General features: G+C 64.5%; 43 protein-coding genes and 1 other RNA gene. 19 read left to right on the plus strand and 25 right to left on the minus strand.

Features of this window, described 5'->3' with window-relative positions; translation table 11 throughout:
* Positions 1–25: 25 nt before the first annotated feature.
* Both dbpA and GPT34_RS06285 read right to left on the minus strand, forming a co-directional pair.
* Positions 26–1441 carry an ATP-dependent RNA helicase DbpA gene (gene dbpA, locus GPT34_RS06280; protein WP_291010401.1) on the minus strand — a complete coding sequence of 472 codons (1416 nt, stop codon included), beginning with the start codon at positions 1439–1441 and terminating at the stop codon, positions 26–28.
* Between the two features lie 31 nt (positions 1442–1472).
* On the minus strand, positions 1473–2324 hold the full coding sequence (locus tag GPT34_RS06285; protein ID WP_291010402.1) for a ferritin-like domain-containing protein: 852 nt from the start codon (positions 2322–2324) through the stop codon (positions 1473–1475).
* 71 nt (positions 2325–2395) lie between these two features.
* Here GPT34_RS06285 and GPT34_RS06290 point away from each other — a divergent pair, with 71 nt between their 5' ends.
* Together GPT34_RS06290 and GPT34_RS06295 are read left to right on the plus strand one after the other, a co-directional pair.
* Positions 2396–2920 (plus strand): gamma carbonic anhydrase family protein, encoded by a 525-nt coding sequence (locus GPT34_RS06290; protein ID WP_291010403.1) that lies wholly within the window; start codon positions 2396–2398, stop codon positions 2918–2920.
* Between the two features lie 38 nt (positions 2921–2958).
* Complete coding sequence (locus tag GPT34_RS06295; protein ID WP_291010404.1) at positions 2959–3939, plus strand: Hsp33 family molecular chaperone HslO; 981 nt, start codon at positions 2959–2961, stop codon at positions 3937–3939.
* On the opposite strand, the gene GPT34_RS06300 is transcribed toward GPT34_RS06295, so the two are convergent.
* The 6 genes from GPT34_RS06300 to GPT34_RS06325 form a co-directional block, all read right to left on the minus strand.
* Positions 3936–4634: an ATP-binding protein gene (locus GPT34_RS06300; protein ID WP_291010405.1), complete on the minus strand. Its 699-nt coding sequence runs from the start codon at positions 4632–4634 to the stop codon at positions 3936–3938. The genes GPT34_RS06295 and GPT34_RS06300 overlap by 4 nt on opposite strands.
* Positions 4635–4642: 8 nt before the next feature.
* Positions 4643–4927 carry a septum formation initiator family protein gene (locus GPT34_RS06305; RefSeq protein WP_291010406.1) on the minus strand — a complete coding sequence of 95 codons (285 nt, stop codon included), beginning with the start codon at positions 4925–4927 and terminating at the stop codon, positions 4643–4645.
* A 140-nt stretch (positions 4928–5067) separates the two neighbouring features.
* A complete protein-coding gene (gene eno, locus GPT34_RS06310; protein ID WP_291010407.1) occupies positions 5068–6351 on the minus strand; it encodes a phosphopyruvate hydratase in 1284 nt (427 codons plus the stop codon).
* A gap of 148 nt (positions 6352–6499) precedes the next feature.
* Positions 6500–6787, minus strand: coding sequence for a DUF1330 domain-containing protein (locus tag GPT34_RS06315; RefSeq protein ID WP_291010408.1), 288 nt, complete (start codon positions 6785–6787; stop codon positions 6500–6502).
* Between the two features lie 8 nt (positions 6788–6795).
* Entirely contained in the window at positions 6796–7653 is an 858-nt protein-coding gene (gene kdsA, locus GPT34_RS06320) for a 3-deoxy-8-phosphooctulonate synthase (protein WP_291010409.1), read from the minus strand.
* 20 nt (positions 7654–7673) lie between these two features.
* A complete protein-coding gene (locus tag GPT34_RS06325) occupies positions 7674–9344 on the minus strand; it encodes a CTP synthase (RefSeq protein WP_291010410.1) in 1671 nt (556 codons plus the stop codon).
* Positions 9345–9475: 131 nt separating this feature from the next.
* On the opposite strand from GPT34_RS06325, the gene coaBC reads away from it, so the two are divergent.
* Positions 9476–10702, plus strand: coding sequence for a bifunctional phosphopantothenoylcysteine decarboxylase/phosphopantothenate--cysteine ligase CoaBC (coaBC, locus tag GPT34_RS06330; protein WP_291010411.1), 1227 nt, complete (start codon positions 9476–9478; stop codon positions 10700–10702).
* A gap of 98 nt (positions 10703–10800) precedes the next feature.
* A complete protein-coding gene (locus tag GPT34_RS06335) occupies positions 10801–11871 on the plus strand; it encodes an MBL fold metallo-hydrolase (protein WP_291010412.1) in 1071 nt (356 codons plus the stop codon).
* Positions 11872–11923: 52 nt separating this feature from the next.
* On the opposite strand, the gene GPT34_RS06340 is transcribed toward GPT34_RS06335, so the two are convergent.
* Positions 11924–13048, minus strand: coding sequence for a substrate-binding domain-containing protein (locus tag GPT34_RS06340; RefSeq protein ID WP_291010413.1), 1125 nt, complete (start codon positions 13046–13048; stop codon positions 11924–11926).
* A gap of 106 nt (positions 13049–13154) precedes the next feature.
* On the opposite strand from GPT34_RS06340, the gene GPT34_RS06345 reads away from it, so the two are divergent.
* From GPT34_RS06345 to GPT34_RS06360, 4 genes are all read left to right on the plus strand, one after another.
* On the plus strand, positions 13155–13883 hold the full coding sequence (locus GPT34_RS06345; RefSeq protein ID WP_291010414.1) for an ABC transporter permease: 729 nt from the start codon (positions 13155–13157) through the stop codon (positions 13881–13883).
* Entirely contained in the window at positions 13880–14638 is a 759-nt protein-coding gene (locus tag GPT34_RS06350) for a phosphate ABC transporter ATP-binding protein (RefSeq protein ID WP_291010415.1), read from the plus strand. The genes GPT34_RS06345 and GPT34_RS06350 overlap by 4 nt, the downstream gene beginning before the upstream one ends.
* A 92-nt stretch (positions 14639–14730) precedes the next feature.
* A complete protein-coding gene (locus tag GPT34_RS06355; RefSeq protein ID WP_291010447.1) occupies positions 14731–15474 on the plus strand; it encodes a substrate-binding domain-containing protein in 744 nt (247 codons plus the stop codon).
* Positions 15475–15572: 98 nt separating this feature from the next.
* Positions 15573–16358: a molybdate ABC transporter substrate-binding protein gene (locus tag GPT34_RS06360; RefSeq protein WP_291010416.1), complete on the plus strand. Its 786-nt coding sequence runs from the start codon at positions 15573–15575 to the stop codon at positions 16356–16358.
* A gap of 8 nt (positions 16359–16366) precedes the next feature.
* On the opposite strand, the gene modC is transcribed toward GPT34_RS06360, so the two are convergent.
* From modC to modA, 3 genes are read right to left on the minus strand one after another with little or no spacing between them, the layout of a single operon-like run.
* Positions 16367–17476, minus strand: a complete 1110-nt coding sequence (gene modC, locus GPT34_RS06365) for a molybdenum ABC transporter ATP-binding protein (RefSeq protein ID WP_291010417.1) — start codon at positions 17474–17476, stop codon at positions 16367–16369.
* Positions 17473–18144, minus strand: a complete 672-nt coding sequence (gene modB / locus GPT34_RS06370; RefSeq protein WP_291010418.1) for a molybdate ABC transporter permease subunit — start codon at positions 18142–18144, stop codon at positions 17473–17475. The genes modC and modB overlap by 4 nt, the downstream gene beginning before the upstream one ends.
* 3 nt (positions 18145–18147) lie before the next feature.
* Complete coding sequence (gene modA / locus GPT34_RS06375; RefSeq protein WP_291010448.1) at positions 18148–18867, minus strand: molybdate ABC transporter substrate-binding protein; 720 nt, start codon at positions 18865–18867, stop codon at positions 18148–18150.
* 128 nt (positions 18868–18995) lie between these two features.
* Between modA and GPT34_RS06380 the strand changes: the two genes are divergently transcribed.
* Positions 18996–19802: a TOBE domain-containing protein gene (locus GPT34_RS06380; RefSeq protein ID WP_291010419.1), complete on the plus strand. Its 807-nt coding sequence runs from the start codon at positions 18996–18998 to the stop codon at positions 19800–19802.
* A 31-nt stretch (positions 19803–19833) separates the two neighbouring features.
* Here the strand turns inward: GPT34_RS06380 and GPT34_RS06385 are convergent, their stop codons facing one another.
* Entirely contained in the window at positions 19834–20952 is a 1119-nt protein-coding gene (locus GPT34_RS06385; RefSeq protein ID WP_291010420.1) for a helix-turn-helix domain-containing protein, read from the minus strand.
* A gap of 236 nt (positions 20953–21188) precedes the next feature.
* On the opposite strand from GPT34_RS06385, the gene GPT34_RS06390 reads away from it, so the two are divergent.
* From GPT34_RS06390 to GPT34_RS06410, 5 genes are all read left to right on the plus strand, one after another.
* Complete coding sequence (locus tag GPT34_RS06390) at positions 21189–21665, plus strand: 4Fe-4S dicluster domain-containing protein (RefSeq protein ID WP_291010421.1); 477 nt, start codon at positions 21189–21191, stop codon at positions 21663–21665.
* 24 nt (positions 21666–21689) lie between these two features.
* Positions 21690–23537 (plus strand): aldehyde ferredoxin oxidoreductase family protein, encoded by a 1848-nt coding sequence (locus GPT34_RS06395; RefSeq protein ID WP_291010422.1) that lies wholly within the window; start codon positions 21690–21692, stop codon positions 23535–23537.
* A 140-nt stretch (positions 23538–23677) separates the two neighbouring features.
* On the plus strand, positions 23678–24952 hold the full coding sequence (locus GPT34_RS06400; RefSeq protein ID WP_291010423.1) for an FAD-dependent oxidoreductase: 1275 nt from the start codon (positions 23678–23680) through the stop codon (positions 24950–24952).
* Between the two features lie 8 nt (positions 24953–24960).
* On the plus strand, positions 24961–25215 hold the full coding sequence (locus tag GPT34_RS06405; protein WP_291010424.1) for a MoaD/ThiS family protein: 255 nt from the start codon (positions 24961–24963) through the stop codon (positions 25213–25215).
* A 178-nt stretch (positions 25216–25393) separates the two neighbouring features.
* The gene (locus tag GPT34_RS06410) at positions 25394–25657 is read left to right on the plus strand and encodes a hypothetical protein (protein ID WP_291010425.1); all 264 of its coding nucleotides are present in this window, start codon (positions 25394–25396) and stop codon (positions 25655–25657) included.
* 77 nt (positions 25658–25734) lie between these two features.
* Here GPT34_RS06410 and GPT34_RS06415 read toward each other — a convergent pair whose 3' ends face one another.
* On the minus strand, positions 25735–26997 hold the full coding sequence (locus GPT34_RS06415; RefSeq protein ID WP_291010426.1) for a nitronate monooxygenase: 1263 nt from the start codon (positions 26995–26997) through the stop codon (positions 25735–25737).
* A 301-nt stretch (positions 26998–27298) separates the two neighbouring features.
* Here GPT34_RS06415 and GPT34_RS06420 point away from each other — a divergent pair, with 301 nt between their 5' ends.
* Positions 27299–27745 (plus strand): OsmC family protein, encoded by a 447-nt coding sequence (locus tag GPT34_RS06420; protein ID WP_291010427.1) that lies wholly within the window; start codon positions 27299–27301, stop codon positions 27743–27745.
* On the opposite strand, the gene crcB is transcribed toward GPT34_RS06420, so the two are convergent.
* From crcB to gyrA, 11 genes are all read right to left on the minus strand, one after another.
* Complete coding sequence (gene crcB / locus GPT34_RS06425) at positions 27735–28118, minus strand: fluoride efflux transporter CrcB (protein WP_291010428.1); 384 nt, start codon at positions 28116–28118, stop codon at positions 27735–27737. The genes GPT34_RS06420 and crcB overlap by 11 nt on opposite strands.
* A gap of 20 nt (positions 28119–28138) precedes the next feature.
* Positions 28139–29137, minus strand: coding sequence for a recombination-associated protein RdgC (locus tag GPT34_RS06430; RefSeq protein ID WP_291010429.1), 999 nt, complete (start codon positions 29135–29137; stop codon positions 28139–28141).
* 123 nt (positions 29138–29260) lie between these two features.
* Positions 29261–30406, minus strand: coding sequence for a lipopolysaccharide assembly protein LapB (lapB, locus tag GPT34_RS06435; RefSeq protein ID WP_291010430.1), 1146 nt, complete (start codon positions 30404–30406; stop codon positions 29261–29263).
* On the minus strand, positions 30396–30701 hold the full coding sequence (locus GPT34_RS06440) for a lipopolysaccharide assembly protein LapA domain-containing protein (protein WP_291010431.1): 306 nt from the start codon (positions 30699–30701) through the stop codon (positions 30396–30398). Before GPT34_RS06440 ends, lapB begins: the two co-directional genes overlap by 11 nt.
* A gap of 48 nt (positions 30702–30749) precedes the next feature.
* Positions 30750–31070 (minus strand): integration host factor subunit beta, encoded by a 321-nt coding sequence (locus tag GPT34_RS06445; protein WP_291010432.1) that lies wholly within the window; start codon positions 31068–31070, stop codon positions 30750–30752.
* Between the two features lie 104 nt (positions 31071–31174).
* Positions 31175–32857 (minus strand): 30S ribosomal protein S1, encoded by a 1683-nt coding sequence (rpsA, locus tag GPT34_RS06450; RefSeq protein WP_291010433.1) that lies wholly within the window; start codon positions 32855–32857, stop codon positions 31175–31177.
* A 168-nt stretch (positions 32858–33025) separates the two neighbouring features.
* Positions 33026–35092, minus strand: a complete 2067-nt coding sequence (locus GPT34_RS06455; protein ID WP_291010434.1) for a bifunctional 3-phosphoshikimate 1-carboxyvinyltransferase/cytidylate kinase — start codon at positions 35090–35092, stop codon at positions 33026–33028.
* A gap of 49 nt (positions 35093–35141) precedes the next feature.
* Positions 35142–36020, minus strand: coding sequence for a prephenate dehydrogenase/arogenate dehydrogenase family protein (locus GPT34_RS06460; RefSeq protein WP_291010435.1), 879 nt, complete (start codon positions 36018–36020; stop codon positions 35142–35144).
* Between the two features lie 63 nt (positions 36021–36083).
* Complete coding sequence (gene pheA / locus GPT34_RS06465; protein ID WP_291010436.1) at positions 36084–37181, minus strand: prephenate dehydratase; 1098 nt, start codon at positions 37179–37181, stop codon at positions 36084–36086.
* Positions 37182–37185: 4 nt separating this feature from the next.
* Positions 37186–38304, minus strand: a complete 1119-nt coding sequence (gene serC, locus GPT34_RS06470; protein WP_291010437.1) for a 3-phosphoserine/phosphohydroxythreonine transaminase — start codon at positions 38302–38304, stop codon at positions 37186–37188.
* The gene (gene gyrA, locus GPT34_RS06475; RefSeq protein ID WP_291010438.1) at positions 38301–40952 is read right to left on the minus strand and encodes a DNA gyrase subunit A; all 2652 of its coding nucleotides are present in this window, start codon (positions 40950–40952) and stop codon (positions 38301–38303) included. Before gyrA ends, serC begins: the two co-directional genes overlap by 4 nt.
* 262 nt (positions 40953–41214) lie before the next feature.
* Here gyrA and ompA point away from each other — a divergent pair, with 262 nt between their 5' ends.
* From ompA to ssrA, 4 genes are all read left to right on the plus strand, one after another.
* Complete coding sequence (ompA, locus tag GPT34_RS06480) at positions 41215–41880, plus strand: outer membrane protein OmpA (RefSeq protein ID WP_291010439.1); 666 nt, start codon at positions 41215–41217, stop codon at positions 41878–41880.
* Between the two features lie 173 nt (positions 41881–42053).
* Positions 42054–42758, plus strand: coding sequence for a bifunctional 2-polyprenyl-6-hydroxyphenol methylase/3-demethylubiquinol 3-O-methyltransferase UbiG (gene ubiG / locus GPT34_RS06485; RefSeq protein WP_291010440.1), 705 nt, complete (start codon positions 42054–42056; stop codon positions 42756–42758).
* Positions 42755–43432 (plus strand): phosphoglycolate phosphatase, encoded by a 678-nt coding sequence (gene gph / locus GPT34_RS06490; protein ID WP_291010441.1) that lies wholly within the window; start codon positions 42755–42757, stop codon positions 43430–43432. The genes ubiG and gph overlap by 4 nt, the downstream gene beginning before the upstream one ends.
* A 12-nt stretch (positions 43433–43444) precedes the next feature.
* Positions 43445–43833: a transfer-messenger RNA gene (gene ssrA / locus GPT34_RS06495) on the plus strand.
* The last annotated feature ends 181 nt before the right edge of the window (positions 43834–44014 follow it).

Below are 44014 nucleotides of genomic sequence, written 5' to 3' on the forward strand. Positions count from 1 at the left end.
GGGGGGGCCGTAGGCGCAGCAGTCTTCAGTCGTTCAGCACGCGCACTTTCACGCTCTTGCCTTTGATGCGCCCGCTGTTTAGCCGGCTGGCTGCCTGCTCGGCGATGTCGCGGTCTACCGCGACGTAGGTGGACCACTCGTTGACGTTGATCTTGCCCACTTGCTCGCGGGTGTAGCCCAGGTCTGCGGTGAGGGCGCCCAGCACATCGCCGGGGCGGATCTTCTCCTTGCGACCACCCTGGATGTGCAGCGTGACCATGGGAGGCACGAGCGGCGCGTGACTCGCGGGTGCGAGGCTGGTGATGGTCTGCCATTCGGAGGCTCGACCCTGCAGCACTTCGATCTTGCCTACCGAACCCATTTCGTCCATGCTGGCGAGGTTGAGCACCAGGCCACTCTCACCCGCGCGGCCGGTGCGACCAATGCGGTGAATGTGCACCTCGGGGTCGGGCGTCACGTCCACATTGATCACGGCTTCGAGCCGCGCGATGTCGAGACCCCGCGCGGCCACGTCGGTGGCGACCAGTACCGAGCAGCTGCGATTGGCAAAGCGCACCAGCACCTGGTCGCGCTCGCGCTGCTCCAGCTCGCCAAACAAGGCCAGCGCACTGATGCCCTGGGCCTTCAGCACGCCGACCAGATCGCGGCACTGCGCCTTGGTGTTGCAAAACGCCAGCGTGCTGGCCGGGCGAAAGTGCGCCAGCAGCTGGCCCACGGCGTGCAGCCGCTCGCTGTCCTTCACCTCAAACCAGCGCTGCTCGATCAGATTCCCGCTGTGCTGCGCCTCCACTGTCACCGTGATCGGGTCGCGCATGAACTGCCGGCTCAGCTGTGCGATACCTTCCGGGTAGGTGGCCGAAAACAGCAAAGTCTGCCGTTCCTTGGGGCACTGCTTGGCCACTTTGACCATGTCGTCGAAAAAGCCCATGTCGAGCATGCGGTCTGCCTCGTCGAGCACCAGGGTGTTGAGTGCGTCGAGCGCCAAGCTGCCGCGCTCCAGGTGATCCATCAGCCGGCCGGGCGTGCCGACGACGATGTGCGCGCCGTGCTCCAGCGTGGCGAGCTGGCCGCGCAGCGGCACGCCGCCGCACAGGGTGACGACCTTGATGTTGTCTTCAGCCCGCGCCAGCCGCCGGATTTCGGTGGTGACCTGATCGGCCAGCTCTCGCGTGGGGCAGAGCACCAGCGCCTGCACCGCGAAGCGGCGCGGATTGAGATTGACCAGCAGGGTCAGTGCAAAAGCGGCGGTCTTGCCGCTGCCGGTCTTGGCCTGGGCAATCAGGTCCTTGCCGAGCAAGGCCGGCGGCAGGCTGGCGGCCTGGATCGGCGTCATTTCCAGGTAGCCGAGCTGCTGCAGGTTGGCCAGCGTGGCTGGCGACAGGGGGAGAGCCGAGAAGTCGGTGCTGGTGGGCGAGGAGGGAGCGAGGGAAGCGGAAGTCATCCCCGATTATCCGCGTTGTGAAGGCGCAGGCTCAGTGGTGCAAGGCCTGTAGCTCGATGTCGGTGAAGCCGGCTGCGCGGCGTGCTGCGTCGTTGAACGGTGGCTTCAGGCGTGGGGCGGCGTGTTGCCGCGCCAGCCGGCGGTAGTGGGCCAGGGGATCGAGCCCCTGCTGCGCACACAGCCAGCCATACCAGCGGTTGCCCACCGCGACGTGGCCGATCTCGTCGCGCAGGATGGTGTCGAGGATGTCCACCGCGCCTTGCGCGGCTGGCGTGCCTACTTTGCGCAGCCGTGCCTGGATCAGTGGCGTGGCGTCCAGCCCTCGGGCTTCCAGCGTGCGCGGCACCAGGGCCATGCGCGCGGTCACGTCGTCCTGCGTCTTGATGCACATCTCCCACAGGCCGTCGTGGGCTGGGAAGTCGCCGTAATCGTGGCCCAGGCTTTTCAGGTGTTCGCGCAGCAGGCCAAAGTGGGTCGCTTCTTCGTCCGCGACGCGCAACCAGTCCCGGTAAAACGCCTCCGGCATGCCCGCAAAACGCCAGGTGGCATCGAGCGCGAGGTTGATGGCGTTGAACTCGATGTGGGCGATGGCGTGCACCAGCGCGGCCAGACCGTCCGGGGTGAACGGCGAGCGGTGCGGCACCTGCATGGGTGAAATCAGCTCCGGGCGGCTGGGGCGGCCCGGTGGGCAGGTGCCTGGCAGGAGACTCAGCTGTTCGCCGGGATCGACGCGGCAGGCCAACGCTGCGTTCAAGCTGTCTGCCTGCAGTGTGTGCGTGGCATGGACCTTGGCATGGGGCTCGGTCAGGCACAGGGCGGCGAGTGCCCGCGCGCGTGCGCTGCTCGGGTCTGGCGCGCTGGGGACGGGGGCTGTGGGCTGCATCCCTACAATTCTAGGTTTTGCGCGCAAGCCCGATGGGTCCATGCGCAGCGAGCCGCATACAGGAGATCACGATGGCGCTTTACGAACTCGATGGCATCAGCCCCCAGTTGGCAGACACGGCGTGGGTGGCTGAGAACGCGCAGGTGATTGGAAACGTGCACCTGGCCGAAGACAGCAGCGTCTGGTTTGGTGTCACGGTGCGCGGTGACACGGAAACCATCACGATTGGCAAGGGCAGCAACATCCAGGATGGCAGCGTGCTGCACGCCGACGTCGGAATGCCCCTGACGATCGGTGAGCATGTGACGGTGGGCCATCAGGTGATGCTGCACGGCTGCACGATCGGCGACGAGTCGCTGATCGGTATCGGCGCGGTGGTGCTCAACGGCGCCAAGATCGGCAGGAATTGTCTGGTCGGCGCCGGTGCGCTGGTGACCGAGGGAAAAGAATTTGCGGATGGCTCCATGATCATCGGCAGCCCGGCGAAGGCCACACGCCAGCTCACGCCCGAACAGATCGAAGGTCTGCGCATGAGCGCGCGGCATTACATCGACAACGCCCAGCGTTTTCGCCATACCTTGAAAAAGCTGGACTGAGCGCTATCTGCCTTCGTTCACGATATTGAAAGTAGCGTTTGTCCGAACTTCACAAATTTGTCTTTGAAGGTCTGCCGGTGCGCGGCATGTTGGTGCGTTTGACCGGTGCCTGGCAAGATATCCTGAAACGACGCGACCAGGCCGGCGGCTACCCCTTGCCGGTGACCGAGCTGCTGGGCGAGATGACGGCGGCGGCCACGCTCATGCAGGCCAACATCAAGTTCAACGGCGCGCTCGTCCTGCAGATCATGGGCGACGGGCCGGTAAAACTGGCGGTGGCCGAGGTGCATCCAGACCTCAGCCTGCGCGCCACCGCCACCGTCACGGGCGATGTGGGTCCAGAGGCTCCGTTGTCGCAAATGGTCAACGTGAACAACCTGGGCCGCTGTGCCATCACGCTCGACCCCAAGAATCGCCAGCCGGGCCAGCAACCCTACCAGGGTGTGGTGCCGCTGTTTGGTGACCAGCACGAAAAGCTGGAGAAGCTCAGCGAGGTGATCGAGCACTACATGCTACAGAGCGAACAGCTCGACACGCGCCTGGTACTGGCTGCCAACGACCGCGTGGCCGCCGGTCTGCTGATCCAGCGCCTGCCGTTGCAAGGCGAGGCCAATTTGTCGGGCAGCGGCGTGACACGCCGAGACGAAGATGAGATTGGCCGCAACGAGGACTACAACCGCATCTCGATCCTGGCGGCCAGCCTCAAGCGCGAAGAACTGCTGGAGCTGGACGCCGACACGATTCTGCGGCGCCTGTTCTGGGAAGAGGATGTGCGCCGATTTGAGCCGCTGGCGGGCGCGCAGGGTCCGCGCTTTGCCTGCAGTTGCTCGCGTGAGCGGGTGAGCTCCATGTTGCGCAGCCTCGGGCGCGAAGAGGTCGAATCCATCCTGGCCGAGCAGGGGCAAGTGGAGGTGGGTTGTGACTTTTGTGGCGCGCAGTACCGCTTTGATCCGGTGGACGCGGCACAAATTTTCCTGCAGGCGGCCCAGCAGGCACCGGGTAGCGGCGAGCGACATTAGGCTCGGGGCTCTCCCACCAGGCGGGTGAACAGCCGGTGTTCACAGTCCGGGTCGCTGCAGTTGTCGCACTGCCATGGCACACGCCCCTCGGTCAGCGCCAGGTCTTCCGGCACCAGGGCCCGACCCAGCCAGCTGCCCACCGCGCGCAAGGCCTGCTGCAGACGCGCCTCACCCCGGCCGTAAATGGTCTGATAGGGCAGGCTGGCGCCATTCAGCTCGCGCCGGATCAAGGCATCTGTGGCGTCGCGCAGGGCCGGCCCGTCGCGAAACAGGCCGTCGGGCGTCCAGGGCAGGTCCAGCCCCATGACCAGGTTCAGGCCATAACGTGATTGTTCGGCGCGCGCGCTGGCCACAAGGCTGGAGTCTTGAAAGTACAGCTCGCTATAGGCGGCGACCATCAGCGCCGAGGTGTCGGCGATCACCAGCTGCACGCCCGGTTCAGCCGCGGCGGCCGCGACCAGACGGCTTTGTTCGGTGGCGATCGCAGCCTGTTCGTGGGCCAGTGGCGCGCGCCCGGCTGTTTCACACCACCCACGCAGAGTCTCGGGTACGCAGCGCACCGCCATGCCGTGATCGACTTGGAGGCATTGCGCCAGGGCCAGGGAGAGCGCCGTTTTGCCGGTGGACTCTCCCCCGAGCAGGCAGACCACGGGCAGGGCGCTCGTGGCCGGGTCTGGTGGGGTCTTTGGTGCCATCACCACCCTCACGGGCGGGTCTGCGCGATCTGCACGAAGATCTCGTTGGGCTTGACCATGCCGAGGTCTTGCCGGGCCAGTTCCTCGACCATGTCCAGGCCCTCCTGCAGGTCGCGCACCTCGTTGGCCACCTGCTCGTTGCGCAGTTTTGCATCGCGGTTGCTCTGCTCCAGATCCACCAGCTCCTGCTTCATCTGCGCCACCTGCGACACGCTGCCTCGACCAAACCAGAGCTGCGCGTGCAGCACGATCAGCAAGGTGATCAGCAGGGCAGGGATGAAACGGTTGGCCATGAAGCGGGTCAGTCAGGCCACAACGATAACGTGGTCTGAGGGCAATGCAACTTCCAGCACACACCGTGGAACGGGCTGCACCGGGCCACAGATGGGGTTCCCCGGAAGGGAAGACGCGAAGCGGCGCAGTGGGGGCACGACTACTTCAGGTTGTAGAACGCGTCGCGCCCCGGGTACACCGCCACATCACCCAGGTCCTCTTCGATGCGCAGCAGCTGGTTGTATTTGGCCATGCGGTCCGAGCGGCTCAGGCTGCCGGTCTTGATCTGACCGGCGTTGGTGCCCACGGCGATGTCCGCGATGGTGCTGTCTTCGGTCTCGCCCGAGCGGTGCGAGATCACGGCGGTGTATCCAGCGCGCTTGGCCATCTCGATGGCGGCGAAGGTTTCGGTGAGCGTGCCGATCTGGTTGATCTTGATCAGGATGGAGTTGCCCACGCCCTTCTGGATGCCTTCTTTCAGGATCTTGGTGTTGGTGACGAACAGGTCGTCACCTACCAGCTGCACCTGCTTGCCCAGGCGCTCGGTTAGGTGTTTCCAGCCGTCCCAGTCGCCTTCGGCCATGCCGTCTTCGATGCTGATGATGGGGTACTTGTCGACCCAGGTCGCCAGCATGTTGGTCCACTCTTCGGCCGACAGAGTCAGGCCTTCGGCTTCCAGGTGGTACTTGCCGTCCTTGTAGAACTCGCTGGCTGCGCAGTCCAGGCCCAGGGCGATCTGTTCACCCGGTGTGTAGCCTGCGTTGGCAATGGCTTCCAGAATCATCTGGATCGCGGCTTCGTGGTTGGCCACGTTGGGTGCAAAGCCGCCTTCGTCACCCACGGCGATGCTCATGCCTTTGTCGTGAATGATTTTCTTGAGCGCGTGGAACACCTCGGCACCCCAGCGCACGGCTTCGCGAAAGCTCGGCGCGCCCACCGGGATGATCATCAGTTCCTGCAGGTCGAGGTTGTTGTTGGCGTGTGCGCCGCCGTTGACCACGTTCATCATCGGCACCGGCATCTGCACCGCGCTCATGCCGCCGAAGTAGCGGTAAAGCGGCAGGCCGGCTTCTTCGGCCGCGGCGCGGGCCACTGCCATGGAGACCGCCAGCATCGCGTTGGCGCCCAGGCGCCCCTTGTTGTCGGTGCCGTCTAGGTCGATCAGCGTCTTGTCCAGAAAGGCTTGCTCGGAGGCGTCAAGCCCCAGCACGGACTCGCTGATCTCGGTGTTGATGTGCTCCACCGCTTTCAGCACGCCCTTGCCCAGGTAACGGCTCTGGTCGCCGTCGCGCAGCTCGATGGCCTCGCGCGAACCGGTGGAGGCTCCCGAGGGCACGGCCGCGCGGCCCATGACGCCGCTTTCCAGCAGCACGTCGCACTCGACGGTCGGGTTGCCGCGGCTGTCCAGAATCTCGCGGCCAACGATGTCAACGATTGCACTCATGTGTTCTACCTTAGGAAATCAGAAAAACAAAAAAACCGATGGCCAGTGGATTGGCCGAAGCGAATGTCTTGAGCCCGGTGCGCCCATGGAGCCGACTCCGTCGAGACACAGGACGCGTCGAAGACGCGAGGCAGCGCAGGGGGCATCTTCACACGCCTTCGACCGCAATCATGCGGATGGAACCCGCACCTTCGCGCACCTGGCGTGCGTGGGTGTAGGTCTCCGATGCGTAATAGGCCTGCGCCGCGACCAGGTCCTTGAACTTGAGCACGACGACGCGCTCTGGCGTCCAGTCGCCTTCGAGTGGCACGATCTGGCCACCACGAACTACCACCTCGGCGCCGTGCTCCTGCATGGCGCGGGTGCTCCACTCGCGGTACTTGGCCATCTGGTCGGGGTCGGTGATGGTTACCTCGGCAATGATGTGAGCGGGCATGGGGGCTTTCAGGCAGTGAAATGGTTTTCCAGTAGCGGCAGGCGCTTGACCACGCGGTCCAGCGCCACCAGCGATTCCAGCAGCGCCTTCATGTGCTTGAGCGGCACCGCGTTGGGCCCGTCGGACCAGGCTTCGACAGGATTGGGGTGTGTTTCCATGAAGAGGCCGGCGACCCCGGCGGCCACTCCCGCCCGGGCCAGCACCGGCACCATCTCGCGCGCGCCGCCGCTGCTTGTGCCTTGTCCGCCCGGTTTCTGCACAGAGTGGGTCACGTCGAACACCACCGGCGCGCCAGACTTGCGCATTTCGGCCAGACTGGTCATATCGGCCACCAGGTTGTTGTAGCCAAAACTCACACCGCGTTCGCAGGCCAGGAAGCGGTCTTCCGACAGGCCCGCTTCTTTCGCAGCGGCCCGAGCCTTGTCGATCACGTTCTTCATGTCCCAAGGGGCGAGGAACTGTCCCTTCTTGATGTTCACCGGCTTGCCGGACTGGGCCACGGCTCGGATGAAATCGGTCTGGCGGCACAGAAACGCGGGCGTCTGCAGCACGTCCACCACGCTGGCAACCTCGGCCACCTGCGACGTCTCGTGCACGTCGGTGAGGACGGGCAGGCCGGTCTGGCGGCGCACCTCATCCAGGATCTTCAGGCCTGCGTCCAAACCCAGGCCGCGCTGGGTGCTGCCGGATGATCGGTTGGCTTTGTCAAAAGAGCCTTTGTAGATCAGTGGAATGTCCCATTCCGCACAAATGTCCTTGAGCTGGCCCGCGACGTCGATCGACATCTGCTGCCCTTCGATGGAGCAGGTGCCGGCGATCAGGAAAAACGGCCGGTCCAGACCGATGGGAAAACCGCAGAGCTGCATGGTGTGGCTTCGGGTCTTGCTCAGGCCACGGCCTTGAGCTGGTGCTGCTGACCGTGGTGGTCCAGCGCCGCACGGATGTAGGCGTTGAACAGCGGATGGCCGTCCCAGGGGGTGGACTTGAATTCGGGGTGGAACTGCACACCGACGTACCATGGGTGAACGTCTTGCGGCAACTCGACCATCTCGGTCAGGTGCTCGCGCTGGGTCAACGCCGAAATCACCAGGCCGGCTTCGCGCAGCCGGTCGAGGTAGTGCTCGTTGGCCTCGTAGCGGTGGCGGTGGCGCTCGGTGACCACCGGGCCGTAGATCTGGTGTGCCAGGGTGTTGGGCGACACATCAGACGCCTGCGCGCCCAGTCGCATGGTGCCGCCGAGGTCGGAGTTGGCGTTGCGTTTCTGGATCGAGCCGTCGGCGTCCTGCCACTCGTCGATCAGCGCAATCACCGGGTGCGGCGTGTTGGGCTCGAATTCGGTGCTGTTGGCGCCCTTGAGGCCCGCCACGTGGCGCGCGTACTCGATGGTGGCGACCTGCATGCCCAGGCAGATGCCGAGGTAAGGCACCTGATGCTCGCGGGCGTACTGCGCCGCGCAGATCTTCCCCTCGATGCCGCGCTTGCCGAAGCCGCCCGGCACCAGGATGGCGTCAAAGCGACCCAGGAGCTTGCCCACGTTGCCGGCGTTCAGGGTTTCGGAGTCGAGGTATTCGATCTGCACCTTGGCGTGGTTTTTCATGCCGGCATGGCGCAGCGCTTCGTTGAGCGACTTGTAGCTGTCCGACAGGTCGACGTACTTGCCGACCATGGCGATGTGCGCCGTGTGCTGCGGGTGCTCGACCTCGTAGACCAGATCGTCCCATCGCTTGAGGTTGGCCGGCGGCGTGTTCAGGCGCAGCTTGTCGCAGATCAGGCCGTCCAGGCCCTGCTCGTGAAGGATGCGCGGTACTTTGTAGATGGTGTCCACGTCCCACATGGAGATCACGCCCCATTCGGGCACGTTGCTGAACAGGCTGATCTTGGCGCGCTCTTCATCCGGAATGCGGCGGTCGGCGCGGCAGAGCAGGGCGTCGGCCTGGATGCCGATGGCGCGCAGCTCTTTGGCGGTGTGCTGGGTCGGTTTGGTTTTGAGCTCACCCGCGGCGGCGATCCAGGGCACGTAGCTCAGGTGCACGAAAGCAGAGTTGTTCGGCCCCATGCGCAGGCTCATCTGTCTCACCGCTTCCAGGAAGGGCAGCGATTCGATATCGCCCACCGTGCCACCGATCTCGACGATGGCCACGTCGACCGCATCGGGCGTGCCGATGCCGGCACCGCGCTTGATGAACTCCTGAATTTCGTTGGTCACGTGCGGGATCACCTGCACCGTCTTGCCGAGGTAGTCGCCGCGACGCTCCTTCTCCAGCACCGACTGGTAGATCTTGCCGGTGGTGAAGTTGTTGGTTTTCTTCATCCGCGTTTCGATGAAACGCTCGTAGTGGCCCAGATCCAGGTCGGTCTCGGCGCCGTCATCGGTGACAAATACCTCGCCGTGCTGAAATGGCGACATGGTGCCCGGGTCCACGTTGATGTACGGGTCGAGCTTGATAAGGGTGACTTTGAGGCCGCGCGATTCAAGGATCGCGGCCAGGGATGCGGAGGCGATGCCTTTGCCCAGGGAGGACACCACACCGCCGGTGACGAACACAAATTTGGTCATGACTCGGGCGAGCGGGTCGCTCGCAGGAGGTGGAAATGGGAATTATAGAGGGCCGGTCCCGGCGCCCCCTGACCCGCCCGCCCAGCGGGCGCGATGCCCCCGCCGCGTCCCAACGCTGCTACATTGCGGCCATGACCGATCTCGCCGGAAAACACATCGTCCTGGGCCTTTCAGGCGGCATCGCCTGCTACAAGGCAGCCGAGCTGTGCCGCTCGCTGATCAAGCATGGTGCCACGGTGCAGGTGGTCATGACCGAGGCCGCCGAGCAGTTCATCACACCGGTCACGATGCAGGCGCTCTCGGGGCGGCCGGTGTTCACCTCGCAGTGGGACGCGCGTACCTCGGGCGGGGTGGACAACAACATGCCCCACATCAACCTCAGCCGCGAGGCCGACGCCATCCTGATCGCGCCGGCCAGCGCCGATTTCATGGCCAAGCTGCTGCACGGCCGGGCCGATGACCTGCTGAGCCTGATGTGTCTGGCGCGGCCGCTGGAAACAGTGCCGCTCATCCTGGCGCCGGCCATGAACCGCGAAATGTGGGCCCACCCAGCCACGCACCGCAACGTGGAGCAGCTGCGCGCGGACGGCACCACGGTGCTCGATGTGGGCGCAGGCGACCAGGCCTGTGGCGAGACCGGTGACGGCCGCATGTTGGAGCCCGACGAAGTGCTGTACGAAGTGGTGCGTTTCTTCACGCCCAAGGTGTTGGCCGGGCAGCAAGTGCTGATCAGCGCCGGCCCGACCTACGAGGCGATCGACCCGGTGCGTGGCATCACCAACCTCTCCAGCGGCAAGATGGGTTTCGCCATCGCCCGGGCAGCGCACGAGGCCGGTGCCCACGTGACGCTGGTGGCTGGGCCGGTAGGACTGCCCACGCCGCGTGGGGTGGGTCGCATCAACGTGAAGTCGGCGCTGAACATGCAGAAGTCGCTGCACCTGCTGGCCCAGACCGCCACGGTGTTCATCTCAGCCGCCGCGGTGGCCGACTGGCGCCCTGCCGTCGCAGCACTGCAGAAAATCAAGAAGGACGGTTCGGGGCAGCCGCCGGCCATGACTTTCGTGGAGAACCCCGACATTCTGGCCGAAATTGCCTCGGGTGCCCGGGCGCGCAGCGGCCTGCTGTATTGCGTGGGCTTCGCAGCGGAAAGCCAGGACCTGCTGGCACAAGCCCAGAAGAAGCGCGAGCGCAAGGGCGTGCCGCTGCTGGTCGGCAACATCGGCCCCGACACCTTCGGTCAAGACGACAACGCGCTGTTGTTGGTCGACGCCCAAACCGCTACCGAACTGCCCCGAGCCGACAAACTGCATCTGGCGCGGCGACTGGTGATGGAGATCGCCCGCCGCATGCCGGCCTGAATCCGCTGTGATGCCCCTGTGCTTGCACACGGTAGTGGATCCTCTTACTATAGATATAAGTAACTGCTTATTTTAAGTTCTGTTTTCGGAGGCAAGCCATGAAATCGAGTCTGACGCCGTCCGCTGCAGCGGAACCCCAAGCCCCGGGCAGCATGCCGAACACCCGCCGCAGCTGGTTGCGCATGGCTGGAGGTCTGGGCTTGGGAGCAGCGGGTCTGGCGATGGTTCCCGAGGTGCGGCTGTTCGCCCAGCAGGTGCAGGAATTCATCGAGGGTCCGCCTGTCCCGGACGTGAAGCCCGAGCAGCTTTCGCCGCATGTCTGGATGGTCTACGCCAAGGATGGCTTTCCCACTGCAGAGAACCAGGGCCTGATGGCCAGCGTCGTGTTTGTGCTCACCCAGAAGGGCGTGGTGATACTGGACACGGGGGCATCGCTGCAGATCGGTCAGATGGCGATCCGCATGATCAAAACGGTGACGCCCAAGCCAGTCATCGCCGTGTTCAACAGCCACTACCACGGCGACCACTGGCTGGGCAACCATGCCTTTGTCGAGGCCTTCGGCAATGATCTGCCCATCCACGCGCTGGCCCACGCGCGCGAGCAGATCCAGGGCAACGAAGGGAACCTCTGGCGCAGCCTGATGGAGCGCTGGACCAACCAGGCGACCCTGGGGACCCGTGTGGTGGCGCCCAACCGGACGGTGGAGCACGGCCAAGTATTCGACTACGGTGACGTGCAGATCATTCTGCACCACTACGGTCGTGCGCACACTCCGTCCGATCTTTGCTTCGAAGTCGTGCAGGACAAGCTCACCTACGTGGGCGACATTGCGATGGAGAACCGCATTGCCAACATGGATGATGGCTCCTATGTGGGGACCTTTAGGTACTACGACGCGATCAAAAAAGCCGCGGGAGACCAGTTTTGGCTTCCCGGGCACGGGCGCGGCAGCAAGACATTGCTCGACGAATATGGGCTTTTCATGCGGGGCATCTACGAGCCCTGCATCCAGGCGGTGAAGGAAGGCTTTCCGCTCGAAGGTGCCAAGTCCCGCGTGCTGAGCGATCCCCGTGTGGCCAGCCGGGCCAAGACCATGGATGGCTTTGACAGCAACATCGGCAAGTACACCAGTCTGGCCTACCTTGAAGCGGAGAAGGAAGCCTTCTGAAGAGCCTCCTCCGTTGATGACGGGCGGCGGCGGGTGATCGCCGTCGGGTCGGCTACCGCCACCAGGGCAGCAGCCGTTTCATCGCCGCCACCTCGCCGCTGTGGTCACTCGCATAGCCGGGCAGCTGGTTCAGGTGCGCTTGCCAGGTGGGGCTTTGCAGCAGGCTGAGCAGTCGCTGCACGGGTGGTGTCTCTAGAGCAGACTTCAGGCAGACCAGCAGGTAGCGCTCCTGTGTCAGCGGCACAAAGTCCAGGCCCTGGCTGCGGGCTGCGTATTCGGTGCCCAGGCCGACGTCGGCCTCGCCGCTGGCCACCGCTTGCGCCACCGCCGCATGCGAGCGTTCTTCGCGTTCGAAGCCATACAGGTCGATCGGGTCAAGCCGGGCCTGCACCAGCAGCTCGTCGAGCAGCAGCCGCGTGCCGGTGCCCTTGGCGCGGTTCACAAAGCGGGCCTGCAGCCGCGCCACGTCGCCGATGTCGCGAATCCGCAGCGGGTTGTCCGCAGCCACCATCAGGCCTTGGGAGCGGCGGGCAAAGCCGATGATCTTGTGCAGGCCAGGTTTGAGCAGTGGGCGGTAGGTGCGCGCGCTCAGGCTGCCAGCGTCGGCAAAGGGCTGGGTGTGAAAGCCTGCCAGCGCACAGCGCCCTTCGTTGAGCGCGCGGATCGCGTCCACGCTGCCGCAAAAGCGGATGTCCAGGTGCAGCGTGTGCGCCGCGTGTTCGGTGCCCTGTCGCGCGGCCAGGTCTTGTAGCTCGCCCAGCGCGTGGTCGTGGCTGGCGTAGAGGGTGAGCGAAGCCTGTGAGCTGCCCGCCTGCGGATCGGTGAAGGCGAGCGCAAACGCGCGCTCCAGTTCGGCTCGCAGGCTCTCCATCTGGGGCCCCAGCCGGGCCTGCGCCAGCCGCTCGGCCATGAGCAGGCGCTCACCCAGCGGACTGAGCAGGGCTGATCGACCGCGTTCCCAGAGCAGCAGCTCCTGTCCGAGTTCTGCTTCCCACTCCTTGAGCTGACCCCACACATGCCGGTACGACAGATTGAGCTGGCGCGCTGCCGCCGAGATCGATCCCTGCTCGCGCACCGCGTGCAGCACGTCCATCATGGGGTTGCGCAGCAGCACCGGCTGGGCAGGGCGTTCGGGCTGCTCGGGCACGATGGCGTAGGACAAGGCGATTCGTCGCATGCCGCGCAGTGTGCCTGAAGCGTCGCAGCAGGCCTATGCACAGTGTTTCATACCGTGTCTGTACGTACTCGCAGAGGAAGGTGTTGCCGCTAAGCTGCAACGCACCATGAATACATTCTCGGACAGTGTCGTCACGGCCCTGCAGATGGTGAGCTCGGGCGATCCCGGTCTATGGACCGTGGTCGGGCGCTCGCTGGCCGTCAGCGCCACCGCGTGTGCGCTGGCCAGCGGTTTTGGCCTGTTGCTCGGCGCCTGGCTGGCCACGGTGCGGTTTCGTGGGCGCGGCGCGGTGCTCACGGTGCTCAACACCTCGCTGGCCGTGCCGTCGGTGGTAGTCGGCCTGGTGGTCTACCTGCTGCTCTCGCGCTCGGGCCCGCTGGGCTTTCTGGGCTGGCTTTTCAGCTTCCAGGCCATGGTCCTGGCGCAGTCCTTGCTGGTGCTGCCTTTGGTGACCGCGCTCACCCGCCAGGTGGTGGAGGATGCAGAAAACAGCCACGGCGAACAGCTGCGCTCGCTCGGCGCAGGCACTGGCCTGCGCTCGGTGCTGCTGGCATGGGACGAGCGCTACGCCTTGCTCACGGTGCTCATCACCGCCTTTGGCCGCGCCGTGTCCGAGGTCGGTGCGGTGATGATCGTGGGCGGCAACATCGAGGGCTTCACCCGCGTCATGACCACCGCCATCGCACTGGAAACCAGCAAGGGCGACCTGCCACTGGCGCTGGGGCTGGGGCTGGTGCTGCTGACGGTGGTGCTCGCGCTCAATGCATTGGTTTCGCTGCTGCGGCGCTGGCGCGAGCGCGCCGACGGCGTTGGCCTGATGGCGGTGCCGGCATGACCGGCATGCCTCCAGCACCGAACATCCATAGCCCGGTCTGCCTCGCGCTGCAGCAAGCACAGGTTCGCCTGGGCGCGTCGGGGCGGGTGGTGGCGTTGCAAAACATCGACCTCAGCATTGGAGAGGGAGAGCGCGTTGCACTAGTGGGCGCCAACGGTTGCGGCAAGAGCACGCTGCTGCGCGCGCTGCATGGCCTTCAGCCGCTGTTCTCCGGCAGCTTGCAACGCATGGCGCAGCAGCGCGTGGCCATGCTTTTTCAGCGCCCGCACTTGCTGCGCCTGAGTGCGCAGCGCAACATCGCGCTGGGCTTGCGGCTGCAGGGCACGCCATGGCGCGAGGCCTGTGGGCTGGCGCTAGTCGCGCTGGAGCGGGTGGGCATGGCCGACCTGGCGCAGCGCAATGGCCGCGCGCTCTCGGGTGGACAACAACAGCGCTTGGCGCTCGCCCGGGCCTGGGCGCTCAAGCCCTCGGTGTGGTTGCTCGACGAACCGACGGCCAGCCTGGATCCGCACGCCAAACGCGAGGTCGAGGCGCTGATCCAGGATTTTTGCGGCGACAGCGGCGACGGCCCGCCAGCCACGCTGGTGTTCGCCAGCCACAACCTGGGGCAAGTCAAGCGCCTGGCCAGCCGCGTCATTTACCTGGAGCAGGGCCGGCTGCTGGCCGACCTGCCGGTCCATCAGTTTTTCAACCACGAGCACCTGGAGGACACGTGTCCCAGTGCGCATCTTTTTGTTCAAGGAGAAAGTCTGTGAAGTCTGCATCGAAACCTGTTCTGTCTTTTCTGGGCCGAAGCCTCTCGGTGGTGGCCATCGGCGTGGCGGGCGCGCTGGCCAGTGCCTCGGTCATGGCGCAAAGCATCGTGGTGGCGTCCACCACGTCCACCGAGCAGTCGGGCCTGTTTTCATACCTGCTGCCTGAGTTCAAGAAAGCCAGTGGCATCGACGTGAGGGTGGTGGCGCTGGGCACGGGGCAGGCCATCGACACCGCGCGTCGGGGGGATGCCGACGTGCTGTTCGTGCACGACAAGGTCAAGGAAGAACTGTTCGTGGCCGACGGCTTTGCTGCGAAGCGCCAGGACGTGATGTACAACGATTTTGTATTGGTGGGCCCCAAGGCGGATCCGGCGCAGGCCAAGGGCAACGACATTGTGGCTGCGCTCAAGAAACTGGCCAGCACCAACGCGCCCTTCATCTCGCGAGGCGACAAAAGCGGGACCCACGCGGCTGAGCTGCGCTTCTGGAAAATGACCGACACCGATGCCAACAAAGGCAGCGGTTACAAGGAGTGTGGTTGCGGCATGGGGCCGGCGCTCAACATGGCCTCGGCCAGCGGCGCTTACGTGATGACCGATCGCGGCACCTGGCTCAACTTCAAAAACCGCGCCGACCTGACGGTGCTGGTTGAAGGGGACAAGCGCCTGTTCAACCAGTACGGCATCATGCTGGTGAGCGCTGCCAAACACCCGCAGGTCAAGACTGCCGAAGGTCAGAAGTTTGTGGACTGGGTCACTGGCCCCGAAGGACAGGCGGTGATTGCCAGCTACAAGATCGGTGGCGAGCAGCTGTTTTTCCCCAACGCCACGAAGTGATGCCCTCTCCCTTCGCTTGCGGGCTGCGCACAGCCGAACCCCCTCTCCAGGGGGCAACAACTGCGGGCCGGTAAGACCGGCTCCGCAGCGTCACTTGGGTGAAGGCCCTGTTGGCAGCGGCAGGGTTCGCCACACCGGAGGCAGCCGTCATGAAAGAACCCTTGCCGGTCTACGCCGCGGGTAGCCTGCGCGAGGTGTTGACCGAGATCGCTCAGGCTCACGAGGTCCACACCGGGCAGAAAGTGGTGCTGACGTTGGGTGCATCGGGCCTGCTGCGCGAACGCATCGAAAACGGTGAGGCGGCGATGGTGTTTGCCTCGGCCAACACCGAGCATCCGCAGCGGCTGGCAGACAGCGGCGCCTGGGCTCCTTACCAGGTGTTTGTGCGCAACAGCCTGTGCGCGCTCACCAGCGACGGCGTCAGCACCACGCCGCAGACCTTGCTGGCTACCTTGCTCGATCCGGCCATCAGGGTCGGCACCTCGACGCCCAAGGCCGACCCGTCGGGCGACTACGCCTGGGCTTTGTTCCGCAAGGCCGATGCGGTCCAGCCAGGGGCCTACACCCGGCTCGATGCCAAGGCGCTCAAGTTGACGGGTGGCGCGGATTCGCCCAAGGCACCCGCAGGCCGTGGCACCTACGCCTGGGTAATGGACCAGGGCCAGGCCGATGTGTTTCTCACTTACTGCACCAACGCGGAGGCGGCACGCCAGGAGGTGCCGCGGCTGAGGGTGGTCTCGGTGCCACCGACACTGCAGGTGGGTGCCGCCTACGGCGTGACCGTGCGCCAGGGCGCACCGGCTTCAGCCCAAGCGTTTGCTCAGATGCTGCTGGCGCCCTGGGCGCAGGCGACCTTTGCCCGCCATGGATTCGACCAGCCCTGAACCGGGCATCAGCGCACCATCGCCACGCCTTTGATCTGGGCGAACAGCGCCAGCCCGGGCGCGATGCCCAGCCGCTGAGCCGACAGCTGGCTGATCCGAGCCAGCAGCCGGGTGGCTGGGACTTCGCTCCCCAGCGCCAGCGTGACCAGCACCTGACCAGGGCCGTCTTCGTGCAGCGTCATCACAGTGGCTGGCAGGATGTTGAGCACGCTGCTGTGCTCAGCGCGCTGCAGCGACAGGCTTACATCGCGCGCCTGGATGCGCACGCGCACTGGGGTACGGTCAGGCAGGGGCTCGACGCGGGTCTGTGGCAGCAGCAGCGTGCCACCCGCGAAACGCAGTTCGCACAGGCCTGAAGTGGCGTGCAGCCCGCAAGTGACGGCTTCGATCAGGGCCGCAGCGCCATCTCCATGCGCCAGCGGCAAATCGGCGCGGGTCATCAGCTCGGCCACTGGCCCTTCGGCCACCACGCGGCCGCTATCGAGCATCACCAGATGATCGGCCAGGCGGGCGAGCTCGTCGGCTGAGTGGGTGACATAGACCACCGGGATGTCGAGCTGCTCGTGCAGCTGCTCCAGCCAGGGCAGGATGTCGGCTTTGCGGGCGGCGTCGAGCGCGGCCAGGGGCTCGTCCATCAGCAGCACGCGCGGACTCGTGGCCAGCGCGCGCGCGATCGCCACGCGCTGACGTTCACCCCCCGAGAGCTCGGCCGGCCGGCGCGAAAGCAGCGGGCGAATGCCCAGCAGGTCCAGCCCGTGGTCCCAGCCGTGGCGGCGCAGCGCTGCGGGCGTGCGGCGCCAGCCATAGCGCAGGTTGTCTTCCACGCTTAGGTGCTCAAACAGGCTGGTTTCCTGAAACACATAGCCCAGCGCGCGCTGGTGCGGTGGCACGAAGGCGCGCGTGGCGCTGTCCTGCCAGGTCTCACCCGCCACGCGCACGCAGGCCTGCGCACCGGGCTCCAGGCCAGCAAGCACGCGCAGACAAGTCGTCTTGCCTGATCCCGAGACGCCAAACAGCACGCTCACGCCGCGCGGCGGCAGGCGCAGGTCCACATCGAGCAGAAAGTCCGCGCGCTGCCAGCGCGCCTGCAACACCAGGGCTTCGTTGTCGGGCGTCATGCAAGGCGCCGCCGGTTGATCCACTGCAGCACCAGCAGCACGACAAACGCGAACACCAGCAAGACGGCGGCCAGGCGGTGCGCCGCGCCGTATTCCAGCGCCTCCACATGGTCGTAGAGCTGGACCGAGACCACGCGGGTCACGCCCGGGATGTTGCCGCCCACCATGAGCACTACGCCAAACTCGCCCACCGTGTGGGCAAAACTCATCACCGTGCCGGTGATCAGGCCTGGTTTGCACAGCGGCAGCACCACGGTGAAGAAGCGGTCGATCGGACTGGCGCGCAGCGTGGCCGCCACCTCAAGCGGGCGGGGCCCCAGCGCCTGCATCGCGTTCATCACCGGCTGCACCATGAAGGGCAGGGAGTAGATCACCGAGGCCAGCACCAGGCCGGCAAAGCTGAAGGTGAGCAGACCCAGGCCCATAGCCTGGGTCCACTGGCCCAGTGGGCCGTTGGGTCCCATCGCGACCAGCAAGTAAAAGCCCAGCACCGATGGCGGCAGCACAAAAGGCAGCGTCACCAGCGCCCCCACGGGGTGGCGCCAGGGCGAGCGCGTGCGCGCCAGCCACCAGGCCAGCGGCACACCCAGCACCAGCAGGATCAGCGTGGTCAGGGTGGCCACCTGCAGCGTGAGCGCGATCGCCTGAAGGTCGCCAGCGGTCAGCAAGGCTCAGTTCTCATAACCAAAGGACCGGATCACCGCTTGCCCCTGCGGGCTGCGCAGCAAAGCCATCAGGGCGCGCGCGGCCGCGTTGTTTGAGCCGCGCTGAAGCAGCACCGCGTCTTGCCGGATCGGGGTGTACAGCGCCGGGGGTACCCGCCACATCGAGCCGCTTTTCAGCTGACCGCCGACCATCACTTGCGACAAGGCGACAAAGCCGAGCTCTGCGTTGCCGGTGAAAGCAAAGTTGTAGGCCTGCCCGATGCTCTCACCCTGCACCAGCTTGGGAGTCAGCGTGTCACGCAGGCCCAGCTGAGTCATCACTTCCAGAGCTGCCGCACCGTAGGGCGCGGTTTTGGGGTTGGCAATGGCGAGCTTGCGGAAACGATCCGTTTGGAGCACGGCCCCCTGCGCATCGACCAGACCCGGTTGCGCCGACCACAACACCAGCTGCCCGGTGGCGTAGGTGAAGCGGCTGCCGGGCACGGCCAGGCCATCGGTCTCCAGCTGCGCGGGTGCGCGTCTGTCGGCGGCCAGAAAGGCATCAAATGGCGCGCCGTTGCGGATCTGGGCAAACAGTCGCCCGGTGGCTCCCACCGAGAGTTCGAGGCGGTGGCCGGTGGTTTTTTCCAGCACCGCGGCCAGTTCCCGCATGGGCTCGGCGAAGTTCGCGGCCACTGCGATCGTGGCCGAGGCTGCCTGAGCTGCTGTGCCCGTGACGATCAGCAGCGCGGTGCCCGCCCAGCAGAGCACGCGGCGAGCGAGTTGGAGAGCAGCGAGTGAACGGAAAGAGGGGGCCACGAGAAAGATCGAATTACGCTATTCCAAATCGGAATAGCGAGCAGTATAGTCAGCCCATGCCGCGCCGCCAAACCCTTGCATCGCCACCCTTGCCCGCGCTGTCGCAGGCGCTGAGCGATCCGGCGGTGGACAAGCGAGTCGAGCTGCTGCGCTGCGTAGCCCGGGGTGGCTCGATCTCGCAGGCCGCGCGCGAGACGGGCATCAGTTATAAGGCTGCGTGGCAGGCGATCGACACCTTGAGCAACCTGAGCGGGCGCACGCTGGTGGACCGCACCGTGGGCGGCGCAGGCGGTGGCGGCGCGCAGATCACGGAACACGGCGAGCAACTGCTGTTGATGGCCGATGCGCTGGCGCAAGCGCGGGCCCAGGTGATCCAGCGCCTGAGTGGCGCGGCTTCGCTCACCCACGCGCTGGGTCTGCGCACCAGCATGCGCAACCAGCTGCCCTGTGTGGTCGATGGCCTGGACGCCAGCGCCGAAGACGATCCTGCAGTGGGGGTGCGGTTGCGCACCGCCGGTGGCGCGGTGCTTACTGCAAGCGTCACGCGCGAGAGTGCCGATCTGCTCGGCCTGGTCCCCGGTCTGTCGGTGCTGGTGATGTGCAAGGCGATGGCGGTGACAGTTCGGCGTCCCGCCGAGGGACAGCGCAGCGGCGATGGAGTGGGCAGGTCAGGCGAGCGGTGCGTGCTGTGTGGTGAAGTGGATCGCATCGCACCGGGAGCGGTCCGCGACGAGGTGGTGCTCGCGCTGCCCGGCGGCGGGCACTGGGTCGGTTTTGCGGATCACCCGAGCCAGCTGGTGGCCGGAGAAGTGGCCTGGGCGCTCATGGCGCCGACTGCGATGGTGATTGGCCTAGCCGGCTGAGGCGCTCGGACAAGCGCGCAGCCAAGGGCGTTCAGGCGCCGGGTTTGCGCGAGCGCAGTCGGCGGTAGACGGTGGCGCGGCTGATACCCAGTGCGCGTGCCGCTTCGTCCACGTGGCCACCCGCGTCTTGCACCGCCTTGTGGATGAGCGCGGTCTCGTGGTCCTTCAGGGGGACGGCATGGGTACTGCGTGGGCTGCTGCGGCTACCCGCCTGTGCCGTCTGTGGCTGCACCAGCACTTGCAGGCGCAGACCCGACCAGAGCGGCACCTCCATCTCGCTGCGGTGCTGGCGCGCGGCGTCGAACAGCTCGCGCGGTTCGATCGCAAACACCTCGCTGCAATGCCCGCCCGACGCAGCCGGGTGGATGCCCAGCATGTCGCGCGCGGGCCGGTTCATGCCGATGATGAAACCGTCGCCGTCCACCGCGACCAGACCATCGTTGTCATCGCCCAGCACGCGTCCGGGCCAGTTCAGCCGCAGCAGCCAGCGGTGTGACAACGACAAGGTCATGGCGTTTTCGATGCTGCGGGCCGACTGCATCACCAGGTGCTTGAGTGCGGGCTGCTCGACCACGTTGACGCCAGTGAGGTCGAGCATGCCTGCGCACTGACCGTCAGGCCCCACGATCGGCGCGCCCGCACAGCTGAACATGCTGGTGTGGTCAAAAAAGTGCTCACCACGGTGCAGCCACACGGCTTGCTGCTCCGCTAGCGTGGTGCTGATGGCGGTGGTGCCCACCGCCGCTTCGGACAGATCCACGCCCACACGCGCGATCGCCCGTGCTACCGGATCGTGTCGGTCCACCGGTCCGTGCACCTGCAGCGCCGTACCTTTTGCATCGGTCAGGATGGCGAAGTAGCGCGTGTGCAGCATGGCGCGTGCAAGCGTGTGGATCACCGGCATCGCCACATTCAGCAGCGGCTGGCTGGCCTCCACGGCGCGTTTGAGCTGGCCATCGGACACCGGCTGAAAGGCCACCGCGTGCTGGGGCTCGTGGCCCAGGGCCAGGCAGCGCCGCCACGAGCGCTCAATGGCCGGGTCCAGCCAGGCGGCCGGGCTGGGGCCGCGAGCTTGCAGCACGCTGTGGCGCGCTTGTTCGATGCGCGCCAGGCGCAAGTCGGGGTGGTGGGCGGGAGTCCTGTGTGGCATGCAAAAACCGTTCGAAGGCGGGTGACCGCTGGCCTTCATTTAATCAGGTCTGGGTCGGGTGCGCCGCTTGCCCGAGCGCGACTCAGGGAGGCCCGGCCTTGTCTCAATCTGAGACGAACTGCTAGACCTGCGGGAAAACCCTGAGGGCATCCATCGGTGCCGAACCAACAATAGTTAGGTACCTTTGTTCATAAGCCGGGTGACGCCTGAGCGCTGCCCCACCACTGGAGACACACATGCAGAAAGTCCTGCACATCAACCCGGACAAATGCACCGGCTGCTTGCAGTGCGAAATGGCCTGTTCGTTCGAGAACTACGGCACCTACGCCACCTCCAAATCGCGCATCAAGGTGTTCGACTTCCACCACACCGGCAAGAAGGTGCCCTACACCTGCACGCAGTGCGACGAGGCTTGGTGTCTGCACGCCTGTCCGGTCGAGGCGATCACGCTGGATAAGGTCACCGGCGCCAAGGTGGTCAACGACACTACCTGCGTGGGCTGCAAGGTCTGCACCATCGCCTGCCCGTTCGGCACGATTAACTATGTACAGGAAACCGGCAAGGTCCAGAAGTGCGACCTGTGTGGCGGCGAGCCGGCGTGTGCTGAAGCCTGTCCGACCGCGGCGATCACCTTCGTGGACGCCAACTGGACTGGGATCGACAAGATGAAGCAGTGGGCAGACAAGCTGGGTAACCAGCCTGCGGCCGCCTGATCACCGTTTTCAAGGAGCAAGCACATGTCTTGGGCTGGAAAAATTCTCCGCGTCAATCTGACCGCGGGCACCGTCACCCCCGAACCGCTGAACATGGAGTGGGCTCGCGCTTACCTTGGTTCGCGCGGTCTGGGCAGCAAGTACCTCACCACCGAGATCGATCCCAAGGTGGATCCACTGTCTCCGGACAACAAGATCATCTGGGCCACGGGCCCACTGACGGGCACCATGGCCTCCACCGGTGGCCGCTACACCGTCATCACCAAGAGCCCGCTGACCGGCGCTATCGCCTGTTCGAACTCTGGCGGCTACTGGGGTGCCGAGCTCAAGATGGCCGGCTGGGACATGATCATCTTCGAGGGCAAGTCACCCAAGCCGGTGTACTTGTTCATCAACGACGACGTGGCCGAGCTGCGCGACGCTGCCCACCTGTGGGGTAAGAGCGTCTGGGAAACCGAAGAGATGCTCAAGACCAGCCTGCAGGACCCGCTGGCGCGCGTCTCCAGCATCGGTAAGGCGGGTGAGAACGGCGTGCTGTACGCAGCCGTGGTCAACGACCTGCACCGCGCGGCGGGCCGCTCAGGTGTCGGCACGGTCATGGGCAGCAAAAACCTGAAGGCGATTGCGGTGCGCGGCACCAAGGGCGTGGGCAACATCCGCGACCCCAAGGCCTTCATGAAGACGACCTTCGAGAAGAAAAAGATCCTGGCCGAGAACGCGGTCACGGGCCAGGGCCTGCCGGCCTACGGCACCCAGGTGCTGATGAACGTGATCAACGAGATCGGCGGCCTGCCCACGCGCAACCACCAGGACGTGCAGTTCGAGGGTGCCAAGGACATCTCGGCCGAAGCCATGGTCACGCCGCGCGAGAGCGACGGCAAGAAGCAGCTGGTGACCAATCAGGCCTGTTTCGGTTGCACCATTGCCTGTGGTCGCGTGAGCAAGATGGACCCGAACCACTTCACCGTGGCCAACAAGCCGCAATACTGGGGCGCCTCCGGTGGCCTGGAGTACGAAGCGGCCTGGGCGCTGGGCGCTGCCAACGGCGTGAACGATCTGGAGGCACTCCAGTACGCCACCATGCTGTGCAACGAAGAAGGCATTGACCCGATCAGCTTCGGCGCCACCGTGGGCGCGGTTATGGAGCTCTACGAGATGGGCGTGCTGACCAAAGAGCAGGTGGGCATCGAGGCCAAGTTCGGCTCCGCAGAAGCACTGGCCTTCCTGACCGAAGAAACGATTTACAGCCGCGGTTTTGGCAAGGAAATCGGCCAGGGATCCAAACGTCTGACCGCCAAATATGGCCACCCCGACCTCAGCATGTCGAGCAAAGGCCAGGAATTCCCGGCTTACGACGGCCGCGCGATCCAGGGCATTGGCCTGGCCTACGCCACCTCGAATCGAGGTGGTTGCCACCTGCGGGGTTACACCATCTCGTCCGAGGTGCTGGGCATTCCGGTCAAGACCGACCCGGTGGAGTCCGAAGGCAAGCCCGAGCTGGTGAAGGCCTTCCAGGACGCCACTGCAGCGTTCGACTCTTCAGGCTTGTGCGTGTTCACCACCTTCGCTTGGGGTGTGGCCGACCTCGCGCCGCAACTGCAGGCGGCCTGCGACGAGGCCTTCACCACCGAAGAGCTGGAGAAGATTGGCGAGCGCATCTGGAACATGGAGCGCGAGTTCAACAACGCTGCTGGCTTCACCGCCAAGGATGACAGCCTGCCCAAGCGCTTGCTGACCGAAGCCGCCAAGACCGGTGCTTCCAAAGGAATGGTCAGCAAGCTGCCCGAGATGTTGCCCAAGTACTACGCCGCACGCGGCTGGGATCCGGAAGGCCGTCCGACCGCCGAGACCCGAAAACGCCTGAGCTTGTGAGTGTGGCCGCTGTGGCGGCCTTGTGACCGAAACCTCGCCGCTATCGCGGCCCGATGACCCACGAGCAATCATGGGTCATGGGGTGGCGAAGCGGCGAAGTTCTTGGCTCGTTGACGATCCGAATCCGACTGGAGACCTTCATGCACCACGTCATCCTGGGCGCCGGCCCTGCCGGCGTCATTGCCGCCGAAACCATTCGCAAACACGCGCCAGCCGATCGCATCACCCTGGTGGGTGACGAGCCCGAGCCGCCGTATTCGCGCATGGCCATCCCCTACCTGCTGATTGGCAATGTCGATGAGTCGGGCACCTACCTTCGCAAGAGCCCGACGCATTTCACCGACCTGCGGATCGACGTGGTTCGTGCGCGGGCCAAGTCGGTCGATGTGGAGAAACGCAACGTCGAGCTGTCCGATGGCCAGGTGTTGGCTTTTGACAAGCTGCTGATCGCCACAGGCTCAACCCCGGTGCGCCCGCCCATTCGCGGCATTGACTGCGCTGGTGTGCACAATTGCTGGACCCTGGACGACGCACGCGCCATCATGGCGCTCGCCGTGCCCGGTGCACGCGTGCTGCAGCTGGGCGCGGGTTTCATCGGCTGCATCATCATGGAGGCGCTAGCCGCGCGAGGTGTTCAGCTCAGCGTGGTGGAAATGGGCGACCGCATGGTGCCGCGCATGATGGGCCCCACCGCCGGCGGCATGATCCGCGACTGGTGCGAGGCCAAGGGCGTGAAGGTGTACACCGGCACCAAGGTCGAATCGATCGAATCGGCTGCGCCGCTCAAGGTGCGGCTGTCAGACGGCACCCATGTGGCGGCTGATCTGGTCATCAGTGCCGCTGGCGTCAAGCCCAGCATCGGCTTTTTGGAAAACTCGGGCATTACCTGTCTGCTGGGCGTGTTGACCGATGAACACCTGCAAACCAATGTGCCGGGCATTTACGCCGCAGGCGACTGCGCCGAAGCCTTCGACAAGGTGAGCGGCCAGACCATCGTCAGCGCCATCCAGCCCAACGCGGCCGAACAAGCGCGCGTCGCCGCACTCAACATGGTGGGACAGACGGGCGAACTCAAAGGCGTGACCCAGATCAACGTGCTCGATACCTTGGGTCTGGTGTCCACGAGCTTTGGCAACTGGCAAGGCGTCGCCGGCGGCCAGCATGTGGAGCTGACCGACAAGGCAGCGGGTCGCCACCTCAGCCTGCAGTTCAAGGATGACGTCATGGTGGGCTGCAATTCGGTCGGCTGGACCGATCACGTGGGTGTGATGCGTGGACTGGTCGAAGGGCAGGTGCGCCTGGGCGAGTGGAAAGACCGTCTGATGCACGATCCCACCCGGCTCATGGACGCCTACCTCGCCAGCGCGCAGGCCCAGGGCCAGTGGAGCGGTGCCGCAGACGAACGCCGCCGATGACCGCCCGCATGAAAATTACCTTCAAGCTCTTCGCCACCCTCACCGACTACCTGCCTGCCGAGGCGCGCCGTAGCAATCAGGTCGAGCTCGAGGTGGATCCGGCCGCCCCCATCACCCGCATCATCGAACCGTATGGCCTGCCGCCCAAGCTGGTGCACCTGGTACTGGTCAATGGCAAGTACATCGACCCAGAGCGCCGCGCCAGCACCACGCTGGTCGAGGGCGACGTGCTCGCCATATGGCCACCGATTGCGGGTGGATGAACCATGTATCACCCCCGCCGCGCAGCGCGCGACCCTCTCCAGGGGGCAACAGCTACTGTCTTGCCGAGCCAGCCCGGCGGCGTCTCTGGGCTGGACCACTGGCCGCGGGCCGGGTGGAAGCCCGCGTGGCAGGTGCTCTGATATGCAGTCGAGTTATGCCGAGCGATTTCAGCGTGACATGGGATGCACCGAACCCGAGTGGTTGGGCTGGCTGCCGGCTGCCGTGGGCACCAACGCCTGGCAGCTTCTGGGCAGCAGTGCGAAGGTCGAAATCGGTAGCGGCTGCCTGGACCTGCGCTGGGCGGTGCAGCCGCCGCGCGTGATCGCACTCATGCGCATGCCAGTGCTGCGGGTGGATTTTGCTTTCGACGGACTCGACGCCGAGCAGCGCTACGCGTTCATGAAGCGCTTCGACCTGTACATGCAGCGCGGCGGCGGCTGACGCTTTCCCATCTGACCTCGGAACAAAAAAAGGCCGCGTCATGCGGCCTTGCTCCCTGGTTCGATGAAGCGCTGCCGTCAGGCCGAGGCAGTCTCCAACTCCGGCAGGGCCACGCGGTCGTCGGTGCTCAGCAGGTAGTCGTTGAACACATGCTCGGCGGTCAGCAGCTGGTACTGGCCGTCGCTGCCGCGCAGCGAGGTATCTTTCAGCCGCCAGGCGCTCTGACCACAGGTCCAGATGTCGAAATTGCGCATGTGGGTGCACAGACAGGTTTTGTCGGTGACCGAGAAGCGGCGAACGCCGGGGTTCGCCGCCAGTTCGCGGTTGTAGGATGTGACGTAAGCGCACTTGCCATTGGCATCTAGCAAGTAGCCATAGGCCTCGCAGTTGGGGCGGATGCCGTCACCAATGCCCGGGCTGCCCTTGATCATGCGCATCGGGTAGCCGGTGGGCGAAATCTCGTTGACTTCGATGTCGTCTTCCTGGGCCTTGAAGTATTCCTGCTTGATGTCGTCGGGCAGGCCACATTCCTTGGTGACGGTGAAACGGGTCGCCACCTGCACACCCGAGGCACCCATATCCAGAAAGCGCACGGCATCGCTGCCCGTGAATATGCCACCAGCCGGGATCACCGGGAAGTCCAGCTGCTCGGTCTTCATCCAGGCCAGGATCTCGGCCACGATGGTGGCCAGGTCGTACTGTGCCCAGTCCATGCCAAAGCCGAGGTGGCCTCCCGCCAGCGGGCCTTCAACCACCACGTAGTCGGGCAGGCGGTTGAGGCGGCTGTTTTTCTTGAGAAACAGCTGCAGGGCTCGTAACGAGGAGACGATGATGCCGAGCTTGGCGTCGCGAAAACGCGGATGGTCTTCGATCAGCGCCAGCGAGCCGAGGTGCAGACCCGCTGCGAGCGTAATGCCGTCGATGCCCGCATCGAGCGCCGAGGCCATGCGCACCTTGAGCGTCTCCTTGGGCGCGTTCATGGTGAGCTTTTCCATGCAATTGATGAACACCAGACCGCTGCCGGTCTTGCGCGTCATGGTCTTCTCGACATGCATGCGGGTGGCTTCAGCCAGATGACCGAGGTCGAACTTCACCCCTGACTTGTCTTCAGAGTCGACGTTGTACTGGTACTGTTTCTGCTTGGCCTTGACGTACTTGGTCTTGTAGCGGCGGTCGGTGACGGTCTTGACCATGGCGTCGCTGATGTGGCCCACGCCACCTAGGCGCGCGGCCTCCAGCGCCAGATCGGACGAGGAAATGTCCACGCCCATGCCGCCTATCATGATGGGCACCAGCTCGTGGCGGCCCATGCGCATGCGGTAGTCGTCCAGTTGTCTCATGTGTGCTCAGGAAATCGGTCGTCAATCCAAGCTTAACCGCATCTCGCGGTGGGCAGTACCGCAAGGGCCCTGCGTCGTCGTAGGTATCTAATGTGCAGACGCTAGGTCAACACCACAACATTCTCAGACAAAGTTGTGACAGCGTGATGCGGCGCGGACAGAGTCCTTGCGGTGGGTCAAGGCATGGCGCCGACCTTGGTCGGATGGCTCGGACACCCCCGGGAGATCGTTACCATGCACCAAGGCGCTTCACGCGGAGGCAGATTTGCACGCTGGCGCCGCGCACATCAGGAGGTCATGCATGAGCGACAACGCCCGGGTCACCATCACCCGCCAGTCGGGCTATCAGTTTCTGGTGGACTTTGGCGAAAGCCTGCCCCAGTGGCTGGCCGACGAACCAGCGCCCTTGGGTGAGGGGGGCGGGCCGGCGCCCGATCACCTGTTGTTGGCCGCGGTGGCCAATTGCCTGAGCGCTAGCTTGCTGTTTGCCCTGCAGAAGTTCAAGCAGGACCCGGGCAGCCTGGTCGCCACCGCCACGCCCATCGTGGAGCGAAACGATCAAAAACGTTTGCGCATCATGGGCATACAGGTGCAGATCAGCCTGGGCAAGCCTGCCGCCGAGATCGAGCACCTGGACCGGGTGCTGGCGCAGTTCGAAGATTTTTGCACCGTCTCCATGAGCGTGCGACAGGGCATTGACATCTCGGTGCAGGTGCGCGACAGCACCGGCGCGCAGCTCAAGCGCTGACGATCCACGCGGCGGCACTGCGCATGCCGGCCCAGGTCAGCAGCAGCGAGCCGAACAGGTGCAGGCTGGTCGAGCCGGCCGCCAGCGCCCAGCGCCCCTGTTGCAGCAGCGTGACCACCTCAAGCGAGAAGGTGGAGAAGGTGGTCAGTGCGCCCAGGAAGCCGGTGATGATGGCCACCCGCCAGGCGGGATCGATCTGGGTCTGGCTTTGGAAAAATACCACCGCCACGCCGATCGAATAGGCGCCTATCCAGTTCGCCACCAGCGTGCCCCAGGGCAGGGTGGCGTGAGCAGAGCTCAGCCACAGACCAAGCTGCCAGCGTGCGAGCGCGCCGATCGAAGCACCGATGCACAGGGTCAGGGCGGTCAACACGGTCGGGTTCCTTCAGCGTCTCAGAACGGCGGATCGCCGTCGTCACCCGCGGCGGTGACCGCTTCCCGGCGCGCTGCAGCGGGTTTGGCCGCTTCAGGGACGGTCGCGGCGGCCGCGCCCAGCGCCAGCTCATCTCCCAGGGCGGCGATGAGCGCGGGGATCAGTTTTTGCAGCTCGCCGGTGGACAGCGTCACGTTGGTGTCGAACCCGCTTTCGCCGTCATCGCTGCGGTCGTCGAACACGCCTTCCAGGAAGTTGATCTTTTTCAGCTGCAGCGATTCGGTGAGCACCAGGCCGATGCGGCCTTCCCAGCTCAGGGCCAGTCGCGTGGGCAGCTTGCCTTCAGCGATGTGCTGGCGCACCTCGTCGGTGGCAAGGTTGTGGCGGGTGAAGCGCACCACTGATTTTTCTTCGTCGGTCGACTTCAGCTCACATTCGCGCTCGACATGAAAACCCTCGGGCCAGCCGTCGGGCGAGGTGGCGGCCAGCCACTGCGTCATGGCTGTCTGGGGCGTGACCGCGGTCTGCAGCAAATCGAGGGCCAGACCGTCGAAGACGCGCACCAGGGCGGTCACCAGCTCGTCGAGCTTGCCCTGGCTGCTGGCGTCGGTCACCAGCCAGCCGTTGGCCAGATCGATCCACACCCAGACGCTGCTGCGGCGGGGAAAGGCCTGCGGCAGTAGGGCCAGCAGCGCATCTTCGCGAAGCGCCTTGGTTTCCTTCTTGCCAGGCTTGCGGCCAGTGCTGGCCTCAATGTGGTCGGCCTGCTCCTGGGCATGTTCGCGCACGACCGCGCCGGGCACGGTCTTGGTCTCGATCATCAGCTTGAGCACGCGCTGGCCAGCCACCGACTCCACCAGCGGCCCATGCGCCTCACCCCGCGGTTCGACCCAGCCCACGGCCTTGTCTTGCGTCGCCCCACATGGCACAAAACGCGCGCCATCGAGCGCGGTTTCCATCGCTTGTAGAGTCGGCGCCCAGCCGGGTGCGATGCGGTAGAGCGTCACATTCTTGAACACAAATTTCCTTTTTGCTGATCGGGTGACGCGCGCGGCGCGCGCATCAACCGATCGATCTTAGGGGATGTCAGGCCTGGGCCCTGGGAGCCCGCTCAGGGCCCGCCTGGCGCACAAGCGTTGGCGCTACAGCTCTTCCACGCGCCGCGCCGGGTAGCTGTCCCAGCCTTGGCAGCCGGGGCATTGCCAGAAGTGTTGTTGTGCTTCGAAACCGCAGGCCGCGCAGCGGTAGCGCTTGAGCGGAGCGCTCGCCTGATCCAGCGCCTGCTGGATGGGTTGCCGCGCCTCTGGTCGCGAAAGCGGCTCCCCTTTGAGCCACTGGTTCGCGATCACCAGGGATGGTTCACGGCCCAGGTGGTCCAAGTAGTGTTGTCGCGCCGCGGTCTCATCAGGGCTCAGGCTGGCCAGCGCTTCGGTCACATCAAGACTGGGGGCCTGGTCCTGGGCAGCCTGCAAGGCCTCCCGGGCCTCGGGCTCGCGGCCCAGGCTCCTGGCCAGATCGGCCAGGCTGCTGGCGGCCAGGGGAAGGCCTTGTGGCGCCTGCTGAATGAGCTGGAGCAGGGCATCCATCGCCTCGCTCGCCTGACCCGCCTGCCGGTGCAGGCTGGCCAGAGCCAGCCAGGGGCGCGCCAGCGCGGGAGCTTTCTGGCAGGCCTCGGTGAAGCTGGCCAGCGCCAGGGCAGTGTCACCTTGCCGCTGGGCCTGGTCCCCGGCTTCGCACAGGTAGTGCGCCAGCCGTGTGGTGAAGCTGCCCTGGCCAGCGGCTTCGAGGCGCTCGGCCACGCGACGGGCTTGCAGCCAGTCGCGTGAGCGCTCGTAGATGGACAGCAGGGCCAGCAGCGCTTCGCCCTCGAAATCCGAGCCTTCGAGCTTGTGCAGCGCGGCCTCGGCGCGATCAAGCAGGCCGGCCTTGAGGAAGTCCAGGGCCAGCGCATGCTGGGCGCGGTCGCGGTCCTTGCGGCTAAGGTCGGCGCGCACCAGCAGGTGCTCGTGCACGCGCACAGCTCGGTCGTAGTCGCCGCGGCGGCGAAACAGGTTGCCGAGCGCGAAGTGCAGCTCGGCGGTGTCGGGATCGCTTTGCACCGCCTCGATGAAGGCGTCGATCGCCTGGTCCTGCTGCTCGTTGAGCAGGTGGTTCAGACCCCGGAAGTAAGCCTTGGGTGCAGTCCGGCTGGCCACGCGCCACTGGCGAAGGTCCAGGCGAGATGCCCCCCAGCCCAGGGCAAAGGCCAGGGGTAGGCCCCACAGCACCCAGGTGAGGTCAAAGTCCATGTCGCACGTCGTCAGGCGTCGGCAACAGGGTGGAGTCCCCCTCCATCACGGTGGTGGCGGCGGCGGCCGACCCCGCCTGGCGACGCGCCTTGCGCGCACGCAGCCACAAAGGCAGCATCACCAGGACACCGAGCACCACCCCGAGCAGCAGAACCAGCAGCAAGACCAGCACTAGCGGAGCTTGCCACTGCGCGCCAAAGAACAGCCGCAGGGTGATCGGCTCCTGGTTGTTGATCGCGAATGCGAACAACACAAAAAAAATGGCTGCGTTGAGCAGCCACATCAGGTATTTCAAATCGTCCCCTTCTGTGGTGAAACGATTGTAGCGAGCAGGGCCCGCCAGTCAGTCCGGCCGTTGGGTCGGTGCCGCCATCATCTCGGCGGTCTTCTTGTCGACCTGCTCTCGCAAGGCCTTGCCCGGCTTGAAGTGAGGCACGCGCTTTTCCGGAATCAGCACGCTTTCGCCCGAACGGGGATTGCGCCCCACTCGCGGCGAGCGCCGGTTCACCGAAAAACTCCCAAAGCCGCGGATTTCGATGCGATGACCTTTGACCAGCGCGTCGCCCATCGCATCCAGGATGGCCTTGACAGCAAACTCGGCATCGCGGTGGGTGAGCTGGCTGAACTTGGCAGCCAGCGCTTCGACGAGGTCGGAACGGGTCATGAATCTCGGATGGGACGGGGTTCGAAGAGCGTCCGGCGCTGGGGACGCTCAGGTGTTTCACCTGCGCGTCCCCTGAGACCGGACTCTGGTGCGGACGCTGCCGATCAGCTGTTGTTGTCCAGCTTGGCGCGCAGCAGGGCACCCAGGCTGGTGGTGCCTGCGTTCTCACGCGAAGACTGCTGGCTCAGCGACGCCATGGCTTCTTGCTGGTCGACGGCATCCTTGGCCTTGATCGACAGCTGGATGTTGCGCGTCTTGCGGTCCACGTTGACCACCACGGCATTCACTTCATCGCCTTCTTTCAGCACATTGCGCGCGTCTTCGACGCGGTCACGGCTGATTTCGCTGGCACGCAGGTAACCGATGATGTCTTCGCCCAGATCGATCTCGGCGCCCTTGGCATCCACGGTCTTGACCTTGCCGGTCACGACTGAGCCCTTGTCGTTGATCGACACGAAGGTGGTGAACGGGTCGCCGTCGAGCTGCTTGATGCCCAGAGAGATGCGCTCGCGCTCGACGTCGATGGCCAGCACGATGGCGTCCACTTCCTGGCCCTTCTTGAAATTGCGCACAGCGGCTTCGCCGGGCTCGTTCCAGGACAGGTCGGACAGGTGCACCAGGCCGTCGATGCCGGCGGCCAGCCCGACGAACACGCCGAAGTCGGTGATCGACTTGATCGGGCCCTTGACGCGGTCGCCGCGCTTGGTCTGCTCAGCGAACTCGTGCCATGGGTTGGCGCGGCACTGCTTCATGCCCAGGGAGATGCGGCGCTTGTCTTCGTCGATGTCGAGCACCATGACTTCGACTTCGTCGCCCAGCGACACCAGCTTGGACGGGGCGACGTTCTTGTTGGTCCAGTCCATTTCGGACACGTGCACCAGGCCTTCAATACCGGGCTCGAGTTCCACGAACGCGCCGTAGTCGGCGATGTTGGTGATCTTGCCGAACATGCGGGTACCCTGTGGGTAGCGGCGCGAAACGCCCATCCAAGGGTCGTCACCCATCTGCTTCAGACCCAGCGAGACGCGGTGCTTCTCGGTGTCGAACTTGAGAATCTTGGCGGTGATTTCCTGGCCGGCTTGCACCACCTCGCTCGGGTGACGCACACGGCGCCAGGCCATGTCGGTGATGTGCAGCAGGCCGTCGATACCGCCCAGGTCCACGAACGCACCGTACTCGGTGATGTTCTTGACCACGCCGTTGACGATGGCGCCTTCCTTCAGCGTTTCCATCAGCTTGGCGCGCTCTTCGCCCATGGAGGCCTCCACCACGGCGCGGCGGCTCAGCACCACGTTGTTGCGCTTGCGGTCGAGCTTGATGACCTTGAATTCCAGGGTCTTGTTTTCGTACGGCGTAAGGTCCTTGGTGGGACGGCTGTCCACCAGTGAGCCAGGCAGGAAGGCGCTGATGCCGTTGACCATGACCTTGAGGCCGCCCTTGACCTTGTTGCCGGTGGTGCCAGTCACGAACTCGCCCGATTCCAGGGCTTTTTCCAGCGACATCCACGACGCGAGGCGCTTGGCCTTGTCGCGCGACAGCAGGGTATCGCCAAAGCCATTTTCGACCGAGTCGATGGCCACGGCGACAAAATCGCCGACTTGCACTTCGAGTTCACCCTGATCGTTCTTGAATTCGGCCAGCGGGACATAGGCCTCAGATTTGAGGCCAGCGTTGACCACCACGTGGCTGTGCTCGATACGCACCACCTCGGCGGTGATGACTTCGCCCGAGCGCATTTCAGCGCGTTTCAGGGACTCTTCGAACAGGTCGGCAAAAGATTCAGACATTCAGTTTCCTAGGACCACACAGCGTCGGTTGCAGCAAGGCCAGCAAAGGCTTGCGCAGGATTCGACGGATGGGCGGCGTTGACGTTGCGGTGCGAGACACCGCGGGGTTGAGTTGCAAGAACCATTCGGCCTGCGGGCTGGGAGCGCCCGGCGGTGCCGTCTGGGCCATCAAGGGGTGGTGTGGTCAGTTGCCTGAAACACCGATTTGTCCTGCCACCAGCTCAACACCTGCTGCACCGATTGCTCGATGCTCAGGCTGGAGTTGTCCAGCATCAGGGCATCTTCGGCTGGCTTGAGCGGAGCGTAAGTGCGGGACGAGTCCCGATCATCACGTGCGCGCAAGTCTGCCAAAAGAGGGTCAATATTAGCAGCAATTCCTTTTGAAATCAATTGCTTATGGCGCCGAATGGCGCGTTGTTCGGCGCTCGCAGTGAGAAACACCTTGAGCCGGGCATCGGGAAAGATCACCGTGCCCATGTCGCGCCCGTCGGCCACCAGACCCGGCAGCCGCCGAAACCCGTGTTGCAGCGCGAGCAGCGCGGCGCGCACCTGGGGCACCGCCGAGACGCGCGAAGCCGCCATGCCCGCTGCCTCGGTACGCAAGTCTTCGCTTACATCGCCACCATCCAGCAGGATGCGCTCGCCTGTGAAGTGCACCTGTAAGCCTGCGGCGAGCCTGCCCAGGCGATCGGCCTGCGCTGGCGCAGCCACATCATCGGTAGAGGTGGACAAACCAGCGCGTTCGGCGGCCAGACCCACCAGCCGGTACAGTGCGCCCGAGTCGAGCAGGTGATAGCCCAGGCGCTGGGCCAGCTCGGTGGCCAGCGTGCCTTTACCCGAAGCGGTGGGGCCGTCGACGCACAGCACCGGGATATGGTGAGGCTGCGCTTCGCAAACGCCGAACAGGGCCTCGAAGTAATCGGGGAATGTCTTGCCCACACATTTGGGGTCTTCGATGCGCACCGGCTGCTGCGCCGGGTTGAAGGCGGCAAGCGAAAAGCACATGGCGACGCGGTGGTCGTCGTAGGTATGGATGGATGCGGCGTTCCAGCGTTGGAGCTTCGCAGGCGGTGTGATACGGATGAAGTCCACGCCTTCTTCCACCACGGCGCCGAGCTTGCGACACTCGGTGGCCATGGCGGTGAGGCGGTCGGTTTCCTTGACTCGCCAGCTGGCGATGTTGCGCAGCGTGGTGGTGCCCTCTGCGTACAGCGCCATCACCGCCAGCGTCATAGCCGCGTCGGGTATGTGGTTGCAGTCGAGGTCGATGGCTTTCAGCGGCCAGGTGCCGCGGCGTATTTGCAGTCGATTGTCTTCGCCGGTGATGTCGGCGCCCATGGCCCGCGCCGCCTCTACAAAACGAATATCGCCCTGGATCGACGACAGGCCCACACCCTCGATGGTGATTCCGGTGTGACCATCTCGCGGCGGTGCGATGGCGCCCAGCGCAATGAAGTAACTCGCAGACGACGCGTCGCCCTCCACCGCGATACGCCCGGGCGAGGTGTAGTGGCTGCCCGCGGGGATAACAAAACGGGATGCGCCCTCGGTTCGCACCTGCACACCAAAGCGGGCCAGCAGGTTGAGCGTGATGTCGATGTAGGGTCGGGAAATCAGCTCGCCCACCACTTCGATTGCCACCTCTTGAGACTGCGCGACCAGCGGCAATGCCAGCAGCAGGGCGGTGAGAAACTGGCTGGACACGTCGCCCCGCACGCGAATGGCCGCGTCGATCTGCAATGGCTTCGCCTGGCCATCGCCTAGCCGCAGCGGCGGGTAGCCTGCCTGACCCAGGCAGGTCACGGGGCAGCCCAGCTGGCGCAAAGCGTCCACCAAGTCGCCGATCGGGCGTTCGTGCATGCGAGGCACTCCGCTCAGCTCGAACATGCCGCCTTGTTGGGTGGCGAGCAGGGCGAGCGCCGCGCTAAGCGGGCGCATGGCGGTGCCCGCATTGCCCAGGAACAGCGTCGCCTGCTTCAAGGTCAGCTTGCCGCCCAGCCCATTCACCCGAAGACTGCCGTCGGGCTGACGCTGCGGTGCACAGCCCAGCTGCTGCAGGGCTTGCAGCATGACTTGCGTGTCGTCTGAGTCAAGCAAGTCGATCACGTCGGTGCTGCCTTCGCTCAAGGCGGCGAGCAGCAGCACGCGGTTGGAGATGCTTTTGGAGCCTGGCAGACGGACCACGCCCCCTGCGCTGGCCAGGGGTGGGATATCGAGAAACGGGGTGGCGTACATAGTGCAGATAGCGGCGCTGCGCGCTGGCGCGCGGGGGGGGCGTGTCGTCTCAGCGCTGGGGTTTGGTGGCGGTCATGCGCCAGTGGGCACGCGCGTTGCTGGCCTGATCGATCAGAACTTCCAGCGCGTCTGGATCGCTTGAACTGATCGCGGTCTCCAGCGCGTGCAGCGCGCGCTGGAAATGGCGCGACTGCGTCAGCAACTCTTCGCGGTTGGAGACCAGGATGTCGCGCCACACGCTGGGGTCGCTGGCGGCGATGCGGGTGAAATCGCGAAACCCGGGCCCAGCCAGCTCCAAAAAGGTCTTGCCGCTCTCCTGATCACCAATCGCGTTCATGAGCGCAAAGGCCAGCAAGTGCGGCAGGTGGCTCACGGCAGCGTAGGCGGCATCGTGTTCTTCGGGTGACATTTGCAGCACCTGGCAACCCAGGCCGGTCCACACCTGCTCTGCCTTGGCTAGTTGTGCGGTGTAGGTGCGCTCGATGGGGGTCAGGATGACCTGGCGTCCCGCATAAAGATCGGCGTCGGCGTGCTCGACACCGGCAAGCTCTTTGCCCGCAATCGGGTGGGCGGGGACAAACACCCCCACTTGGTCACGGAGCACGCGGCGCGCCGCATCCACCACCTCGCGCTTGGTCGAGCCCACGTCCATCACCAGCGTGTTCTTGTGCACCAGGTGACGAATCGCCTTGAACGTGGCCTCGGTGGCCGACACGGGCACCGCAAGCAAGACCAGATCAGCGCCAGAGACGGCGAGCAGGGCAGACGGCGCCTCAACATCGATCACGCCCATCTGGCGCGCGCGCTCGGTGGTCGAAGGCGACTTGCTGTAGCCCACCACGCGTTTGACCAGACCCGCCTTTTTCAGGGCCAGCGCAAACGAGCCACCCATCATGCCGCAACCGATCAGGCCCAGCTGTTCAAACATGGCGGGCCATTCCCGGCTCGATGGCCGAATGCGCACCGAGGACGGCGGGTTTCGCTGTGAAGATCATTCGTTCACCGGGTAGGCGCCCAGTACCTTGTAGAAGGCACACAGGCCTTGCAGTTCCTTTAGGGCGGCCGCGACATGGGGCTGCGAGGGGTGCCCTGCAATGTCGATGTAGAAATAGTATTCCCACTGGCCCGACTTGGCGGGACGGGACTCGAAACGCGTCATGGACACGCCGTTGTTCTTCAGCGGTACCAGCAGATCGTGCACTGCGCCGGGCCGGTTCGGGACCGACACCACCAGGCTGGTGCAGTCGCGTGCCGATGCCGGCGGCATGGCCATGGTCTGGGGCAGGCTGATGACGGCGAAGCGGGTGCGGTTGTAGGCCTCGTCCTGCACCGCGTGCGCCACGATGTGTAACGCGAACTGACCTGCGGCCCTTTCGCTGGCCAGTGCCGCCCAGGCGGGATTCGTCGCAGCCAGGCGAGCGCCTTCTGCGTTGCTGGACACGGCGCGGCGCTCGACGTTGGGCAGGTGCTGGGTCAGCCAGTTTTGGCACTGGGCCAGCGCCTGGGGGTGCGCCATCACCACCTCGACGCCGTCGAGCGAATTGACCTGGCGCAGCAGGTTGTGGCGGATCAGCAGACTCACCTCGCCCACCACATGCACGGGCGAGCGCAGAAACAGGTCCAGCGAACGTGCCACCACCCCCTCGGTGGAGTTCTCCATGCCGACCACGCCGTATTGCGCCGTGCCGGCCGCGGTGGCGTGGAACACCTCGTCGAAGTTAGCGCAGTAAATGAGATTGGCCGCCCCGCCGAAGAATTCGACCGCTGCCTGTTCGCAAAACGTGCCCGCTGGCCCCAGCACCGCGACGCGCTGCGGCGCTTCCAGCGCCAGACAGGCCGACATGATTTCACGCCAGATAGAGGCCACATGCTGGTTGAGCAAGGGTCCCTCGTTGTTGGTCTGGATCTTGTCGATCACCTGGGCCACGCGGTCTGGGCGGAAAAACGGCGAACCTTCAGCGCGCTTGATCTCACCGACCTGCTCAGCCACCCGCGCGCGCTGGTTCAGCAGCGACAGCAATTGCTGGTCGAGCGAATCGATCTGCACGCGCAGCGCGGCCAGGGCGTCGGACTGGGTGGGCTGGGTCATGGTGTCAGGCCTGTGTCTTCTCAAAATCGCGCATGTAGTCCACCAGCGCTTGCACACCGGCCAACGGCATGGCGTTGTAGAGGCTGGCGCGCATGCCCCCGACCGATTTGTGGCCCTTGAGCTGCAGCAGACCAGCGGCCTGCGCGCCGGTCAGGAAAGCTTCGTTACGCGACTCTTCGCGCAGGAAGAAAGGAATGTTCATGCGCGACCGACAGTCCCTGGCCACCTTGTTCAGGTACAGCTGCGAGCCGTCGATGAAGTCGTACAACAGGTTCGCCTTGGCGATGTTGCGCTGTTCCATCGCGGCGATGCCTGTGGCTGGCCCTTGCGTCTGGCGCTTGAGCCACTGAAAGGTGAGCCCGGCCATGTAAATGGCGTAGGTGGGCGGCGTGTTGTACATCGACGCATTGTCGGCGACGGTCTGGTAATTGAACGCGCTGGGGCAGAGGGGCAATGCATGCCCCAGCAGGTCTTCGCGAACGACCACCAAGGTCAGGCCGGCAGGACCGAGGTTTTTCTGTGCGCCACCAAATGCCAGGCCCACCCGCGACCAGTCAACCGGGCGGGAAGCCACGTGCGACGAAAAGTCGATCACCAGCGGTGCCCGGCTACCCAGTGCTGCGAGGTCGGGCAGTTCTTGGAACTCCACACCGTGGATGGTTTCGTTGCTGCAGAGATGAACGTACTGCGCGTTATCGCTCAATTGCCAGGTCGCCGGCGCAGGCAGCGTGGTGTGGTGCTCGGCTTCGTTGCTGGCGGCGATCCGGATCTGGCCGAACTTGCGAGCCTCCTGGGCCGACTTTTGACTCCAGCTGCCCGTCACGATGAAGTCCATCGCGCCCCCGCGCGACAGGTTCATTGGCACGATGGCGTTCTCGGCCAGTCCGCCGCCCTGCATGAACAGAATTCGGAAGTGCTCGGGCACCTCCAGCAGCTCGCGCAGATCGCGTTCGGCTGCCTCGCAGATCGACATGAAGGCCTTGCCACGGTGGCTCATCTCCATCACGCTCATGCCCGTACCTTGCCAGTCCAGCATCTCGGCTGCTGCCTGTTGCAGCACCTCGACAGGCATGGCCGCCGGGCCGGCGGAAAAGTTGTACGGACGCGCGGCGGGAGGCGTCATGCCGCGTCGTTGCCTTCGGTGTCGCTCGCACTCTCGTCGGTGCTATCGGCTAGACCGACGATGTTGGCGTCGTTTTCCACGATGCGCTGCAGGCCGGAGAGTTCGGAGCCGTCGTCCAGCGCGATCAGAGTCACGCCCTGCGTAGCGCGGCCCATTTCGCGGATCTCGCTCACGCGGGTGCGCACCAGCACGCCGGTGTCGGTGATGAGCATGATCTCGTCGTCACTGTGCACCAGCGTGGCGGCCACGACCTTGCCGTTGCGCTCACTTTGCTGGATGGCGATCATGCCCTTGGTGCCGCGGCCGTGGCGCGTGTATTCACCAATCGGCGTGCGCTTGCCATAGCCATTGATGGTGGCGGTGAGCACGCTCTGCTCCTCGTCTTCGGCCACCAGCATGGCTATCACGCTTTGGGTTTCATCAATAGCCATGCCGCGCACACCGCGCGCATTGCGGCCCATGGGGCGTACGTCATTTTCGTCGAAGCGAACGGCCTTGCCGCCGTCGCTGAACAGCATCACGTCGTGCTGTCCGTCGGTGAGCGCGGCACCAATCAGGTAGTCGCCTTCATCCAGCCCGACCGCGATGATGCCGGCCTTGCGCGGATTGCTGAATTCGCTCAGCGCTGTTTTCTTCACGGTGCCCATGCTGGTGGCCATGAAGACGTACTGGTCCTCGGGGAACTTGCGCGCTTCACCAGTCAGCGCCAGGACCACGTTGATCTTTTCGCCTTCTTCGAGCGGGAACATGTTGACGATGGGTCGTCCACGTGAGCCACGCGAACCAGCCGGCACTTCCCACACCTTTAGCCAGTAGAGCCGGCCGCGGTTGGAGAAGCACAGGATGTAGTCATGGGTGTTGGCGATGAACAGCTGGTCGACCCAGTCATCTTCTTTGGTTGCGGTGGCCTGCTTGCCGCGTCCGCCGCGTTTTTGTGCCCGGTATTCCGAGAGCGGCTGGCTCTTGATGTAGCCGCTGTGGCTAAGCGTGACCACCATGTCGGTGGGCGTGATCAGGTCTTCGGTCGATAGGTCGAACGAACTGTGTTCCACCAGACTGCGGCGCGCGCCGAGCTTGGTCTGGCCAAACTCCTGCTTCACCTCGGTGAGTTCCTCTCCAATGATGGTCGACACGCGCTCAGGCTTGGACAGGATATCGAGCAGGTCGTCGATCACGCCCATGACTTCCTTGTACTCGGCCACGATCTTGTCTTGCTCCAGACCGGTCAGGCGCTGCAGACGCATCTGCAAGATTTCCTGCGCCTGCGTCTCTGACAGGCGATACAGCCCGTCGCCGCCCATGCCGAATTCACGCTCCAGCCCTTCGGGGCGGTAGTCGTCGGCATTGATCACACCGCCATCGGCTTTGGCGCGGGTCAGCATCTCGCGCACCATCGCGCTGTCCCAGCTGCGCGTCATCAGCTCGGCCTTGGCCACTGGCGGCGTGGGCGACTCGCGGATGATGCGGATGAACTCGTCGATGTTGGCCAGCGCCACCGCCAGGCCTTCGAGCACGTGGCCTCGCTCGCGCGCCTTGCGCAGGTTGAACACGGTGCGCCGCGTCACCACCTCGCGGCGATGCTCCAGGAACACCTGGATCAGATCCATCAGGTTGCACAACTTGGGCTGGCCGTCGATCAGCGCCACCATGTTGATGCCAAAGGTGTCCTGTAGCTGGGTTTGCTTGTACAGGTTGTTGAGCACTACTTCGGGCACTTCACCGCGCTTGAGCTCGATCACCAGGCGCATGCCAGATTTGTCCGACTCATCCTGGATGTGGCTGATGCCCTCGATCTTCTTCTCGTGCACCAGCTCGGCGATGCGCTCCTGCAGCGTCTTCTTGTTGACCTGGTAAGGCAGCTCGTCCACGATGATGGACTGACGCTGGCCCTTGTCGATGTCTTCAAAATGGCACTTGGCACGCATCACCACGCGGCCGCGGCCAGTGCGGTAGCCGTCCTTGACGCCGTTGATGCCATAGATGATGCCGGCGGTGGGGAAGTCGGGCGCCGGGATGATCTCCATCAGCTCGTCGATGGTGGCGTCCGGGTTCTTGAGTAAGTGCAGGCAGGCGTCGACTACCTCGTTGAGGTTGTGCGGGGGGATGTTGGTGGCCATACCCACCGCAATGCCGGCCGAGCCGTTGACCAGCAGGTTGGGCAGGCGGCTGGGCAGCACCAGTGGCTCTTTTTCGCTGCCGTCGTAGTTCGGGCCGAAGTTGACCGTTTCCTTATCGATGTCGGCCAGCATCTCGTGCGCGATCTTCGATAGACGGATTTCCGTGTAGCGCATGGCGGCGGCGTTGTCGCCGTCGACCGAACCGAAATTGCCCTGGCCGTCCACCAGCATGTGGCGCAACGAAAAGTCCTGAGCCATGCGCACGATGGTGTCGTACACCGCGCTGTCGCCATGGGGGTGGTACTTACCGATCACATCGCCCACGATGCGCGCCGATTTCTTGTAGGGTCGGTTCCAGTCGTTGTTGAGCTCGTGCATCGCGAAGAGCACCCGCCGGTGCACCGGCTTCAGGCCATCGCGCGCGTCGGGGAGTGCGCGCCCCACGATCACACTCATCGCGTAATCCAGGTAACTGCGGCGCATCTCCTCTTCAAGGCTGATGGGCAATGTCTCTTTGGCGAACTGGGTCATGGAGGGCGGCGTGGTGCGTGAAGGGGTCCCGGAGGCAACCCGATATTTTAGGCGGCTCGCGCGAGCTGCTTCCCGCGCACTTTATTGTTGTACAACAGCAACGAATGAAAGGACCTAAGCGAAACGGGTTACTCCCCAGTGCCGTTGGTTAGGTTGGCTTCCGAGTGGCTTGTGGCACAATTAATCTAACGTTTCTAGTGGTGGTCACTTAAAGCGTCAACGTTTCTATTCAGCCCGAACGCGGCTAACTAAGAGGAAAACCATGAAAAAACTGAACAAAGTGGCAATGCTGTTCGCAACGGCCGCCCTGGCAACCGCTGCTGGCGCCCAGACCGTGGACAACTGGCGCGCTGCCGATGGCACCGTCTGGAAGAACGGCACCAACGAACTTTGCTGGCGTGATGCCTCCTGGACTCCCGCCACGGCTGCTGTCGGTTGCGACGGCGCGATCGTCCCTAAAGTTGCTGCTCCTGCGCCTGCACCGGCTCCTGCCGCTGCACCCGCTCCAGCACCTGCTCCGGTAGCTGCCGCACCGGCTCCTGCACCAAAACCAGCACCTGCTCCTGCAGCGTCCAAAGTGACCTACGCTGCCGATGCGTTCTTCGACTTCGACAAGGCCGTGCTCAAGCCTGAAGGCAAAGCCAAGCTGGATGATCTGGCTGGCAAAGTTTCCGGCATCAACCTGGAAGTTGTGATTGCTGTCGGCCACACCGACTCCACCGGCCCTGCTGGCTACAACCAGGCTCTGTCGAACCGCCGCGCTGAAGCCGTGAAGGCCTATCTGGTCACCAAGGGCATCGAGAGCAACCGCATCTACACCGAAGGCAAGGGCTTGACCCAGCCAGTCGCTGATAACAGCACCCGCGAAGGCCGTGCCAAGAACCGCCGCGTGGAAGTCGAAGTGGTTGGTACCCGCACCAACAAGTAAGCGCTGAGTTCTGCGTCCCAGACGCAAAGCCCTGCCAGTGAAAGCTGGCAGGGCTTTTTTTGTTGGTTGGTTTAGCGCCGGACACAATGCGCCATCCTGCAGACGGGTAGATTTGCCTGGATGGAATACCCAGGGCCAATGAGATGGTCTGGCGGCCGTGGGAGAATTCGGCAATGAAAACTGTCAACGCCGACCCCGCAGAGCTCGCCAAATTTTCCGATCTGGCCCACCGCTGGTGGGACCCCGAGAGCGAGTTTCGACCTCTGCACCAGATCAACCCGCTGCGTCTGGACTGGATAGATGCCTTGGTGCCGTTGGCTGGGAAGCGTGTGCTGGATATCGGCTGCGGCGGTGGCATTCTCTCGGACTCGATGGCCCGCAAGGGCGCTGAAGTGACCGGTATCGACCTGGCGAGTAAGGCGTTGCGTGTGGCCCAGCTGCATGCGCTGGAAGCCAGCACGCCCAACGTGAACTACCGCGAGATCAGCGCCGAGTCGCTGGCGCTTGAGCAGCCCGAGAGTTTCGATGTGGTGACATGTATGGAGATGCTGGAGCACGTGCCGGACCCAGGCTCTGTGGTCAAGGCCTGTTCGCAGCTGGTCAAGCCCGGTGGCTGGGTGTTTTTTTCCACCATCAATCGCAACCCAAAGTCCTTTCTGTTTGCCATTGTCGGGGCCGAGTACCTGCTGCAAATGCTGCCCAGGGGCACGCACGAATACGCCAAGCTGATTCGTCCCAGCGAACTCGCCGCACATTGCCGTGCGGCTGACCTCACTTTGTCCCAGACCAAAGGACTGGAGTACAACCCCTTGACCCGGCGCTACTGGCTTAGCCGGGACACCAGCGTCAACTACATGTTTGCCACCCGCAAAGCATGAGTGTCGTCAAATTTCAGCACATCCGGGCGGTGCTGTTTGATTTGGATGGCACTTTGGTGGACAGTGCGCCAGATCTTGGCGCTGCTGCCGACCACATGCGCGCGGTTCGCGGCCTGCCGGCACTGCCGTTTGAGCATTACCGGCCGCATGCCGGTTCCGGCGCCCGTGGCATGCTGGGCGTGGCCTTCGGAATGACGCCCGATCACGCGGGCTATGAAGCGTTGCGGGAAGAGTTCTATGTGCGATACGAGGCCACGCTGACCGAGCGCACCGTGGTCTTCGACCAGGTAGAAGACCTGCTGGAGGCCCTGATGCAGCAAGGCCTTCGCTGGGGGGTGGTAACCAACAAGGCCCGGCGGTTCAGCGTGCCGCTTACCGTGGCCATGCCCTTGTTTGGCTCGGCGGCCACCATCGTCAGTGGCGACACCACGCCGCATACCAAGCCGCACCCTGCGCCTTTACTAGAAGCGGCGCGTCAGCTCGGTCTTCTTCCTGCGCAATGCCTGTATGTGGGCGACGATGCGAGAGACATCTTGGCTGGGCGTTCTGCCGGCATGCTCACGGTGGCCGCTCACTATGGCTACCTCGGCCCGGGCGCCGATGTGGCGGGCTGGGGCGCCGATGCGGAGGTGCATTCTCCGTTGGAGGTCTTGAAATTACTGGAATTGCCTTAAAATAGTATTTCAGGGGCTGCATTGGTTTCGACGTGGGTTCGGACGCGCAGCAGGGCATGTCGAGGTTCTGTCACCTCGTAAAACCGCAGAAAAAAACTAACTGCAAACGACGAACGTTTCGCACTCGCCGCTTAATTGCCGGTGAGCTTTGCAACAGCAGGCCTATGGGCTGGGCAAGGGTTCAAACGGCGCAAGCCGCGAGAGTCCAGGCTGCAAAGATAATTCAATAGGCTGGTCGCGTGTCGGGCAACTTGGCGCGCGGTGAGATCCAAGGTTGCTGGCTTCCCTTGCAGCGTGTCGCTGCGCGGCTTGGGAGGTAAGACTCAAATCAGACGACTACACATGTAGAACTGCGCGAAGAAGGCTTGCGGACGGGGGTTCGAATCCCCCCAGCTCCACCATATTTCCAAGGTGTGACCCAACGAGATGCCCCGTTTCTCCTATGAGAACCGGGGCTTTTTCGTTCGCGTTGGTTCATCCTAGTTTATCCACATCCGGGGTAAACGTGGGGTAAGAAAGGGGGTAAATGCGGCTTACCCCCCGCAGGGACGTGTGTCGTTACCCCACGCGGTGAACCAACTT

Source organism: Hydrogenophaga sp. (genome assembly GCF_011390835.1).
Classification (GTDB): domain Bacteria; phylum Pseudomonadota; class Gammaproteobacteria; order Burkholderiales; family Burkholderiaceae_C; genus Hydrogenophaga.

What these genes read in the sequence shown, in the direction of transcription:
- dbpA (WP_291010401.1), bottom strand. Translation starts at nt 1,441, where the DNA reads ATGACTTCCGCTTCCCTCGCTCCCTCCTCGCCCACCAGCACCGACTTC.
- GPT34_RS06285 (WP_291010402.1), bottom strand. Translation starts at nt 2,324, where the DNA reads ATGCAGCCCACAGCCCCCGTCCCCAGCGCGCCAGACCCGAGCAGCGCA.
- GPT34_RS06290 (WP_291010403.1), top strand. Translation starts at nt 2,396, where the DNA reads ATGGCGCTTTACGAACTCGATGGCATCAGCCCCCAGTTGGCAGACACG.
- GPT34_RS06300 (WP_291010405.1), bottom strand. Translation starts at nt 4,634, where the DNA reads ATGGCACCAAAGACCCCACCAGACCCGGCCACGAGCGCCCTGCCCGTG.
- GPT34_RS06305 (WP_291010406.1), bottom strand. Translation starts at nt 4,927, where the DNA reads ATGGCCAACCGTTTCATCCCTGCCCTGCTGATCACCTTGCTGATCGTG.
- eno (WP_291010407.1), bottom strand. Translation starts at nt 6,351, where the DNA reads ATGAGTGCAATCGTTGACATCGTTGGCCGCGAGATTCTGGACAGCCGC.
- GPT34_RS06315 (WP_291010408.1), bottom strand. Translation starts at nt 6,787, where the DNA reads ATGCCCGCTCACATCATTGCCGAGGTAACCATCACCGACCCCGACCAG.
- kdsA (WP_291010409.1), bottom strand. Translation starts at nt 7,653, where the DNA reads ATGCAGCTCTGCGGTTTTCCCATCGGTCTGGACCGGCCGTTTTTCCTG.
- GPT34_RS06325 (WP_291010410.1), bottom strand. Translation starts at nt 9,344, where the DNA reads ATGACCAAATTTGTGTTCGTCACCGGCGGTGTGGTGTCCTCCCTGGGC.
- coaBC (WP_291010411.1), top strand. Translation starts at nt 9,476, where the DNA reads ATGACCGATCTCGCCGGAAAACACATCGTCCTGGGCCTTTCAGGCGGC.
- GPT34_RS06335 (WP_291010412.1), top strand. Translation starts at nt 10,801, where the DNA reads ATGAAATCGAGTCTGACGCCGTCCGCTGCAGCGGAACCCCAAGCCCCG.
- GPT34_RS06340 (WP_291010413.1), bottom strand. Translation starts at nt 13,048, where the DNA reads ATGCGACGAATCGCCTTGTCCTACGCCATCGTGCCCGAGCAGCCCGAA.
- GPT34_RS06345 (WP_291010414.1), top strand. Translation starts at nt 13,155, where the DNA reads ATGAATACATTCTCGGACAGTGTCGTCACGGCCCTGCAGATGGTGAGC.
- GPT34_RS06350 (WP_291010415.1), top strand. Translation starts at nt 13,880, where the DNA reads ATGACCGGCATGCCTCCAGCACCGAACATCCATAGCCCGGTCTGCCTC.
- GPT34_RS06355 (WP_291010447.1), top strand. Translation starts at nt 14,731, where the DNA reads ATGGCGCAAAGCATCGTGGTGGCGTCCACCACGTCCACCGAGCAGTCG.
- modC (WP_291010417.1), bottom strand. Translation starts at nt 17,476, where the DNA reads ATGACGCCCGACAACGAAGCCCTGGTGTTGCAGGCGCGCTGGCAGCGC.
- GPT34_RS06380 (WP_291010419.1), top strand. Translation starts at nt 18,996, where the DNA reads ATGCCGCGCCGCCAAACCCTTGCATCGCCACCCTTGCCCGCGCTGTCG.
- GPT34_RS06385 (WP_291010420.1), bottom strand. Translation starts at nt 20,952, where the DNA reads ATGCCACACAGGACTCCCGCCCACCACCCCGACTTGCGCCTGGCGCGC.
- GPT34_RS06390 (WP_291010421.1), top strand. Translation starts at nt 21,189, where the DNA reads ATGCAGAAAGTCCTGCACATCAACCCGGACAAATGCACCGGCTGCTTG.
- GPT34_RS06395 (WP_291010422.1), top strand. Translation starts at nt 21,690, where the DNA reads ATGTCTTGGGCTGGAAAAATTCTCCGCGTCAATCTGACCGCGGGCACC.
- GPT34_RS06400 (WP_291010423.1), top strand. Translation starts at nt 23,678, where the DNA reads ATGCACCACGTCATCCTGGGCGCCGGCCCTGCCGGCGTCATTGCCGCC.
- GPT34_RS06405 (WP_291010424.1), top strand. Translation starts at nt 24,961, where the DNA reads ATGAAAATTACCTTCAAGCTCTTCGCCACCCTCACCGACTACCTGCCT.
- GPT34_RS06410 (WP_291010425.1), top strand. Translation starts at nt 25,394, where the DNA reads ATGGGATGCACCGAACCCGAGTGGTTGGGCTGGCTGCCGGCTGCCGTG.
- GPT34_RS06415 (WP_291010426.1), bottom strand. Translation starts at nt 26,997, where the DNA reads ATGAGACAACTGGACGACTACCGCATGCGCATGGGCCGCCACGAGCTG.
- GPT34_RS06420 (WP_291010427.1), top strand. Translation starts at nt 27,299, where the DNA reads ATGAGCGACAACGCCCGGGTCACCATCACCCGCCAGTCGGGCTATCAG.
- lapB (WP_291010430.1), bottom strand. Translation starts at nt 30,406, where the DNA reads ATGGACTTTGACCTCACCTGGGTGCTGTGGGGCCTACCCCTGGCCTTT.
- GPT34_RS06445 (WP_291010432.1), bottom strand. Translation starts at nt 31,070, where the DNA reads ATGACCCGTTCCGACCTCGTCGAAGCGCTGGCTGCCAAGTTCAGCCAG.
- rpsA (WP_291010433.1), bottom strand. Translation starts at nt 32,857, where the DNA reads ATGTCTGAATCTTTTGCCGACCTGTTCGAAGAGTCCCTGAAACGCGCT.
- GPT34_RS06455 (WP_291010434.1), bottom strand. Translation starts at nt 35,092, where the DNA reads ATGTACGCCACCCCGTTTCTCGATATCCCACCCCTGGCCAGCGCAGGG.
- GPT34_RS06460 (WP_291010435.1), bottom strand. Translation starts at nt 36,020, where the DNA reads ATGTTTGAACAGCTGGGCCTGATCGGTTGCGGCATGATGGGTGGCTCG.
- pheA (WP_291010436.1), bottom strand. Translation starts at nt 37,181, where the DNA reads ATGACCCAGCCCACCCAGTCCGACGCCCTGGCCGCGCTGCGCGTGCAG.
- serC (WP_291010437.1), bottom strand. Translation starts at nt 38,304, where the DNA reads ATGACGCCTCCCGCCGCGCGTCCGTACAACTTTTCCGCCGGCCCGGCG.
- gyrA (WP_291010438.1), bottom strand. Translation starts at nt 40,952, where the DNA reads ATGACCCAGTTCGCCAAAGAGACATTGCCCATCAGCCTTGAAGAGGAG.
- ompA (WP_291010439.1), top strand. Translation starts at nt 41,215, where the DNA reads ATGAAAAAACTGAACAAAGTGGCAATGCTGTTCGCAACGGCCGCCCTG.
- ubiG (WP_291010440.1), top strand. Translation starts at nt 42,054, where the DNA reads ATGAAAACTGTCAACGCCGACCCCGCAGAGCTCGCCAAATTTTCCGAT.
- gph (WP_291010441.1), top strand. Translation starts at nt 42,755, where the DNA reads ATGAGTGTCGTCAAATTTCAGCACATCCGGGCGGTGCTGTTTGATTTG.